Source organism: Sorangium sp. So ce362 (genome assembly GCF_051519845.1).
GTDB lineage: Bacteria > Myxococcota_A > Polyangia > Polyangiales > Polyangiaceae > Sorangium.
On the sequence record NZ_CP150332.1, the window covers coordinates 977,133 to 1,034,803 of the forward strand.

Annotated in this window: 46 protein-coding genes and 1 tRNA gene (2 of these 47 cut by a window edge); 30 read left to right on the top strand and 17 right to left on the bottom strand. The window is 70.9% G+C overall.

Annotated elements, in window-relative coordinates; genetic code table 11:
- Both WMF17_RS03880 and WMF17_RS03885 read left to right on the top strand, forming a co-directional pair.
- Window positions 1-435: the final stretch of a hypothetical protein gene (locus WMF17_RS03880; protein ID WP_437600614.1), read on the top strand. The gene continues 5,334 nt to the left of window position 1, outside the view; only the last 435 of its 5,769 coding nucleotides appear in the window; its start codon lies beyond the left edge, outside the window; the stop codon is at window positions 433-435.
- 163 nt (window positions 436-598) lie between these two features.
- Entirely contained in the window at window positions 599-1,015 is a 417-nt protein-coding gene (locus tag WMF17_RS03885; RefSeq protein WP_437600615.1) for a YkgJ family cysteine cluster protein, read from the top strand.
- A 78-nt stretch (window positions 1,016-1,093) separates the two neighbouring features.
- Here WMF17_RS03885 and WMF17_RS03890 read toward each other — a convergent pair whose 3' ends face one another.
- The 5 genes from WMF17_RS03890 to WMF17_RS03910 form a co-directional block, all read right to left on the bottom strand.
- On the bottom strand, window positions 1,094-2,749 hold the full coding sequence (locus WMF17_RS03890) for a phytoene desaturase family protein (RefSeq protein WP_437600616.1): 1,656 nt from the start codon (window positions 2,747-2,749) through the stop codon (window positions 1,094-1,096).
- Between the two features lie 62 nt (window positions 2,750-2,811).
- Window positions 2,812-3,243 carry a hypothetical protein gene (locus WMF17_RS03895; RefSeq protein WP_437600617.1) on the bottom strand — a complete coding sequence of 144 codons (432 nt, stop codon included), beginning with the start codon at window positions 3,241-3,243 and terminating at the stop codon, window positions 2,812-2,814.
- Between the two features lie 41 nt (window positions 3,244-3,284).
- Window positions 3,285-4,217: an MlaE family ABC transporter permease gene (locus tag WMF17_RS03900; protein WP_437600618.1), complete on the bottom strand. Its 933-nt coding sequence runs from the start codon at window positions 4,215-4,217 to the stop codon at window positions 3,285-3,287.
- The gene (locus WMF17_RS03905) at window positions 4,207-4,767 is read right to left on the bottom strand and encodes a hypothetical protein (protein WP_437600619.1); all 561 of its coding nucleotides are present in this window, start codon (window positions 4,765-4,767) and stop codon (window positions 4,207-4,209) included. The genes WMF17_RS03900 and WMF17_RS03905 overlap by 11 nt, the downstream gene beginning before the upstream one ends.
- 90 nt (window positions 4,768-4,857) lie before the next feature.
- Window positions 4,858-5,637 carry a rhomboid family intramembrane serine protease gene (locus WMF17_RS03910; RefSeq protein WP_437648170.1) on the bottom strand — a complete coding sequence of 260 codons (780 nt, stop codon included), beginning with the start codon at window positions 5,635-5,637 and terminating at the stop codon, window positions 4,858-4,860.
- A gap of 303 nt (window positions 5,638-5,940) precedes the next feature.
- Between WMF17_RS03910 and WMF17_RS03915 the strand changes: the two genes are divergently transcribed.
- The 3 genes from WMF17_RS03915 to WMF17_RS03925 all read left to right on the top strand — a co-directional run bounded on the left by WMF17_RS03915 (window position 5,941) and on the right by WMF17_RS03925 (window position 9,596).
- Window positions 5,941-6,903, top strand: a complete 963-nt coding sequence (locus WMF17_RS03915) for a DnaJ C-terminal domain-containing protein (protein ID WP_437648172.1) — start codon at window positions 5,941-5,943, stop codon at window positions 6,901-6,903.
- A gap of 66 nt (window positions 6,904-6,969) precedes the next feature.
- Window positions 6,970-8,061, top strand: coding sequence for an AgmX/PglI C-terminal domain-containing protein (locus WMF17_RS03920; protein WP_437648174.1), 1,092 nt, complete (start codon window positions 6,970-6,972; stop codon window positions 8,059-8,061).
- A 134-nt stretch (window positions 8,062-8,195) separates the two neighbouring features.
- Window positions 8,196-9,596: a serine/threonine-protein kinase gene (locus WMF17_RS03925; protein WP_437648176.1), complete on the top strand. Its 1,401-nt coding sequence runs from the start codon at window positions 8,196-8,198 to the stop codon at window positions 9,594-9,596.
- On the opposite strand, the gene WMF17_RS03930 is transcribed toward WMF17_RS03925, so the two are convergent.
- Both WMF17_RS03930 and WMF17_RS03935 read right to left on the bottom strand, forming a co-directional pair.
- Window positions 9,593-10,801 carry a chorismate-binding protein gene (locus WMF17_RS03930; RefSeq protein ID WP_437648178.1) on the bottom strand — a complete coding sequence of 403 codons (1,209 nt, stop codon included), beginning with the start codon at window positions 10,799-10,801 and terminating at the stop codon, window positions 9,593-9,595. The genes WMF17_RS03925 and WMF17_RS03930 overlap by 4 nt on opposite strands.
- A 127-nt stretch (window positions 10,802-10,928) precedes the next feature.
- Window positions 10,929-11,537 carry a response regulator gene (locus WMF17_RS03935; protein WP_020732843.1) on the bottom strand — a complete coding sequence of 203 codons (609 nt, stop codon included), beginning with the start codon at window positions 11,535-11,537 and terminating at the stop codon, window positions 10,929-10,931.
- 476 nt (window positions 11,538-12,013) lie between these two features.
- Between WMF17_RS03935 and WMF17_RS03940 the strand changes: the two genes are divergently transcribed.
- Window positions 12,014-12,087, top strand: a tRNA-Pro gene (locus tag WMF17_RS03940).
- Between the two features lie 230 nt (window positions 12,088-12,317).
- Here WMF17_RS03940 and WMF17_RS03945 read toward each other — a convergent pair.
- The 6 genes from WMF17_RS03945 to WMF17_RS03970 all read right to left on the bottom strand — a co-directional run bounded on the left by WMF17_RS03945 (window position 12,318) and on the right by WMF17_RS03970 (window position 19,441).
- Entirely contained in the window at window positions 12,318-15,065 is a 2,748-nt protein-coding gene (locus WMF17_RS03945) for an ATP-binding protein (RefSeq protein ID WP_437648180.1), read from the bottom strand.
- Window positions 15,066-15,278: 213 nt separating this feature from the next.
- Window positions 15,279-16,250, bottom strand: coding sequence for an electron transfer flavoprotein subunit alpha/FixB family protein (locus WMF17_RS03950; RefSeq protein WP_437648182.1), 972 nt, complete (start codon window positions 16,248-16,250; stop codon window positions 15,279-15,281).
- A gap of 78 nt (window positions 16,251-16,328) precedes the next feature.
- Window positions 16,329-17,156 carry an electron transfer flavoprotein subunit beta/FixA family protein gene (locus WMF17_RS03955; RefSeq protein ID WP_437600627.1) on the bottom strand — a complete coding sequence of 276 codons (828 nt, stop codon included), beginning with the start codon at window positions 17,154-17,156 and terminating at the stop codon, window positions 16,329-16,331.
- A gap of 422 nt (window positions 17,157-17,578) precedes the next feature.
- Window positions 17,579-18,154 (bottom strand): hypothetical protein, encoded by a 576-nt coding sequence (locus WMF17_RS03960; RefSeq protein WP_437648184.1) that lies wholly within the window; start codon window positions 18,152-18,154, stop codon window positions 17,579-17,581.
- Window positions 18,155-18,434: 280 nt separating this feature from the next.
- Entirely contained in the window at window positions 18,435-19,058 is a 624-nt protein-coding gene (locus WMF17_RS03965) for a sigma-70 family RNA polymerase sigma factor (RefSeq protein WP_437648186.1), read from the bottom strand.
- Window positions 19,059-19,120: 62 nt separating this feature from the next.
- Entirely contained in the window at window positions 19,121-19,441 is a 321-nt protein-coding gene (locus tag WMF17_RS03970) for a hypothetical protein (protein WP_437648188.1), read from the bottom strand.
- Between the two features lie 293 nt (window positions 19,442-19,734).
- On the opposite strand from WMF17_RS03970, the gene WMF17_RS03975 reads away from it, so the two are divergent.
- From WMF17_RS03975 to WMF17_RS04025, 11 genes are all read left to right on the top strand, one after another.
- A complete protein-coding gene (locus tag WMF17_RS03975; RefSeq protein ID WP_437648190.1) occupies window positions 19,735-20,994 on the top strand; it encodes a serine/threonine-protein kinase in 1,260 nt (419 codons plus the stop codon).
- A complete protein-coding gene (locus WMF17_RS03980; RefSeq protein ID WP_437648192.1) occupies window positions 20,994-23,519 on the top strand; it encodes a protein kinase domain-containing protein in 2,526 nt (841 codons plus the stop codon). The genes WMF17_RS03975 and WMF17_RS03980 overlap by 1 nt, the downstream gene beginning before the upstream one ends.
- Window positions 23,520-23,544: 25 nt before the next feature.
- A complete protein-coding gene (locus WMF17_RS03985; RefSeq protein ID WP_437648194.1) occupies window positions 23,545-24,711 on the top strand; it encodes a hypothetical protein in 1,167 nt (388 codons plus the stop codon).
- Window positions 24,712-24,773: 62 nt separating this feature from the next.
- On the top strand, window positions 24,774-25,844 hold the full coding sequence (locus tag WMF17_RS03990; protein WP_437648195.1) for a PEGA domain-containing protein: 1,071 nt from the start codon (window positions 24,774-24,776) through the stop codon (window positions 25,842-25,844).
- 20 nt (window positions 25,845-25,864) lie between these two features.
- Window positions 25,865-27,433 (top strand): PGRS family protein, encoded by a 1,569-nt coding sequence (locus WMF17_RS03995; RefSeq protein ID WP_437648197.1) that lies wholly within the window; start codon window positions 25,865-25,867, stop codon window positions 27,431-27,433.
- 759 nt (window positions 27,434-28,192) lie between these two features.
- Entirely contained in the window at window positions 28,193-29,053 is an 861-nt protein-coding gene (locus tag WMF17_RS04000; RefSeq protein WP_437648199.1) for a PP2C family protein-serine/threonine phosphatase, read from the top strand.
- A gap of 432 nt (window positions 29,054-29,485) precedes the next feature.
- Entirely contained in the window at window positions 29,486-29,983 is a 498-nt protein-coding gene (locus tag WMF17_RS04005; protein WP_437648201.1) for a hypothetical protein, read from the top strand.
- Window positions 29,983-32,520, top strand: a complete 2,538-nt coding sequence (locus WMF17_RS04010; RefSeq protein ID WP_437648203.1) for a protein kinase domain-containing protein — start codon at window positions 29,983-29,985, stop codon at window positions 32,518-32,520. The genes WMF17_RS04005 and WMF17_RS04010 overlap by 1 nt, the downstream gene beginning before the upstream one ends.
- A gap of 25 nt (window positions 32,521-32,545) precedes the next feature.
- Entirely contained in the window at window positions 32,546-33,688 is a 1,143-nt protein-coding gene (locus WMF17_RS04015; RefSeq protein ID WP_437648205.1) for a hypothetical protein, read from the top strand.
- Between the two features lie 17 nt (window positions 33,689-33,705).
- Window positions 33,706-34,821 (top strand): PEGA domain-containing protein, encoded by a 1,116-nt coding sequence (locus WMF17_RS04020; protein ID WP_437651282.1) that lies wholly within the window; start codon window positions 33,706-33,708, stop codon window positions 34,819-34,821.
- Between the two features lie 17 nt (window positions 34,822-34,838).
- The gene (locus WMF17_RS04025) at window positions 34,839-36,419 is read left to right on the top strand and encodes a PGRS family protein (RefSeq protein WP_437648207.1); all 1,581 of its coding nucleotides are present in this window, start codon (window positions 34,839-34,841) and stop codon (window positions 36,417-36,419) included.
- A gap of 301 nt (window positions 36,420-36,720) precedes the next feature.
- Here the strand turns inward: WMF17_RS04025 and istB are convergent, their stop codons facing one another.
- The 3 genes from istB to WMF17_RS04040 are packed head-to-tail and all read right to left on the bottom strand — an operon-like array spanning window position 36,721 to window position 39,378.
- Window positions 36,721-37,509 (bottom strand): IS21-like element helper ATPase IstB, encoded by a 789-nt coding sequence (gene istB, locus WMF17_RS04030; protein ID WP_437644266.1) that lies wholly within the window; start codon window positions 37,507-37,509, stop codon window positions 36,721-36,723.
- Window positions 37,502-39,007, bottom strand: coding sequence for an IS21 family transposase (gene istA / locus WMF17_RS04035; protein WP_437644267.1), 1,506 nt, complete (start codon window positions 39,005-39,007; stop codon window positions 37,502-37,504). Before istA ends, istB begins: the two co-directional genes overlap by 8 nt.
- Window positions 39,004-39,378 (bottom strand): hypothetical protein, encoded by a 375-nt coding sequence (locus tag WMF17_RS04040; RefSeq protein ID WP_437644268.1) that lies wholly within the window; start codon window positions 39,376-39,378, stop codon window positions 39,004-39,006. Before WMF17_RS04040 ends, istA begins: the two co-directional genes overlap by 4 nt.
- 1,695 nt (window positions 39,379-41,073) lie before the next feature.
- On the opposite strand from WMF17_RS04040, the gene WMF17_RS04045 reads away from it, so the two are divergent.
- From WMF17_RS04045 to WMF17_RS04090, 10 genes are all read left to right on the top strand, one after another.
- Window positions 41,074-41,454, top strand: coding sequence for a PP2C family protein-serine/threonine phosphatase (locus tag WMF17_RS04045; protein ID WP_437648209.1), 381 nt, complete (start codon window positions 41,074-41,076; stop codon window positions 41,452-41,454).
- Between the two features lie 432 nt (window positions 41,455-41,886).
- Entirely contained in the window at window positions 41,887-42,384 is a 498-nt protein-coding gene (locus WMF17_RS04050; RefSeq protein ID WP_437648211.1) for a hypothetical protein, read from the top strand.
- The gene (locus WMF17_RS04055) at window positions 42,384-44,030 is read left to right on the top strand and encodes a serine/threonine protein kinase (RefSeq protein ID WP_437648213.1); all 1,647 of its coding nucleotides are present in this window, start codon (window positions 42,384-42,386) and stop codon (window positions 44,028-44,030) included. The genes WMF17_RS04050 and WMF17_RS04055 overlap by 1 nt, the downstream gene beginning before the upstream one ends.
- The gene (locus WMF17_RS04060; protein WP_437648215.1) at window positions 44,021-44,386 is read left to right on the top strand and encodes a hypothetical protein; all 366 of its coding nucleotides are present in this window, start codon (window positions 44,021-44,023) and stop codon (window positions 44,384-44,386) included. The genes WMF17_RS04055 and WMF17_RS04060 overlap by 10 nt, the downstream gene beginning before the upstream one ends.
- A gap of 215 nt (window positions 44,387-44,601) precedes the next feature.
- Window positions 44,602-45,990 (top strand): hypothetical protein, encoded by a 1,389-nt coding sequence (locus tag WMF17_RS04065; protein ID WP_437648216.1) that lies wholly within the window; start codon window positions 44,602-44,604, stop codon window positions 45,988-45,990.
- 676 nt (window positions 45,991-46,666) lie between these two features.
- Window positions 46,667-47,839 carry a hypothetical protein gene (locus tag WMF17_RS04070; protein ID WP_437600641.1) on the top strand — a complete coding sequence of 391 codons (1,173 nt, stop codon included), beginning with the start codon at window positions 46,667-46,669 and terminating at the stop codon, window positions 47,837-47,839.
- A 1,246-nt stretch (window positions 47,840-49,085) separates the two neighbouring features.
- A complete protein-coding gene (locus WMF17_RS04075; protein WP_437648218.1) occupies window positions 49,086-49,439 on the top strand; it encodes a hypothetical protein in 354 nt (117 codons plus the stop codon).
- A 327-nt stretch (window positions 49,440-49,766) separates the two neighbouring features.
- Window positions 49,767-51,449 (top strand): L-aspartate oxidase, encoded by a 1,683-nt coding sequence (locus WMF17_RS04080; protein WP_437600643.1) that lies wholly within the window; start codon window positions 49,767-49,769, stop codon window positions 51,447-51,449.
- Window positions 51,446-52,411, top strand: coding sequence for a CPBP family intramembrane glutamic endopeptidase (locus tag WMF17_RS04085; protein ID WP_437600644.1), 966 nt, complete (start codon window positions 51,446-51,448; stop codon window positions 52,409-52,411). The genes WMF17_RS04080 and WMF17_RS04085 overlap by 4 nt, the downstream gene beginning before the upstream one ends.
- Window positions 52,408-53,649, top strand: a complete 1,242-nt coding sequence (locus tag WMF17_RS04090; RefSeq protein ID WP_437600645.1) for a patatin-like phospholipase family protein — start codon at window positions 52,408-52,410, stop codon at window positions 53,647-53,649. Before WMF17_RS04085 ends, WMF17_RS04090 begins: the two co-directional genes overlap by 4 nt.
- 45 nt (window positions 53,650-53,694) lie before the next feature.
- Here the strand turns inward: WMF17_RS04090 and WMF17_RS04095 are convergent, their stop codons facing one another.
- Window positions 53,695-54,195, bottom strand: a complete 501-nt coding sequence (locus WMF17_RS04095; RefSeq protein WP_437648220.1) for a YchJ family protein — start codon at window positions 54,193-54,195, stop codon at window positions 53,695-53,697.
- 160 nt (window positions 54,196-54,355) lie between these two features.
- On the opposite strand from WMF17_RS04095, the gene WMF17_RS04100 reads away from it, so the two are divergent.
- From WMF17_RS04100 to WMF17_RS04110, 3 genes are all read left to right on the top strand, one after another.
- Window positions 54,356-54,823: a Tudor-knot domain-containing protein gene (locus tag WMF17_RS04100; RefSeq protein WP_437600647.1), complete on the top strand. Its 468-nt coding sequence runs from the start codon at window positions 54,356-54,358 to the stop codon at window positions 54,821-54,823.
- Window positions 54,824-54,999: 176 nt separating this feature from the next.
- Window positions 55,000-57,087 carry an elongation factor G gene (gene fusA, locus WMF17_RS04105; protein WP_437600648.1) on the top strand — a complete coding sequence of 696 codons (2,088 nt, stop codon included), beginning with the start codon at window positions 55,000-55,002 and terminating at the stop codon, window positions 57,085-57,087.
- 10 nt (window positions 57,088-57,097) lie between these two features.
- Window positions 57,098-57,671, top strand: the 5' portion of a protein-coding gene (locus WMF17_RS04110; RefSeq protein WP_437600649.1) for a hypothetical protein. The gene runs 743 nt beyond the window's last position; 574 of the gene's 1,317 nt are visible here — the first part of the coding sequence; the start codon lies at window positions 57,098-57,100; its stop codon lies beyond the right edge, outside the window.

The following is a 57,671-nucleotide window of genomic DNA, read 5'->3' on the forward strand; positions in this document are numbered from 1 at the left end:
ACGGCGCCGATCGACCTCTGGCCGCTGCTCGCGGCCTACCTGAAGGCGTTCACCCCCTCGTGGGCGCCGCAGGGCGCCGACGCAGGTCGTCTTCGCGAGTACCAGGGCCGCATCGATCGGGTGATGACGGGCGGCGTGGATCCGAAGCTCAGCGTGCTCGCCGCCGACGTCATCGGCTCGATCGGCAACCGGGCGTCGACGCTCAGCACGGCGATCAACGGCTGGGGGAACCGGGCTGCGTTCCTCGCGGTCGGCGACCTCAACATGGCCCTCACGGGCATCGCCTGGTCGGGCGGCCACACGAACGCGCCGCCCGCTGCGGGCAAGGAACGCGTCACCTGGATCGGACGCAACGCGGAGGCGCGCGACCTCATCGTCTTCGCCGTGAGCGACGGCCTGGCCGAGGCCCGGGAGCAGCTCGGGTTCAACGAGTGAGGGCGCGCGCGCTCGTCGCGGCGCGCCGTCGCGCTATGTTGAGCGCGCGCCGTCGCGGGTACTTCGCCGTCGCGGAGGCTTGCGCGGCCGCGTATGCTCCGCTGCCTGCCAGCGAGCGCTCCGCCTCTTCCCACCGGCATCGGCTGCACGTCCCTCACGACCCATGACGACGACCCTCAAGGCCAAGCGCCGCGTCTCTTACGACTGCTCGAAGTGCCCGGCCTACTGCTGCTCCATCTACGAGCGGGTCGAGGTGACGCCGCGCGACATGCGCCGGCTCGCCCGCCATTTCGGTCTCACGCTCGAGGCCGCCGAGGAGCGTTTCACGAAGCGCTACAGCGGCGAGCGCATCCTCCGGCGGCAGTCGGATCCGGTGCTCGGCCGGGTCTGCCGCTTCCTCGATCTCACGACGCGCGGCTGCACCATCTACGAGGCGCGGCCCGAGGTCTGCCGCGACTATCCTGGCAAGCCGCGGTGCGGCTACTACGACGTGCTCCAGTTCGAGCGGGAGACGCAGGACGATCCCAACGTGATGCCGCTCGTGCAGATCACGTTCCGCTCGAGGACGCCGTCGGGGTAGCTCCGCCGAGGGGGGTGTTCCGGTCGCTCTGTTTCGCCGGTTTCGCCGGTTTCGCCGGTTTCGCCGGTTTCGCCGCGCTCACGCCGTCTCGTTGCGCTCGTCCGCGTCGACCTGCGCCCCGGCGCTGGCCTTGCTCTTCTCGCGCAGCCACTCCTCCGGCCGGTCGGCGGGGTAGACCCGCAGCGAGCCGTCTGCCGGTCCGAGCAGATCCTCGACGCGCGCCACGCCGGTGATGCGCTGCGCCGCCATGAGGCCCGACATCGCGGCGCCGGCCACCCCGTGGCTCAGCGTGCTCGCGCCGCACTGGTACAGCCCCGGGATCCTCGTCCCGATGGAGAACGACAGCGGTCCGAGCTGCCAGGGTGTCTTGGCGGTGCCGTAGGCGGCGCCCCGGTGCGATGCGCAGTAGAAGTCGTTGGTCAGCGGCGTCGCCACCGAGCGAAACGCGAGCGCGCGGGAGATGCCGGGAATGACGTGCTCCGCCGCGGCGATCATCTGATCCCCGAGCGACTCCTTGAGCTTCTCGTACTCTGCCCCTCGCTCGCCCGTGCGGGTCTTGTCCCAGCGCGCGAAGGGGTCGTGGGGCACGAACGTGAACATCTCGATCGTGTGGTGATCGCCCCGGGTCGGGTGGCCCGGATCCTTCAGCGTCGTGATGGTCAGGAACAGCCCGTCCACCGCGCCGCGCGGCAGCTGGCGCTCCGCGCGCTCGTAGATGCGACCCACGTCCCTCCCGCGGTACCACCAGTAGTTGCCTGAATCATATCCCATCGACCGTAGATCCATGTCCACGGCGCAGAACACGCTGAGCAGGCTGACCGAATACTCCATCCGCTGGACTTTCCGGCGCTCGCGGGCGGTCAGCTCGGGCGGCAGCAGCTCGCCGTAGGTGATCGCCGGGTCCGCGTTCGAGACGACGCTCGCCGCGCGCAGGGTCTCTCCCCCTTCCAGCTCGACGCCGGCCGCGCGCCCGCGCTCGACGAGGATGCGCCTCACCCGCGCGCGCATCCGGACCTGCCCTCCGAGCCGGCGCAGCGCCCGGATCATCGCGAGCGGTATGCGCCTGGCGCCGCCGCGCGGGTAATACCCGCCGTCGAGATAATGGCAGACGATGCTCGCATGGATCGGCAGCGCCACGCGCGACGGCGAGAGGCCGTGATCGCCCCCCTGCGCGGCCAGGAACGCGCGCAGCAGGGGGTCGCGGACGGTCGCGTTCAGCAGATCTTCCTGGGTGCGAAACCCCCAGCGCACGAGGTCCGGCGCCTTGAACGGCACGAGCAGGACCTTCGGGAACTCGAGCATCGTGTCGAGGCGGACGAGGTCGTCGTTGAGCCCGCGCAGGACGCGGAAGTACCGCTCGATGCCCGCGGCCTCGTGCGGGAACCGCGCCGTGAGCCGGGCGATGAGCCGCTCGAGGCCCTTGGGCACGTCGAGCCGATCGTCGCCGACGATCAGGTGATCGAGCCCGTCCGGGTTGAGCTCGCAGAACTCGAGATCTCCCGAGAGGCCGAGCCCCTCGTAGAGCCGCCTCACGGGGCCTCCGGGGCCGAGCCCGCCGATGTAGTGGACTCCCGGGCTGAACAGATAGCCATCCAGCGAGAAGCTGTGGGTCCACCCGCCGGGGAGGTAATGTTGCTCGACGACGATCACCTTCTGTCCCGAGCGCGCGAGCGCGAGCGCGGCCGTGAGCCCGCCCGAGCCTGATCCGATCACGACGGTATCCGCGTGCTTCATACATCCCCCCTCGGACTCCGATGCTCCGAGGAGGAGCCAGGCTGCGCGATTCTACCCCTCGGTCACCTGCCGCCGTCCGGCGGCGCCCCGGCGTCGGGCGGCGCCCTGTCCTCCTTCTCCATGCCCGTGAGCGGCAGCGGACAGACGACCGGCACGGCCCGGCTCGGTGTCTGCGCCGACTCGCGCATGCATGTCTTGCCGGTCAGGCGAAGGCGCTCGCCCACCTGGAGGTCGGGTGGGCATACGATCGGCTGGGATGCCGAGACGAGGTCCCCGTCGATCCAGAAGAGCTCGCAGCCATCGTCCGTCCGCCGCAGATGGTAGTGCCGCGTCGGGCGCCGCGGCGCCGGCGTGCCCTCTGCCGCCAGCGCGGCGCCGCCGTCGAGCGCCGGCGCCCCCGCGCCCTCCCTCCCGGCGTCGCCCTGGCACGCCGCGATCCCGGGGAGGAGCGCAGGCAGGACCCGGACGAGGAGCCTGGCCAGTCGGCGCTGCAACGTCGGCGACGGCCTCTGGGCCCTTTCCGGACCGGCCGTGATCACCGGCTCGGGAAGAACATGATGGACATCTTCGTCAGGAAGAAGTCGGCGATCAGGATCGTGATCGACGTCACCACCACGGTGCGCGTGGTCGCGTGACCGACGCCCTCCGTTCCACCGCGTGTGATCAGCCCGAAGTGGCACCCGACGAGCGCGATGATCGCCCCGAAGAAGGGCGTCTTGTACATCCCGCTGAAGTAATCCATGAACGTGACCGAGCTGAGCGCCGTCCTCAGGAAGAAGCCGGCCGGGATGCCGAACTCGGTCGCGCAGATCAGCATCGCCCCCCCGAAGCCCAGCACGAGCGCGAACGCGCCGAGCACCGGCATCACCACGATGCTCGCGAGCAGCCGTGGCAGGACGAGCTTCTTCACCGGGTTGGCGCCGAGGGCGCGGATCGCGTCGATCTGCTCGGTGACGGCCATCGACCCGACCTCCGCCGCGATGCCGGCGCCGATGCGGCCGCCCACGATGACCGCCGTCAGGGTCGGCGCGAGCTCGCGCGAGAACGACAGGCCGATGATGCGGCCCGTGTACTCCATGCCGCCGAACTTCTGCAGGCCGATGGCGAACTGCACCGCCATGACCATCCCGACGAACAGCGCCGTCACGGACGCGATCGCGGCCGAGCGCACGCCGAGCGACTCCATCTGGTAGATGGTCGAGCGCAGCTCGAGCGGCCGATCGAAGATCGCCTTGATCGCCCCCCAGGTCATCCGCCCGAACTGCCCGAGGTGCTCGACGAACCCGACGGCCGACTCGTTGATCCTGGCAAGCAGCGGGGGGAGCGGCGGCGGCGGCAGGCTGTTCGGGCCCCGGCTGGCGGGGGCCACGCTGTTCGGGGGCAAGCTGCTCGGGCCCGGGCTCGTGGAAGCCGGGCTGTTCGAGGAGGACGGCGGCGCCTCCGGGGGCCGTTTGCGCTCAGTCGTCATGGGCCGGCAGGGTCGAGAAGCCGCGGACCATCTGTGTGAACGCCGGCTCGCTGGCGGCGTAGCGAGCGGGATCTGCGATGAGGAGCATGTCGTACACGCAGCCGTTCTTCTTGAGCACCCAGATATCGAACACCTTCGGCACCCCGTCGAGCTTGGCCGAGACGACCGTGTGCATCGCCTCGCGGCCGTCGAACGGGACGACCTCCTGCTTCAGCACCTCGCGCTCCGTGAAGTGCAAAAAGAGGTGGTTGGTCAGCGAGACGAGCGGGATGTCCTCTTCGTTCCGGCAGCGTCCGTTCAGGGCGATGGTCGCCCCGTTCGTGTCGTCGCGGTACGCCACCGCCGCGTCCGAGACCGAGATCGGCTTCCAGCTCGCCGGCGCCGGGGGCACGCGGAAGGCGATCTCCGAGCCGCGGTAGACCGTTCCATCGAACGACGGGCCTCCGCAGCCGGCGATCGCGATCGCGATCGCGAGTAGCCTGGCCCGGGGGTTCGCTGCCTCGGCCGCAGAACCGGCGGCGGTGGGGCGCCTTCGAAGGGGTCGTCGCATCGCTGCGGGCCGACGCTATCACGCTTTTGCATCCTGGGCGAACGCCGGCGTCGCGCCCGTCTCTACGCGTCCCAGCGGTCGCGGCGTCTATCAGTCCCAGCGGTCGCGCGGCCGCGGCGCGTCCCACGGCGCGGATCGGCCGGCTGCCGGGCGTCGGGGCGACGCGCGCCAGTGCTGCCAGCGCTCGTGCTCGCGCGCGGAGCGCCCCACCATGAAGAGGCGGACGAGGAAGAGCCCGGCGACGAACCCCCCGAGGTGCGCGAAGAACGCGACGCCGCCGCTGCGCATGTCGATCGAGCCGAGCCCGTTCAGCAGGTTCACCACGAAGTACTGGAGGATGACAAGCCACGCCGGCAGCTCCAGGAACAGGCCGAAGATGAACCACAGGAGAAAGATCGGGTTCAGCACCGTGATCGGCGAGCGCGGGTAGAGCGACGCGTACGCGGCCAGCACGCCCGAGATGGCGCCCGAGGCGCCCACCATGGGGATCATCGATCCGGGATCGATCACGATCTGGGCGCCCGCGGCGGCGATCCCGGACAGCGCATAGAACGCCGCGTAGCGGAGGCTGCCCAGCGCGTCCTCGACGTTGTCGCCGAAGATCCAGAGGAACAGCATGTTCCCCCCGAGGTGGGCCCACCCGGTCGGGTCGTGCATGAACATGCTGCTGAAGACGGTCCACCAGGCGTCGGTTGGCTCCTCCAGCAGCTGCGCCGGGACGAGGCCCCACACGGAGAGCAGTCGGTCGGGCGGGAACCCGGCCGAGATCATCGACCGCATCCAGAAGAAACCGAGGACGTTGAGCGCGATCAGCAGGTAGTTGACGATCGGCACCTTGCGGGTGGGCAGCTGGTCTCGGAGGGGCAGCATCGAATTTACTTAAGCACGGGGGCCCGTGACAGCATCCTTCGGCCTTGATAGACCGGGGGCCCCATGATCGAGGTGCGGCTCCGCGACACGCTGGCCCAGGGGCCTGCCCTGCTCGTCCTGTGGCGACCCGGCGAGGTCCGCATGTCCTGCTGCCGAGGAGCGGCTCCTCGGCACGACCGGCCGCCGCCGTCCTCTGCACCAGTGGACGAAAACTCCTGGCAGATCTAGGTTTCCGCCCGATGAGGGCCCCCGGCGGCCCGCGTCGCGTGCCTCTCCTGCAGCCCAGAATGATGACGGACGACCATGGCTCGTGATCTCTACTCCGTGCTCGGCGTCTCGCGCGATGCGGACGAGGACAGCATCAAGAAGGCGTTCCGCAAGCTCGCGATGAAGTACCACCCGGACAAGAGCCCGGGGAAGGCCAACGAGCAGAAGTTCAAGGAGATCAACCAGGCGCACGAGGTGCTGAGCGACAAGACGAAGCGCGCGCTCTACGACGAGTTCGGCGAGGAGAGCCTCTCGCAGAACTTCGATCCCGAGCGCGCCCGCGTCTACCGTCGCTACGCGAACGCCCGGGCTGCGGGTGGGGGCCGCGGCGGCCCCGGCAACTTCGACGTGCAGGAGATCTTCGGCAACGCCGGCGGCGGCCAGGGCGATCTCAGCGACATCCTCGGCGACCTCTTCGGCCGAGGCCGCGGCGGCGCGGGCCGGCGCGGGCAGCCCATGCGCAGCCGCGGCGGCGACGTCGAGCAGGACCTCACCATCGATTTCGTCTCGGCGGTGCGGGGCACGACGCTCCAGATCCAGCGCGCCGACGATCCGCAGCCGGTGACCGTGCGCGTCCCGCCCGGGGCAGCCGAGGGGAGCCGCCTGCGCATCCGCGGCCAGGGCTCCCCCGGCGTGGGCGGCGGCGAGCCGGGCGATCTGCTGCTGAACATCCACGTCACGCCGCACCCGTTCTTCAAGCGCGAGGGCGACGATCTCCACCTCGATGTGCCCGTCACCCTGGGCGAGGCCTACCGCGGCGAGAAGATCCGCATCCCCACGCCCGACGGCGAGGTCACGCTCAAGATCCCGGCGCACACCCAGACCGGCCAGGTGATCCGGCTGCGTGGTAAGGGCATCGCCCGCAAGGCGAGGGAGCCGGGCGATCTCTACGTGAAGTTCGTGGTGTACGTCCCGACCGTCGACGACCCCGAGGTGGCGAAGGCGATCGAGCTGCTCGACGGCACGGTGGAGGCGCCTCGCGGCGATCTCCGGTTCTGAGCGCGGTCGCGGGTCGGCGCGGCCGCGCGTCGGCTTGGGCGAGCGCAGCTCTCGGGTAGACATGGCATGAAGCGGCCTCTCGCGATCGATCCCTGGCCCCTCCTCGCGGCCGCCATCGCGCTCGCCGCGTGCGCCGCGCCGGCGCCGCCGCGCCCTGCGCCCGCCGCCGTCCCGCCTGCGCCTCCGCCGCGGCGGGCGGCCGCGCCGGCGCCCGCCGTCGCTCCCCCCGCCGCGTCGCCCGCGCCGGCCGCGCCGCCCGCCTCCTCGGCGGTCCCGCCGGCGGCGCCGAGCGCCGCCTCCGCGGACGCGGCCGGCGAGGCCGGCGCGCTCCAGGCGCCCTCGATCACGATCGATCCGCCCTACAAGCTCGGCCAGCACCTGGTGCCCCGCGGCCAGGCCGAGGCGGCGGAGCGGGATCGCTGGAACGCCGGGGGCAGGGGAGATCCTCCCGCGCCGCCGCCTCCGGCCGAGGGGCACCCGCTGCCGCGGATCATCGTGGACATCGGCAAGGTGAATGGCCCGCTCAAGGCGCGCGAGGTCGAGCGCATCGCCCGGCGGCACCTCTGGGTCCACGTGTACTCGTGCTACCGGCTGCGCGCGTACAGGGACCCGTCGCTTCACGGCAAGACCACCGTGCGGCTCACGGTGAGCCGCGCCGGCAAGGTGACGGGCGCGCGCGCGACCTCGTCCACGCTCTCCGCGCCGGACGTCGTCTCGTGCCTCGCGCAGCGCGCGAGGTCGCTCTCGCTGCCCAGGGCCAGGGCGGGCTCGACCGTCGTCGCCACGCTGCAGGTCTATCCGGGCGACGAGCCTGTCGAGCCTCCGCCGTCCGTCCTCGTTCCCGGTCCCGGCGAGCTCCGGCCCGACGCGATCTCGGCCGCCGTGGCCGACGCCTTGCCCGCGTGGCGGAGCTGCTACGAAGCGGCCCTTGCCGGCGCGCCGGCGCTCTGGGGCCGCCTCGCGATCCGCTTTCATGTGACCGACAGCGGCGCCGTCGACGAAGCCTTCGAGGCCGAGTCGCGCTTCCCGGACGAACGGCTCACCCGCTGCGTGCTCCGGCGCGCGCGCGCCCTCACGTTCCCGGCGCCGGAGGGCGGCGACCTGCGCTTTGTGGTGCCGCTTCGTCTTTCGCCCGACCCGCAAAGCCCGCCGCGATAGCTCCCGCGCTCCCCGCGGTGCGAACGCTCACAGCGCATGCACGGCCAAGGCGGTCTCGCAAGCGAATCGCGCCGCAACAAATTGCGCCCCGGGGTCGATGTGCAACTTTACCGTGGGGGAGGAGGCTCAGGTATATGCACATCTCACCGGGCACCATCGTTGGGGGGAAGTATCTGCTGGAGAGGCAGCTCGTGCGTCCTGGCGCGCGGGTCGCGCGCGATCGGGGCTCGGTCTGGGTCGCGCGCGAGCTGCAGCTGGGCGCGCGCGTCGCCCTGAAGCTCTTCCACCCCGAGGCCGGCGCGACGGGAGATCTCCTCCGGATCGATCGCTGGGTCCGCGCTGCCGCCTGGCTCTCGTCGCGGCACGTGGTGCGCGTGTACGACCACGGCGTCGAGGGCGAGGTGGTCTACCTGGCCATGGACCTGCTCACCGGCGAGGATCTCGCGACCCGCCTGCTCCGGCGCAGCAGGCTCTCGCTCCAGGAGGCTGCGCGTATCGCCGCGCAGGCCGGCGAGGCCCTCCAGCGCGCGCACGCGGCGGACCTCCTTCACCAGGGCCTCCGGCCGGAGAGCCTCTTCTTCGCGCTGGACGGCGGCGAGGAGGTCGTGACGGTGCTCGACCTCGGGCTCCCGAGGGCCGCGCCGCGGCTCGTGGGCGAGGTCGCGGCCGACGTGAGCGCGAGCTCGCTGCACTACCTCAGCCCCGAGCAGATCCGGTCGGAACGTACCCTCGATGCGCAGACCGATCTCTGGTCGCTGGCGGCTGTCCTTTTCCGCGCGGTGACTGGCCAGCTCCCGTTCCCCGGCGACATCGCCAGCGTCGTGGCCTCGAAGATCCTGCTCGCACCGCCGCCCGCGGCGACGCAGCTCGTGCCGAGCCTGCCTGCCGGGCTGGACGGCTTCTTCGAGAAGGCGTTCGCGCGCGACCTGGCGCGGCGCTTCCGGTCGATCGACGAGATGGTGGAGTTGCTCGTCCGGATCGCCGACCTCGCGCCGCCTCCCTCGTCCGGCGTGCTGCGCCCGCCCCCGCCGGCGCGCGTCCCCTGGGTCCCTTCGGTGCGGCCGCTGTCCGCGCTGTCTGCGGAGGTGGCGGCGTCGGGCGTTACGGCGCGGGCGGAGCCTGGTACCGAGCCACCGAGCGCGGGCCGGAGGGCGGCCCCGGTCACGCAGCTCAGCGCGGAGAGCGCCGAGGTCGTGCGCGGGCTCGACGGGCTGTCTGCGCGCGCGGGGTGGGTCATCCCGGCCGGCCTCATCGCGCTGCTCGGCGTGGCGGTGTTCGCGACGACGGTTCGGCTGGATCAGCCCAGGCTGACGACGGCTTCGACCGGCGCCGCGGCGGCCGTGCTCTCGGCCTCTCTCGCCTCCCGCCGCGTCGAGGCGCCGCCCGCCGCCCCCGAGGTGGCCTCCTCCGCGCTCTTCCGTCGAGCGCCGCTCGCCTCTCCCCAGCGCAGCGCCCACGCGCCGCCGAGCGCCGCGCCGCCGCGTCCTGCGCGGCCGCGCTCCTCTGCGGGGGGCGCCCCCGACGGGCCGCGCTAGGCGCTCCGGGACGCGTCGTCCTCGGCGGCTGCGGCCTTCTCGGCCGCGGCCTTCTTCCCCTCGGCGATGTCGCGCGCCTTGCGCGCCTCCTGCGCCGCGCGGATGGCCGACAGCGGGCCGCGCGCGTCGCGGTGCGTCCGTTCGGCTTCCGCTCGGGGCTCGCTTCCGTTCGCGATGCGCGCGCCGGTCATCACCTCGAAGTACCCGGATTCGCTCCAGACGGCGCCGAGCGTGTGCGCGATCTCCGCGCCCTCCGGCCCGAAGTACCCGATCGCGCCGCCGTAGACCCACCGTGGCCCGGCCTCGAGGCTGCGGCTGATGGCGCTCGCGCGCGCCGCCGGCTGGCCGACGGCGCTGCTGCCCGCGAGGGCGGCGCGCAGCGCCTCGACGGGCGACGCGTCACCGGGGCGCGGCCCGGCCGACGGATCGTGCTCGACGCGCACGAGCGTCTCCCCCGAGGTCCCAGCGATGGTGAGCCCCGGCGCGAACGGCGACTCGGCGAAGTCGACGAAGTAGAGGTGCGTCGACGGCGCGAGCACCCGCAGCGCGCGGTACACGTCGAAGGGATCTGCGCCCCGGAGCGGCGCCCGGAACCTGCGGGCGAGCACGATCTCGCTCGCCTCGCCGGCCGTGATGCGCTGGCGCGCGGCGGCCACCTGCGCCGCGTAGCGCTCGTCGCTCACCGGCGTCTCGAGGTGCTCCGGCAGGGCCTCCGGATCGAGCGCGGGCAGGCTCTGCTGCTCGGGCCCGTGCGCCATCTCCCACGCGCAGCGGTTCACCGCGCCCTGCGATCGGCCGGCGATGGTCATCGTCTGCGCCACGCTGTCGAACACGACGACGGTCGCGTCCTTCAGCACCCGTCCGAGGTACATCTCCTCGGGCCACGGCTCGATGCCCATGAGCTGGTGCACCGTATCGTACGAGAGGAAGCCGACCCATGCCTGGCAGACGCGGGCTGCCAGGTCGCTCGGCGGGCCCGACGCTGCCGGCTGGCCGAGCCCCTCGGCCAGCGTCGCGAACGGGTCGAACCCGCTCGGGAGGAGGCTCTCGGCGCGCGCCCGGTATCCAAGGATCGCGTAGCGGCCCCAGCGTTCACCGGAGACGGCGGACTCGAGCATGAACGATGATCGGCCCGGCGACTGGGCGCGGAGCGCGGCGTAGGCGCGGACCGGTGTGATGTGATCGGCCGGGAGGGTGCGGGTCACGACGGCGCTCATCGCCGGCGAGCCTACACGACGTTGCGCCGCCCGGCGAAGGAGGGCAAGGTACCCGGAGGAACACGGCGGAGGGCGGAGAGCCGCGCGTGGCGGCTCCGGCATCGCCCCTCGCTGATCAGTAGTGGCCGAAGAGGTCCTGGATCCGCGACTCGAGCGCGACGGCGATCTTGTAGAGCGACGAGATGGACGCCGACGACTCGGCGCGCTCGATCTGCGAGAGCAGCGACACGCTGAGCCCTGTGCGGCGCGCCATCTGCTTGAGCGTCAGGTCCTTGTCCTTGCGGAGGTTCCTGATCGTGTCGCCGATGACGCGGTGGAGCTGCTCTTCGGGGGTCCGCGCGAGGCCCTTCTTGCGCATGACGCGGGCGAGCACCTCGCGGAACTCGTCCACGTTGAACGGCTTCTTGATGTAGTCGACCGCGTCGAGCTTCATGGACGCGACGGCGCTCTCGAGGTTGGGGAAGCCGGTGAAGATGACGACGGCGATGTCGTTGTCGACCTTGCGAATGCGCTTGAGCACCTCGATGCCGTCGAGCTTCGGCATCATCAGGTCGAGGATGATGAGGTGGTAGCCGCCCGCGCGGACCTCCTCTTCCACGGTCGTCGGATCGCCCAGCGTCTTGACCTGGTAGCCGTCGCGCTCGAGCAGCGTCTGCATGTAGTCACAGATCGCCCGGTCGTCGTCGACGATCAGAATGCGTACAGCGGGAAGCTCAATTGCCACCTGTTCCTCCTCTCACGTACGACCGCCGAAGTCGGTCGCTCTTGTCTTACGTGCGACCGCCGAAGCCGGTCGCCCTTGTCCGTTCTGGAAGGGGCCGCACAAGACGGTCCCTGACTCCACGTTGCATGAGCAGGGGCGAAGCCCTGACCGGCGCCCAGGCACCTCGCTCTCTGCTTCCTATCGGCAACATCGGGATTCCAGTGACACTTTAACACGACCTGAGCAAGGTGGAGACGGGAGTTTTTTCTTGCGCTCCACTGATTCTTGGCTTCGTGAAACGTCCCGGGCGCCGGATAGGCGCCAAAGAGCTGTGTTTCCGGCCATTTCCCGCCATTTGTCCGGGCTGTGGTGCGCCATCGTTCGGGGGAGCGGGGGCTGCGCCGGTGGGGTCCTGATCTATTTCGTCTTGACAGGAGGCTCGCTCTTGGCGATGTTGCGCGCCCGCTGTTCAGCGGGCGTTGCTTCGCGGCAGCGTACGGGGCGTAGCGCAGCCTGGTAGCGCACTCGGTTCGGGACCGAGGAGTCGGAGGTTCAAATCCTCTCGCCCCGACTCATTTCTTCGCATGCTGACAGGTAGAATCGCCGCGGGACGGCCCTCGCCGTCCCCGCTGGCGTCCCTGTCGTTGATGCCCGACAGGAGCCCCTCGCTGAGGCGTTCGCTCGGCGTGCGGCAGGACCGAAGGGGTCCCTGCTCGCCGCGGGAACGCCGGTCTGAGGCGCTCGTTCGGTAGGCGGTAGGCCGAGGAGGCCCTCCGCCCCGGACGACCTGGAGCCTCGCCGCTACCCGGTGCGCCCGGCCAGGTTGGCGATCACCGCCGCGAGCTCCGACGCCTCGATCGGCTTGGGTACGTGCGACTGGAATCCGGCCAGGAGCGCCCGCGTCCGGTCCTGGGCGCTCGCGTACGCGGTCAGCGCCGCGGCCGGGATGCGCCCGCCCTGCTCGGGGCTCTGCGCCCGCAGCCGCCGGATCAGGCTGTAGCCGTCCTCGCCGGGCATCCCGAGATCGCTCAGGATCACGTCGGGCCTCTCGCGCGCGATCGCCGACAGCGCCTCCTCGACCGTCGCCACCGCCGTGATGGTCGCCCCCTTGCGCTCCAGCACCGTCGTCACGAGCTCCCGCGCGTCCGGCTCGTCGTCGACCATCAGCACGCGGACGCCCTGGAGCGTCGGCTCCGTATCGGCGGCCATGTGGCTCAGCCCGTCGGCCCTCCGGAGCGCCGCGATGGCGCCCCGCGGCGCCAGCGGGATGTCCACCACGAACGTCGCGCCCTTGCCCTCGCCCCCGCTCTCCGCCTTCACGGTGCCGCCGTGGAGCTCGATCAGGTGCCGGGCGATCGCCAGGCCGAGCCCGAGCCCGCTGTGCGGCCGCGTGCTCGTGCTGTCGGCCTGCCGGAAGCGATCGAACACGTACGGCAGGAACTCCGGGACGATGCCCTGGCCTGTGTCGCTCACCTGGATGCGCGCCAGGCCCTCGGCCCTGCCGAGCTGGATCGAGACCTTGCCGCCGCGCGGCGTGAACTTGATCGCGTTCGACAGGAGGTTCCACACCACCTGCTGCAGCCGGGTCTGGTCGCCCGAGATCGGCCCCGCGTTCGGGTCGAGCTGCACGACGAGCTCGATCCCCTTGGCGTCCGCGCCGTGGCGGACCGCGTCCATGGCCGCGTTGATGATCGGCGGCAGATCCACCAGCATCACGTCGAGCCGCAGCTTGCCGGTGATGATGCGGGAGGCGTCGAGGAGATCCTCGACGAGCTGCGCCTGGAGCGTGCCGTTGCGCTCGATCGCCTCGAGCGCGCGGACGTGCGTGTCCGGCTTCAGCGAGCCCTGCCGGAGCATGCGCGCCCAGCCGAGGATCGCGGTGAGCGGGGTCCTGAGCTCGTGGGAGAGCGTGGCGAGGAACTCGTCCTTGGCGCGGTTGACCTGCTGCGACTCGCGGTAGAGCTGGGCGTTGTCGAGCGCGAGCGCCGCGAAGTTGCAGAGCTCCTCGGCGAGCGCGAGATCGTCGATGCCGTAGCGCCGGCTCGACTCGGTCGAGAGCAGCGTGATCGCGCCGCGCGTCCGGCCGCGGGCGCGCAGCGGGACGATCATCGCCGAGCGGACGCCGAGCTCCCGGAGCAGCGCGAGGTAGACCGGATCGTGCGCGCCGGACCAGGCCTCGTTGCCGGGCTGGAGCGACGAGGCCCGCTGCCACGCCATGCCGTCGACGTCCGGGAGCAGCAGCGAATCGCCGCACCGGAGCACCGCGTGCACCGCGCGCGGCATCTCGGGATCGGTCGGGTAGCGGGCCGACAGCTCCCTCCCCAGCGACAGCTTCGCGCCGCTCGCGTGCACGGCCGCGAGCCGGCTCAGCGAGCCGTCGGGCTCGACGATGTCCACCACCGTGGCCTCGGCGATGTGCGGCACCGCGAGGCGCGCGACGTTGGACAGGGTCGTGTCGTACTCGAGGCCCGACAGCGCGAGCTGCCGGCTCGCCTCGCCGATGAAGTAGCGCCGCTTGTCGGCGAGCCGCTTCTCGGTCACGTCGCGGAAGACCAGCACCAGCCCGACGAGCTCGCCCTCGTCGCTCCGGATCGGCGCGCCGTTCGAGTCGATCGCGAGCTCCGAGCCGTCCCTGCGCAGGAGCAGCGTCGTGTCGTCGAGCCCGATGATCCCGCCGTGCCGCAGCACCTCGGTGACCGGGTTGTCGAGATCGTCGCGCGTCTGCTCCGAGATGGCCCGGAAGACCTCGGACAGCCGGCGATCCCTCGCCTCGTCGAGCGTCCATCCCGTCAGCGTCTCGGCCACGGCGTTCATGAAGTCGATCCGGCCCGAGCCGTCGGTCGAGATCACCGCGTCGCCGATGCTCTTCAGCGTCGTCGAGAACTTGGTCCTGCTGACGCGCAGATCCGCCTCGAGCTGCTTGAACTGGGTGATGTCGGCGAAGATGGAGACCGCGCCGAGCATGTCGCCGTCCGGCGAGAAGAGCGGCGCGCAGCTGCCGAGCAGCATCCCGTGCGTGCCGTCGAAGCGCTGGAAGTGGACCTCCTCGGCGGGGACGGTCTCCCTGAGCGTGAGGCACCGCGCCATCGACCAGTCCTCGGCGGCGAACGGCCGGCCGTCGGGGTGGAACGCGCGGTAGCGCCCCCACCCCTCGACGTTCTCGGCGGTGGCGCTGCCGGCCCAGATCCGCTCCGAGGCGCGGTTCTGGAGGGTCAGCTTGCCCTGGGTGTCGGAGACGATGATGCCGTGCGGGCTCTCGCTGAGGAGCGCGTCGAGCAGCCCGCGCTCGTGCCGCGTGATCGCGCGGAGCCGCTCGACCTCGCGGCGCAGCGCCTCGAGCTCGGTGTCGATCGGCGGCACCGACGCGGCGAGGGGCGTGAGCTCGAACGAGGCGCTCGCGGTCGGGTCGAGGCTCGCGATCGCGCGATCGATCTCGACGACCGTCGGGCCGAGGAGCCGTCGCTGCTCGGCGGTCGAGGCCGCCTCGTACAGCAATGCCCTGGCCTGAGCGAGCGCCGTGACGATCGGGATGTCCGAACGTTCGGGCATGGCCTTCAAGGGATCCCACGGCCGCCGGTCGCGAACAAGATGCTAGGCGGGCGACCTGACACGGAAACTACGTTGCCGGACGCGGACTTCTTGCTGGACGGACTCTTCCGGTGTGCTGGGGTACGGCCGCGGGCTCTCCCGGTGTGCCGGGGTACGGCTGCGGCCCTCGAGGGCGGCGCTGGCGCACCCCGGCGGGGTCGGTGGCCGCGACGGTCAGCTGCGCGCCGCCTGGATCTGCTTCACGAGCTCGGGCACGGTCGTGAAGAGGTCGGCGACCAGGCCGTAGTCGGCCACCTGGAAGATCGGCGCGTCGGCGTCCTTGTTGATGGCCACGATGACCTTCGACCCCTTCATCCCGGCGAGGTGCTGGATGGCGCCCGAGATGCCGATGGCGAAGTAGAGCGACGGCGCGACGACCTTGCCCGTCTGTCCGACCTGCAGGTCGCTGGCGGCGTAGCCTGCGTCGCATGCGGCGCGGCTCGCGCCGACGGCGGCGCCGAGGACGTCGGCGAGCGGGTCGAGGATCTCGTTGAAGCGCTCCTTCAGGGCGCGGCCGCCGGAGACGACGACCTTGGCCTCGGCGAGCTCGGGGCGCTCGCTCTTCACCTGGTCGAAGGAGACGAACTCCACGCGCTCCGCGGCGGCGCTCGGCGGGATGACCGCGACCTGCTCGAGCGGCGATTTCGCCCCGGCGGGCTCCGCGGCGGCGAACGCGCTCTGCCGGACGGTCACGACCTGGACCTGGGTCGTGACGGTGCAGATCCCGTACGCGTTGCCGGCGTACATCGGGCGTTTGTACCTGAGCGTCGAGCCCTCGGCGAGGAGCTCGGAGATGTCGCTCGCGAAGCCCGCCGAGAGCCGGGCTGCCACGCGCGGGAGCAGGTCCTTGCCGTAGGCGCTCGCGGTGCCCACGACGACCGCGTATCCCTTGGCGGCCGCCGCGACGGTCGGCACGTAGCGCTCGGCGACGTAGTCCTTGAGCGCGCTCGACTCGGCGACGAGCACCTTGGCCGCGCCGAGCGTCGCCGCTTCCGCGGCCGCCTCGCCGAGGGCGTCGCCGATCACGAGGATCGCGTACGTCCCGCCGAGCGCCGCGGCGGCTTGCCTGGCGAACGTGACGGCGGAGTGGGTCGTCTTCTTCAGCTTTCCATCGGCGGCCTCGGCCACCACGAGAACGTCAGCCATGAATCCCTCCTGCACCTCGTCGACTTGTGTCGGTTCATCCCCGCGCGCGCGGGGGCCACGACCTGCATTCGCGGTCCGTCAGAGGACCTTCGCCTCGTCCTTGAGGCGCGTGACGAGCTCACCGACGTCTTTCACCTTGATGCCTGCCTTGCGCGCCGGGGGCGCCTGGAACGCCTGGTACTGGACCTTGAGCGTCGGGTCGGCGGCGAGGTCGACGAGCTTCACCTCGACGAGGGGCTTCTTCTTGGCGGCCATGATCGCGGGGAGCGCCGCGAAGCGCACGCCGTCGTTGTACTTGAACGTGGGCGCCGTCTTCATCGAGTAGACGCTGGTCGGCGCGACGATGCGGAGGTCGACCGTGACCACGGCCGGCAGGCGCACGCGGAGCGTGGCGACGCCGCCGTCGACCTCGCGGCCGACGAGCAGCGCGCCCTTTTCTTCCTTGAGGGTCGCGGCGAAGGTGGCGAGCGGCCAGTCGAGCAGCTCGGCGAGGATCTGGCCGACCTGGTTCGAGTCGCCGTCGACGGCCTGCTTGCCCATGACCACGACGTCCGGCTTCTCGCGCTCGACGAGCGTCTTGAGGGCGCGGGCCACGAGGTCGCCGTCGAGCTTGTCGTCGGTGACGTCGACGCGGAAGGCCCTGTCGGCGCCCGTCGCGAGGGCGGCGCGGAGGGTCTGCTCGGTCTCCTTGGGCCCGAAGGTGACGACGACGACCTCGCCCGCGCGCGTCTTCGGCGCCTTGCCGTCCTCGGTCAGGCGCAGCGCCGCTTCCAGGGCGTACTCGTCGAACGGGTTCGGTTTCCACTCGAGCCCGGTCGTCTCGATTTTGTCCCCTGAAGGAGGGATCTTCACCTTGTTCGCGTTATCCGGATCGGCGACGCGCTTGAGCGGAACGAGGATCTTCACGGCTCGGTTGGCTCCTGTTGCTGTGGGGTAACGCAGAGCGTAGTCCCCCGGGGCAGGGGCGCGCCAGACACGACAGACGGGCCGGCGGACCCGAGCGTGGATCCGGCGAGCCCGACTGAAATAACGCGCCCGAGGCGGAGGAAATCGGTCATGGCAGCGCCGACGTGGTGCGTCAAGCAGGCGTGGTGGTTCTGACGGCATGGACGCGATCCGTTGTGAGGCGCCTCGCGGCGGCGGGGGGCGCGATGGATGCGAACCGTTGAGAGGGGGCTGGCGGGCGGGGGCTGCCACGTCAATCCACCCCGGCCACGGGCGCTTCCTCGTCGATCGCGGGCTCGCCTGCGCCGCCGTCTGCCGGCGGGGCGCCGTCGGCCGCGTCGGTCTCCTTGCCGCCCGAGCGCCGGCGCTCGACCTTGCCCGCCTCACGCTGCAGCTCGGTCGCTCCCGGCTGGTCCTGCGCCTCCAGGTGGATGCGCTGCGCGTCCAGCTTGCCGAGCTCGTCGCCCCCGGCGAACCACGCCTGCACCCGCCTTGAGCAGGTTGCCCCCCGGCGTCGGCAGCGCCTTGAGCGCCGCCTTCGACTCCGGCGTCAGCCGGTCGCGCGCGAGCTTCACCTCGCCCGCCTCATCGCTGTAGCTCGCCGAGATGAACTTGAGCCCATCGGCGAAGAGCTGATCGCGGAGATCGAGGTAGATCGCGGCGTCCTCGGGATCGTCGGCCAGATCGGCGAAGCCGGTGAGCACCGCGTGGGCGCCGCGGGCCTTGCGATCATGGATCTGATCGAACACGCCCTGCTTTTGCTGGATGCCGGTGAGCTCGTCATTCGCCTTCTTCTGCCGGCGGTGCGACTTCAAGATCCCGTCGTGCGCCGCCTCGATATCGTCGATGAGCGGAGCGCACCGCTTCAGCGATACGAGGCGCGGCCTTTCGCGCTCCGGGTCGAGCCAAGCCGCCGTGATCTGGACCATCTGACGAGGAGAGAGGTCTTTGAGCGCCATGGTGCCTCCTTGGTCTTCCTCCGGCGACGATCGCCGGGGAACGCACCCTCGGTGAGGCTTTCAGATCGGGCGCTGTCCGTGAAGGCCGTTCGCGCGGCGCAAACGTGCCCTCGCCACCAGCTCTGCGGTAGTTTTTCGGCCGGCTTGAACCGCGGCCGCCCGGCGCCGCCCTCCAGCCGTCGTCCTGCCTCGCAGGCCGCCTCGAAGGCGAGGACACGACAAGCAGCTTTTCGACCTTGGACCTGGTGATGCTCGGTAACGGTTGAACGGGGTGGGCGCCCTACGGCGGTTCGCTCGGCGGCGGCGCATCGACGTCGCTCGCCCGCAGATCGCCCCTTAGCCGCCTCCGCAGCTGCTCGTCCATGCGCAGGGCGTATTTCTCGTGCACGCCGAGCGCCGCGGCGACCTTGGCCCAGGAGAGGTCCTGCCAGTACCGGAGCTCGATGAGGCGCGCCTCGCGCTCGTCGAGGCCGTGGAGCGCCGTCCTGAGCGCCTCGAGGGCCTGGGTGCGCGCCATCGCGTCCTCGGGGGGCGCCCTGAGCCGCTCGCCGGCGTCCGCGACGAAGCGCGCGAAGACGAGCGCGCGACACTGGTTCTTGAGCTGGTTCAATGCGTCGGTGTCGTCGTCGCCGAACGGATCGCCGGCGTCGCGCATCGACTCGGCCGCAGCGAGCGCGGCGTCGAGGCCGGCGCGCCGGAACGACGCCTCGCGGGTGAGCAGCCGGATGACGGCGCCGGCGACCCTCTTCCATGCGTAGACGCCGAACGGGACGCCGCGCGCGGCGTCGTATCCGGGGCTCGCTTCGAGGAGCGCCTGATAGGCCGTCTGCTCGCAGTCCTCCAGGCCCTGTCGCGTCCGTACGCCATAGACCCGCGCGGTCGTCCGCGCGACGTGGCGGGCCATGGGCAGCGCCTCCAGCACGCGCTCATGATCCGGAGGCGATGGAGGGGGGCGCTGGCTGCCTGTCACCGCCGCCCACCGAAGGTCCCGTCGGCGGGCTCCGGCGCTGCCAGGGTCGCCCGCGCCCCTTCCGCGCCCGCGCCCTCGCGGGCCACCTCGCCGCTCTCGGACAGGACAGGAGGCCTCGCCCGCAGGCGATCGTAGAGCGGCGCCGACGCCGGGTGCGTCGTGATGAAGATCGCGAGGAGCCTGCGGTAATCCTCGATCTCCTCGGGCGAGAGCGCCCCGAGGTACGGGCTCAGCGCGTCTTCGGCACAGGCATCGACGAGGGGATCGACGTCGCCCGTGATGGGGAGGTCGTCGTGCTGGGGAGCGTCGTGCGTCATGGGGACCTCGCGTGGCGGGGCCCCGCGTGCGGCGCGGCGCCCCTTCGTCCTTCCTCTCTCAAATCACCTTCGGCGGACCGGTTCGGACAGAGAAAGCGACGCGCCAGGGCCTTTTCTTGGGCCGCCCGGGGGCGCGGCGGCGGCGGGCGCGGGCCGGGGGCTGCTGTCCGAGCGCTTCGTGGGCCGGCAACTACTTGAATCGACGTTGGTTTTCAACAATCGACAGCGCCGGAGCATTTTCTTTGTCTGAACCGGCCCCGTGCTCGTGATTTCCACTTCAGGAGACCCCGCTTGTGGCACGCCTCAGGTCAGACAGCGCACGGCTTCCCGGCGACGGGGGGGACGCGCTGGAAGGAACGCCGTACCGCGCGCTCCGGGCGCTCGGGCGCGGGGGCATGGGGGAGGTGATCGAGGCGGAGCACCGAGCCCTCCGGAAGCGGGTCGTGGTGAAGCTGGTCCGCCGCACGCTCGCCGGGGATCCGCGGTTCGCGGATCGACTGCGGGTCGAGGCGCAGGCGCTCGCGGCGGTCTCGTCGCCGCACGTGGTGGCGGTGATGGATCTCGGCACGACGCCGCGGGGGCGGGCGTATCTCGTGATGGAGCGGCTCGAAGGGTGCACGCTGCGGGAGGAGCTGGAGCGGCGCGGGTCGTTGCCGGTGTCCGAGGCGATCGAGGTCACGCGGCAGGTGCTGGCGGGGCTCGCGGCGGCGCACCGGGTCGGGATCGTGCACCGCGACGTGAAGCTCGACAACGTGTTCCTGTGCGCGCCGGACGCGGCGGCGCCGGGGGCGGCCCGCGTCGTGAAGGTGCTCGATTTCGGGGTCGCGAAGGTGCTCGACGCGGGCGTTGCCAGGACGGGGCCGGGAACAGCGCCGCCGCGTTTCCTGGCCGGGCCGGCGGTTCCGACCGAGGCGGGGTTGCTCGTCGGGACCCCCCGGACGGCCTCGCCGGAGCAGGCGCGATGCCAGCCGGTCGATGCGCGGACCGACGTGTATGCCGTCGGGTTGCTGATGTATACGCTCTTGGTGGGGCACGGTCCGTTCGCACATGTCGAGGACGCGCTGGAGGTGCTGCGGGCGCACGTCGTGGAAGCGCCTGCGGCGCCGTCGCGTCACGCGGTGCAGGCGATCCCGGGGGCGCTGGACGGGGCGGTGTTGAAGGCGCTGGCGAAGCAGCCGGAGGAGCGGTTCGAGAGCGCCGAGGCGTTCGCGGAGGAGCTCGCGCGGATCGGGGCGGGGCTGGGGGTGGAGGAGGAAGAGAGCGGGGCGGGGGCGAGGGCGGGGACGGCGGGAACAGGGGGAGGCGGGCGGATGGCGGGGGCGAGGGGCGAGGGAGGGGAGGGGGAAGCGGCGTGGGAGCCGGAGAGCGGGGCGTGGTTCGAAGCGATGCCGTCCGGCGGCGGAGAGGCGGGAGCCGGGGGGCGGGTGGCGGCGGCCGCGGAGGAGGGTGCAGCGGGGGTGGACGCGCGGCTGTTCGCGGGGCTGACGCTGGCGAGCACGGTGGTGTTCTCGGTGCTGGGGGTGCTGGCGCTGCGCGGCCTGGGTGCGTGGTGATGGCGCGAGGACCGCTCCAGGCCGGAGACGTGTTCCTTGACTACCGCGTGACGGAGTTGATCGACGCGGGCGGGATGGGGGAAGTGTACCGCGCGGTGGAGGACTACTCGGAGGACGTGGTGGCGATCAAGTGCATGTCGCCGCGGCACGTGAGGAGAGAGGACTTCGCGAGGCGTTTCCGGCAGGAGTGCAAGTTCTATCCGAAGCTGAAGCACCCGAACATCGTGCGGATGAGGAAGGCCGGGGTGTCGCCCGAGCACGTGGCGTACATCGTGATGGATTACCTCGAAGGGAGGACGCTGAGGAAGCTGTTGACCAAGGCGTACCGACTGGATTTTTTGAGCGCGATGCACGTGATGCTTCAGGTGGCGGACGCGATGACGTTCGTGCACTCGAAGGGGATATGGCACCGTGATCTGAAGCCCGAGAACATCATGGTGGGGACGAAGGCGGACGCGAAAGGGCACGTGTGGCTCCTGGACTTCGGGATAGCGAAGTTCGCGGACGGGGGGATGAACACGGACGACCTGCCGGACGTGGGGACGGTGAGGTACATCTCGCCGGAGCAGGTGAAGCTGCTGTACGGGGCGTCGAAGAAGGCGGAGCGGGCGAAGCCGGACGGTCGAACGGACATCTACGCGTTCGGGGCGATCTTCTACGAGGTGCTGACGGGCAAGCACCTGTTCCTGGACGACAGCGAGCCGGCGACGGCGGAGGAGACGCTGACGGGGCATCTGGTGGCGGCGCCGGAGCCTGTGCACGAGATCGTGCCGGATTGCCCTGAGTTCGTGTGGCCGGTGGTGTCGCGCTGCATAGCGATCGACGTGGAGGAGCGGTACGCGAAGTTCGACGAGGTGGCGCGAGATCTGCGGTCGCTGCTGAGGGACACGGTGCCGGCCGGGCACGTGCTGGCGCGACGGCTGGCGCAGGAGCGGATCAAGGCGGAGCGTGAGGCGGCGTTCGCGGGGGTGGAGCTGGAGGACAGCGCGCCGGTGAGCGGGAGCGGAGAGGCGGCGGGGAGGCTGGCGGGCGAGGAAGAGACGGAGGAGGCGCGGGCGCGCGGGGAGAGCGAGAGCGAGGGGGGCGGGATGGGGCGGGTGAGCGAGGAAGAAGAAGAGGAAGGGAAGAGGATGCGGCGGGTGGCGCACGGAGAGACGGTGCCGCTGGCGCAGTTCGTGGCGCCGGCGAGCGCGCTGCCGTTCGCGGCGGCGTCGAGGGCGCGGGCGCGCTCGCTGCGGGGGCTCGGGGTGGGGTACACGGAGCCGCTGCCGTCGACGCTGCCGGCGCTGAGGCCGCGGGAAACCGCGGGGCCGGCGAGGACGGGGCGGGAAGCCACCGCGGTGCTGGCGGGAGCGTGGGCTGAGAGGAGCGCGCAGAGGACCGCACCGCCGTTGCCGGAGGCGGGGCCGGGGGCGCAGCACCACGCGGCGCCGTTGCCGAGGGCGGGGGCGCAGTACTACGCGGCGCCGCCGTCGTTGCCGGTGATGGAGTCGCAGCGAGCGGTGCCGCCGCCGCCAGCGGAGGCGGGGGCGCAGTACTACGCGGGGCCGCCGTTGCCGCAGGCGGGAGCGCAGTACTACGCAGCGCCGCCGTTGCCGCAGGCGGGAGCGCAGCACCACGCGGCGCCGGCGTCGCCGGCGATGGAGTCGCAGCGAGCATCGGCGCCGCAGTTGCCCTGGAGGGAGGCGCAACGAGCGGCGGAGGCGGCGGCGCCGGAGGTCGGGTCGCCGTACGTGACGCCGGAGCTGCGCGCGCTTGCGGCGCAGTACGTGACGCCGGCGTTGCCGGTGATGGAGCCGCCGGGGGCGGGAACGACGCCGCTGCCTGCCGCAGGGCGGCCGACGGCGCCGAGGGAGGTTTCCGCACCGGCGATGCAAGCGCCGGGATCGCTGCCGAGAGAGACAGCGAGCCCGCCGGCGGCGATGCTCGCGCAGCCGCGGCGGTCGATGCGGACGTACCTGCTGGCGCCGCTCGTGGCGCTGGGGCTCACGGGGTTGGGGCTGGGCATTGCGCTGGGACTCCGAGCGATGAGCGGGGACGCGTCGGAGCCGGCGGCCTCCGCGGAGCCGGCCGAGAGCGTGACGGCGAGCGCGGCGCCGGCGAGCGCGGCGCCGCCGGCCAAGGCGGCCGCCGCGGTGCCGCCGGCCAAGGCGGCCGCCGCGGCGCCCGCGCCGGAGACGACGGCAAGCGCCACGGCGGCGAGCTCGGCCGAGGCGCCCACGGAGGTGCAGGCGCCCGCGGAGGTGCAGGCGCCCGCGGAGGCCGAAGCGTCGTCGAAGGAGCCGCGGCCAGAAGCGGCGAGGCCAGCGCCGGTGAGGACCGCGCCGGCGGGGACAGAGGACGACGAGGACATCTACGAGATGCCGAAGCGGCAGAAGCCGTCGTTTCTGCGGGTGCTGGCGGAAGAGAAGAAGAAGGCGGCGCCGGCACAGAAGACGGCGCCGGCACCGAAGGCGGCGCCTGCGAAACAAGGGGGCGCGAAGCCAGCGGGCCCGTGTCCGACCGTGGGGTGCAGGCCGTTCTAGTCGCTGATGGAGAGAGGTCTTGGATATGGGCATCAACAAGGACAGCGACGACATCCGGGAGTACCTGCCGGATCTGGCAAGCATCCAGCGGGAGGCGGATCCAGCGGTGGCGGAGCGGAAGCTGCAGCAGGCGCTGGACAACCCGGAGCTGGACCGAGCGCTGTCCGAGATGCAGCAGCAGAAGCCGACAGGGCAGCCGCTGTTCCAGTTCCCGGTGGTGCCGGCGCTGCCCAAGGGACAGGCAGTGCCGCAGGATGCGGCGGCGACGCAGCACGTTGCGGTGGCGCCGCGGGGCGCAGCACCGCCGCCGCTGCCGCACGGAGCGGTGGCGGCGCAGCACGGAGCGGTGATGCCGCACGGAGCGGTGATGCCGCACGGAGCGGTGATACCGCAGGGCGCAGGGCCGCCGCCGCTGCCGCACGGAGCGGTGATGCCGCAGGGAGCGGTGGCGGCGCAGCGGCGTGCGCCGGTGCCGCACGGAGCGGTGGCGGCGCAGCACGGAGCGGTGGCGGCGCAGCACGGAGCGGCGGTGCCGCTGTACGGTGGCGCGGCGGCGCCGCAGTACGGTGGCGCGGCGGCGCCGCAGTACGGCGGGGCGGCGGCGGTGCCGCGTGGTGGCGTGGTTCCGCAGAACGCGGCGGCGCAACCGGGCGCGCTGGTGTCGCACGGCGCGACGGCGCCGAGCCAGTGGGCGGACCGGGGGCTGCCGCCGATCGACAAGGCGCTGCTGCCGTCGTCGTTGCTGCCCGTGACGCCGCTGCCGGTCGCGACACCGAAGCCGCCGGCCGGCGCGCAGGCGGCCGCCGGGGGCCGGTGGAGCAGGAGGTGGTGGATCGTGGCGCTCGCGTTGCTGGCGCTGAGCATGCCGTTCGTGACGCTGGCGATCGTGCGACGACAGGCGCCGCCGAAAGAGAAAGAGCCAGCGCCGCGGTCGAGCGGGGCGCCCGCGCGGAGCGCGGTGGTGGCGCCGGTGGCCTCGGAGCTGTCGCCGCCGGCAGCGCCGGCGCCGCCGGAGGCGGTCGAGCCAAGCCTCGACGATGTGGCGATCGAGAGCGACCCGCCCGCGCCTGCGTCTGCGCCGCTGGCACCTGCGCCGCCGGCGCGTGCGGCGCCGCGCCCGGCGCCGGTCGCGCCGGTACCGGTCGCGCCGGTGCCGGCCGACAACCAGCTCAACGAAGATTGGATGCAGTGAAACCGAGTGGAGCCGTGATGATGAACTGCCGATCCCTTGCCTTGTTGTTCACTGCGGCGACCGTGATCGCCGCCCCTGACATCGCCGCTGCGCAGCCTGCGGCGCCGCAGGAAGCCTCTTCCAGCGCCGATGCGGCGAAGCGCGCCGATGCGCTCGTCCAGAAAGCGGGACGTCTCTACTCGGACGGGAAGTACCAAGAAGCTGAGGCGGAGCTTCAGTCGGCGTGGGAGCTGAATCCGACGTTCGACGTGGCGTACAACCTCGGGAACACGAAGTACCAGCTGAAGAAGCACAAGGAAGCAGCGCAGTACCTTTCATTCGCGCTGCGGCACTGGCCACTGCTCAAAGTCGTAGCGAAGCTGAAGCCGACGGCGGAGAAGCGGCTGGCGGAGTCGCGAGCGCAGGTGGGAGCGCTCGTGGTGACGGCGGGCGTGGCGGGGGCGGAGGTGACGGTGGACGGCAAGGCTGTGGGGAAGGCGCCGCTGGAAGGAGAGGTGTTCGTCGAGCCAGGCGAGCACCGGGTGGAGGTGAGGCTGGAGGGGTATGGGCCGGCAAGCAAGACGGTGAAGGTCGCCAAGGGAGGGACGGCGGTGGCGGCGCTGGCGTTGCCGCCGCTGAAGAGCGAGGCGCAGGAGACGGCGCCGGTCGCCAATGCGGCCGAGGGGGGGAGCGCGCCGGGCGCCGCTGCGGGGGCGCCCGTGGCGGAGATGCCGCCCGCGGCGCCGGCGTATCCGGGGCCGGAACCGCAAAAGCGGAGCTGGGTGCCGGTGATCGCGCTGGGGGCGGCGAGCGTGGTCGGGCTGGCCGTCGGCGTCACGACGACGGTGCTGTCGAGAAATTCGCGGAGTGACGCGGAGGGATATCGAGAGCAGATCCGGCAGGCGAACGGACGGTGCATCGAGCCGCCGAGCGATTTGAACGACATATGCCGCGACGTGGAGAGCGAGGCGGAGCGCGCGGCACGATTCGGCACGGTGTCCGTGATCGGCTACGCGGCGTCGGGGGCGCTGGCGGTCGCTGCGGTCACATATGCGCTCTGGCCTCGGCGCGCCGCACCGGCGGCGCATGAAGTGCGCGTGTTGCCCCAGACGAACGTCGGTGGGGGCGGTGTCGTCGTCGTGGGAGCGTGGTGAGCGGGGCGATGGTGAACACAATGAAGAACAGGCGGGTGACGTGGTTGATGAGCTGGGGCGCAGCATCGGTGATCGCGAGCGGCTGCGACTATCTGTCGATCGGGCTCGACAACGACTGCGAGTTCCTGCTCACGTGTCCTAGTTTCCTCAGCGGTGGTGGTGCCGGCGGCGGCACGCCTGAGGAGTGCGTTCCAAGTGAGGCGAAGGCCTCTGTGAGCGATTCGTGCGGCGTGTTCGTGTCGGCGAGCGGTAATGACGACGGCGCCGGGACGAAGGCGGAACCCGTGAAGACGCTAAGTAAGGCGATCGCGCTGGCGGCGAAGCAGGAAAGCGCGGTGTACGCATGCGCGGAGGAGTTCAAGGAGGCGGCAGAGATACCCGCGGGCGTGTCAATCTTCGGCGGCCTCGACTGCGCGAACGGCTGGCGCTGGGACGGCGAGGAGAAGAAGACGACCGTGGCGCCGACCGAAGAGGCGATCGCGCTGAAGGTGATGCGAGGCGAGGGGACGGCGAGGATCGAAGACGTGTCGGTGCGTGCTGCGGATGCGCAGGAGGCGGGAGCGTCATCGATCGCGGTGCTGGTGGATGGCGCGGAGGCGGAACTGGTGCGGTGCGAGCTGATCGCCGGGAACGGGGCGGACGGCGCGGAGGGAGAGGATGCGCCGAGCGAGGTGCCGGCGCAGGCGTCGGCTGGGAACGCCGGAACCGATGCGTGCAGCGATCTGGATACGTCAGGAGCGCCGGATGAGACGCTGCCAGGAGGAGCGCAGGTGGAAAGCGTGTGCGGCGGCGATGCGCTGTCCATCGGCGGAGAGGGGGGCGCTGGCAGGGTGAACAACGGCGGCGGTGGACAGGTCGGAGAGCCTGGCGCGCTCGGCGCAGCAGGCTCTGGAGAGCCCGCGGCAGGCGATTGGAGCTGTGCCGCCGGTGGTACCGGCCAAGGCGGTGATAACGGCCCCGCCGGTGATAGCGGTCTCGCGGCGAGCGACCTCGGCGCATTGAGCTCGTCGGGTTACGCGGGCGTGAGCGGCGGTGCCGGTAAAGCGGGCAAGCCTGGTCAAGGTGGAGGCGGCGGAGGCGGCGCAAAGGGCGGCGCGGCGATCTGCGCAGGCGGCATGCGAGGAGCCGGAGCGAGCGGAGGCAGCGGCGGACCCGGCGGCTGCGGCGGGCTACCCGGGCAAGGCGGCGGAGCGGGCGGAGCGAGCATCGCGCTGGCGAGCGTGGAGGGGAAGGTGACGCTGACGGACTGCGTGTTGAAGGCGGGCAACGGAGGCAAGGGAGGCGCAGGCGGCGACCTTCAACCGGGCGGGCTGGGTGGCCTCGGCGGAGTCGGCGGCACGGGCATGGGCGGCTCGAAAGCCGCGTGCGATGGAGGAAAGGGCGGCCAGGGAGGCAACGGCGGCCCTGGAGGAGGAGGCCTCGGGGGGCCGTCGCTTGCGATCGCGTACCGAGGCGAGGCGGTGAAGCAGGAAGGACAGACGATGCTGATGCCCGGCACGGCGGGCGGGGGCGGGCCCGGCGGAAGCGCCAACGTGCTGGAAAACGCGGGCGCCGAAGGCACGGCAGCGACGGAGCAAGCGTTTCCGTGAGCGAGCGGTGAGATCGCGGCGGGCGTCCTCGAGAGCGACGCCCGCGCCGCCGCGGGATGGAGCGGAAGGAGGTGGTGGCGATCGCATGGATGCGATCGAAGGGGAGAGGTGCCCCCCGAGGGGGACGTGTGCGGCGGCGAGCAGGGGTGCTGGAGCGCTGCGACCGGTGAGAGCTGGGGAAGGGAGGACGGCCGTATGATTTCGTGACAATTCTGCGTGGCTGAGCGTAACCCGGCGAAAGGACATCAATTTCTGGGAGAAACCTCTTGGCAAGCTCCTCCGGTATCGGCAGAATCCGTGCCGTCCGCCCAAGGAGTACCCATGCCGCTGCACCGGAAGTCACGCCGAGACGAGATACCTGCCTCTGGTGCGCACCGCAGCCTGAACATGGCGGGGAAGTGGGAGCGGATGTGGCTACGGAAGCTCGGCCTCGAGGACGTGGCATGGGACCCGGAGCCGTACTGCGAGCACTGCATCGCGAGGCGAGCGGCTCGCGGAGAGATGGTGAGGAGCTGGTGCGGCCGTCGGGGAGCCGTCCGAAACAGCTGATGAGCCTCGGCTGAGTGAAGACCCCACCCACGGCGGGTGGTGCAAGAGGGCGGAGCAAGCGCCGCGGCAAGCTGACGCTGGTGAAGCTTGAGCGATCGGCGCGCCTCGAGCGCAAGGATTGTTGAGTGAACGGCGCCGCTTCGAGGGCGCCGGTTCGAGCGAGCCTCTGTTGACGGTCCGCGCGCGCTGACAACGTGCGACAGCGCCGTGATGCGCTGCGACATCGATGGAATCCGGCGCACCGCGGGCGCGGTGCGCCCTGACTCGGCTCGTCGTTGCGACGAGCGCGCGAGGTGGATGATGGTGTGCCCAACGCTTGCTATCGAGGCAGGGGCGGATGCTCCTGTGTCGAGGCGTCGTGCGAGGAGCGAGGAGAGCTTTGAGGCGTTGCCTTGTCTGGGGCTGTTTCTGGTCGCCGGTGACTTCGGCGGAGAGTCGGTGTCCCGCACTGCGGTTGAGATGGTGCACACACATCTTGAAATCGAAAAAGACAACCCAGGCGGTGTCTGTGCTGATGAGATGACTGCGCCGAGATGCCGGGATGAAGTGCGGCTGATGATGAGCCCGTGTCGAACGAGCGGATGTCGTGCCGAGAGCGACTGCCCGGAGCCGGGAGGGCATGGCGCGCAGATGAGGTTCGCTGGTGTGCTGCTCGCGCCGGGGGCGGCGTACATGGCCTATGTTGGCGACATGCGCGTCTATCGATTTCGCGGCGGGAAGCTGAAGGAGCGGACGCGTGATGACGCTGTGCTTGACGGTGGGATGTTGGACGGAGCGATCTCGCCGGATGCGTTGGCGATGCTGGTCCAACATGCGAATGCAGCGACGCGCGCGCTGGGCTGCGAGGCGGCGGTGGAGATGAAGACTCAGGTCGAGAGCACCGAGCCAGGCGACCTCTTCCTCGTGTGCTCGGGCGGTGTCTGGGGGGCGATGCCCGAGCACCGCATCACCGGCATTCTTGCAGCGCATCAGGGGCTGCGCTTCGCAGCGAGCCTGCTGATGGACTGCGCTCATGAGCACGGCGAGCCTGAGCACGCCATGTGCATCCTGGCGCGCGTCGGCGGCATGTGACTCGGGGTTGGCCTTTTTGTGGCTTATGGGAATCCTCGATTTCGGCTTCGATCGCGCGACTGGCGGTCGATCTCGCGCCGCTCTGGCCGGGGAAGACTTGGTAGGAATTCACTCGAACGTGCTGATCCGGTGGGGGCTCGCGGAACCGAGTTTCGTGCTTGGGAAAATCCGCCCCATCATGACCGGGCCCTTGCGTCCCCCGCGCCCTCGCGGTCCTCTTGTCTTCCGTCATCCCAATGCCCCCGCGAACATCGATATCGCGAGGGAGAAGGTACGGGATCGGGCAAGGGACCCCTCCCGTCCCGCGCGTAGCGCGGGACATGGGAGGGGCGGGCGGCGCACAGGCGCGAAGCGCCGAGCACCGACCGGGGGTGGGCAACTTTGTATTCGTGTCTTTTTCTCATGTTTCATTTCTCCATTCCTGCACACGCGATGTGTTGCTTTGCGGACGCGCTGGAGGTGCTGCGTGCGCACGTCGTGGAAGCGCCTGCGGCGCCGTCGCGTCACGCGGCGCAGGTGATCCCGCGGGCGCTGGACGGGGCGGTGCTGAAGGCGCTGGCGAAGCTGCCGGAGCACCGCTTCCAGAGCGCCGAGGCGTTCGCGGAGGAGCTCGCGCGGATCGGGGCTGGGCTGGGGGTGGAGGAAGAGAGCGGGGCGGGGACGGCGGGAGCAGGGGGAGGCGGGCGGATGGCGGGGGCGAGGGGCGAGGGAGGGGAGGGGGAAGCGGCGTGGGAGCCGGAGAGCGGGGCGTGGTTCGAAGCGATGCCGTCGGGCGGCGGAGAGGCGGGAGCCGGGGGGCTGGTGGAGGCGGCCGCGGAGGAGGGTGCGGCGGGGGTGGACGCGCGGCTGTTCGCGGTGCTGACGCTGGCGAGCACGGTGGTGTTCTCGGTGCTGGGGGTGCTGGCGCTGCGCGGCCTGGGGGCGTGGTGATGGCGCGAGGACCGCTCCAGGCCGGAGACGTGTTCCTTGACTACCGTGTGACGGAGTTGATCGACGCGGGCGGGATGGGGGAGGTGTACCGAGCGGTGGAGGACTACTCGGAAGACGTTGTGGCGATCAAGTGCATGTCGCCGCGGCACGTGAGGAGAGAGGACTTCGCGAGGCGTTTCCGGCAGGAGTGCAAGTTCTATCCGAAGCTGAAGCACCCGAACATCGTGCGGATGAGGAAGGCCGGGGTGTCGCCAGAGCACGTGGCGTACATCGTGATGGATTACCTCGAAGGGAGGACGCTGAGGAAGCTGCTGACCAAGGCGTACCGACTCGATTTTTTGAGCGCGATGCACGTGATGCTGCAGGTGGCGGACGCGATGACGTTCGTGCACTCGAAGGGGATATGGCACCGTGATCTGAAGCCCGAGAACATCATGGTGGGGACGAAGGCGGACGCGAAAGGGCACGTGTGGCTGCTGGACTTCGGGATAGCGAAGTTCGCGGACGGGGGGATGAACACGGACGACCTGCCGGACGTGGGGACGGTGAGGTACATCTCGCCGGAGCAGGTGAAGCTGCTGTACGGGGCGTCGAAGAAGGCGGAGCGAGCGAAGCCTGACGGTCGAACGGACATCTACGCGTTCGGGGCGATCTTCTACGAGGTGCTGACAGGCAAGCACCTGTTCCTGGACGACAGCGAGCCGGCGACGGCGGAGGAGACGCTGACGGGGCACCTTGTTGCGGCGCCAGAGCCGGTGCACGAGATCGTGCCGGATTGCCCGGAGTTCGTGTGGCCGGTGGTGTCGCGCTGCATCGCGATCGACGTGGAGGAGCGGTACGCGAAGTTCGACGAGGTGGCGCGAGATCTGCGGTCGCTGCTGAGGGACACGGTGCCGGCAGGACACGTGCTGGCGCGACGGCTGGCGCAGGAGCGGATGAAGGCGGAGCGTGAGGCGGCGTTCGCGGGGGTGGAGCTGGAGGACAGCGCGCCGGTGAGCGGGAGCGGAGAGGCGGCGGGGAGGCTGGCGGGCGAGGAAGAGACGGAGGAGGCGCGGGCGCGGGGCGAGAGCGAGGGGGGCGGGATGGCGGGGGCGAGCGAGGAAGAAGAGGGAGGGAAGAGGGCGCGGCGGGTGGCGCACGGGGAGACGGCGCGGGTGGCGCACGGGGAGACGGCGCCGCTGGCGCAGTTCGTGGCACCGGCGAGCGCGCTGCCGTTCGCGGCGGCGTCGAGGGCGCGGGCGCGCTCGCTGCGGGGGCTCGGGGTGGGGTACACGGAGCCGTTGCCGTCGACGCTGCCGGCGCTGAGGCCGCGGGAAGCCGCGGGGCCGGTGAGGACGGGGCGGGAAGCCACCGCGGTGCTGGCGGGAGCGTGGGCGGAGAGGAGCGCGCAGAGGACCGCACCGCCGGAGGCGGGGGCGGGGGCGCAGCACCACGCGGCGCCGTTGCCGCAGGCGGGAGCGCAGTACTACGCAGCGCCGCCGTTGTTGCCGGTGATGGAGTCGCAGCGAGCGGTGCCGCCGCCGCCAGCGGAGGCGGGGGCGCAGTACTACGCGGGGCCGCCGTTGCCGCAGGCGGGAGCGCAGCACCACGCGGCGCCGGCGTTGCCGGCGATGGAGTCGCAGCGAGCATCGGCGCCGCAGTTGCCCTGGAGGGAGGCGCAACGAGCGGCGGCGGCGGCGCCGCCGGAGGTCGGATCGCCGTACGTGACGCCGGAGCTGCGCGCGATTGCGGCGCGGTACGTGATGCCGGCGTTGCCGGTGATGGAGCCGCCGCGAGCGGGAACGACGCCGCTGCCTGTCGCAGGGCGGCCGACGGCGCCGAGGGAGGTTGCAGCACCGGCGATGCAACCGGCGGGATCGCTGCCGAGAGAGACAGCGAGCCCGCCGGCCGCGATGCTCGCGCAGCCGCGGCGGTCGATGCGGGTGTACTTGCTGGCGCCGCTTGTGGCGCTGGGGCTCACGGGGTTGGGGCTGGGCGCTGCGCTGGGACTCCGAGCGATGAGCGGGGACGCGTCGGAGCCGGCGGCCTCCGCGGAGCCGGCCGAGAGCGAGACGGCGAGCGTGGCGCCGGCGAATGTCGCGCCGGCGAGCGCGGCGCCGCCGGCAAAGGCGGCCGCCGCGGCGCCCGCGCCGGAGATGACGGCAAGCGCCGCGGCGGCGAGCTCGGCCGAGGCGCCCGCGGAGGTGCAGGCGCCTGCGGAGGTGCAGGCGCCTGCGGAGGTGCAGGCGCCTGCGGAGGTGCAGGCGCCCGCGGAGGCCGAAGCGTCGTCGAAGGAGCCGCCGGCAGCGCCGGCGAGGCCAGCGCCGGTGAGGACCGCGCCGGCGGAGCCCGAGGACGACGAGGACATCTACGAGATGCCGAAGCGGCAGAAGCCGTCGTTTCTGCGGGTGCTGGCGGAAGAGAAGAAGAAGGCGGCGCCTGCACAGAAGGCGGCGCCTGCACAGAAGGCGGCGCCGGCACAGAAGGCGGCGCCGGCGAAACAAGGGGGCGCGAAGCCAGCGGGCCCGTGTCCGACCGTCGGGTGCAGGCCGTTCTAGTCGCTGAGGAGAGAGGTCTTCGACCATGGGCAGCAACAAAGACAGCGACGATATCCGGGAGTACCTGCCGGATCTGGCGAGCATCCAGCGGGAGGCGGATCCGGCGGTGGCGGAGCGGAAGCTGCAGCAGGCGCTGGACAACCCGGAGCTGGACCGAGCGCTGTCCGAGATGCAGCAGCAGAAGGCGGTAGGGCAGCCGCTGTTCCAGTTCCCGGTGGTGCCGGCGCTGCCCAAGGGGCAGGCGATGCCGCAGGGGGCAGGGCCGCCGCAGCGAGCGGTGCCGCCGCCGCTGCCGGTGATGGAGACGCAGCGCTCGGTGATGCGGCCGCTGCCGGTGATGGAGACGCAGCGCTCGGTGACGCAGCAGGGCGCAGCGCCGCAGCACGGACCGATGATGCCGCAGGGAGCGGTGACGCAGCAGAGCGCGGTGATGCCGCAGCACGTCGGGGTGATGCCGCCGGGCGGAGCGCCGCCGCAGCGCGGGTCGGCGCCGTCCGGAGCGCCGGTGCCGCTGTACGGTGGTGCGGCGGCGCCGGTGTACGGCGGTGCGGCGGCGCCGGTGTACGGCGGTGCGGCGGCGGTGCATGGATCGGCGGTGCCGCGTGGTGCCGTGGTTGGGCCGAGCGCAGCGGTGCAGCAGGGCGCGCCGGCGTCGCACGGCGCGATGGGGCCGAGCCAGTGGGCGGACCGGGGGCTGCCGCCGATCGACAAGGCGCTGCTGCCCTCGTCGTTGCTGCCCGTGACGCCGCTGCCGGTCGCGACACCGAAGCCGCCGGCCGGCACGCAGGCGGCCACCGGGGGCCGGTGGAGGAGGCGGTGGTGGGTCGTGGCGCTCGCGTTGCTGGCGCTGAGCATGCCGTTCGTGACGCTGGCGATCGCGCGACGACAGGCGCCGCCGAAAGAGAAAGAGCCAGCGCCGCGGTCGAGCGGGGCGCCGGCGCGGAGCGCGGTGGTGGCGCCGGTGGCCTCGGAGCTGTCGCCGCCGGCCACGCCGGCGCCGCCGGAGGAGGTCGAGCCAAGCCTCGACGATGTGGTGATCGAGAGCGACCCGCCCGCGCCTGCGTCTGCGCCGCTGGCACCTGCGCCGCCGGCGCGTGCGGCGCCGCGCCCGGCGCCGGTCGCACCGGTGCCGGCCGACAACCAGCTCAACGAAGATTGGATGCAGTGAAACCGAGTGGAGCCGTGATGATGAACTGCCGACCCCTTGCTTTGTTGTTCACTGCGGCGACCGTGATCGCCGCCCCTGACATCGCCGCTGCGCAGCCTGCGGCGCCGCAGGAAGCCTCTTCCAGCGCCGATGCGGCGAAGCGCGCCGATGCGCTCGTCCAGAAAGCGGGACGTCTCTACTCGGACGGGAAGTACCAAGAAGCTGAGGCGGAGCTTCAGTCGGCGTGGGAGCTGAATCCGACGTTCGACGTGGCGTACAACCTCGGGAACACGAAGTACCAGCTGAAGAAGCACAAGGAAGCAGCGCAGTACCTTTCATTCGCGCTGCGGCACTGGCCACTGCTCAAAGTCGTAGCGAAGCTGAAGCCGACGGCGGAGAAGCGGCTGGCGGAGTCGCGAGCGCAGGTGGGAGCGCTCGTGGTGACGGCGGGCGTGGCGGGGGCGGAGGTGACGGTGGACGGCAAGGCTGTGGGGAAGGCGCCGCTGGAAGGAGAGGTGTTCGTCGAGCCAGGCGAGCACCGGGTGGAGGTGAGGCTGGAGGGGTATGGGCCGGCAAGCAAGACGGTGAAGGTCGCCAAGGGAGGGACGGCGGTGGCGGCGCTGGCGTTGCCGCCGCTGAAGAGCGAGGGGCAGGAGACGGCGCCGGTCGCCCATGCGGCCGAGGGGGGGAGCGCGCCGGGCGCCGCTGCGGGGGCGCCCGTGGCGGAGATGCCGCCCGCGGCGCCGGCGTATCCGGGGCCGGAACCGCAAAAGCGGAGCTGGGTGCCGGTGATCGCGCTGGGGGCGGCGAGCGTGGTCGGGCTCGGCGTGGGGATCGGGACGACGGTTGCGTCGAACGCTGCGAGCGATGATGTCGACGTGCAGGGGCGGGCCATCCTCGATGCAGGCGGGCAGTGCAAGCAGCCGCCGAGCGCGTTCGTCGACAATTGCTCGAAGCTGTATGACGCCGGCTCACGGCAGGAAACGTTCGGCAACGCGGCACGAGTAGCGTACGTGGCATCCGGTGTGCTGGTCGTCGCCGCGGTGACTTATGCCCTGTGGCCTCGGGCGGAGGCGCGGGTAGCGACGCCAGTGCGCGTGTTGCCCGATGTGGGTGCTCATAGCGCAGGGATCACCCTGCTCGGCGTTTGGTAACGAGCTCCAGAGAGAAGATGATGAGAAGCCAGACGAAGCAGCGGGTATGGGCGATCGTGGGGACCGCCATCATGGCCACCGGTTGTAATGCGCTGTGGCTCGATGTGACAGGGGACTGTACGCGAATGCTGACGTGCGACCACTTCGTTCAAGCCGGCAGTGGCGGCGGGACGCCAGCGAGCTGCGTGCCGAGCGAGAACGCGGATGCGGTAGGGGACGCCTGCGGCGTGTTCGTGTCGGTGAGCGGCAACGACAAAGGCACCGGGACGAAGGCGGAGCCCATGAAGACGCTGAGTGCGGCGATCGCGCGGGTCGCGGGGCAGCAGGGCGCGGTGTATGCGTGCGCTGAGGAGTTCACGGAGGCGGCGGAGGTGCCCGCAGGCGTGTCAATCTTCGGCGGCCTCGACTGCGCGAACGGCTGGCGCTGGGACGGCGAGGAGAAGAAGACGACCGTGGCGCCGACCGAAGAGGCGATCGCGCTGAAGGTGATGCGAGGCGAGGGGACGGCGAGGATCGAAGACGTGTCGGTGCGTGCTGCGGATGCGCAGGAGGCGGGAGCGTCATCGATCGCGGTGCTGGTGGATGGCGCGGAGGCGGAACTGGTGCGGTGCGAGCTGATCGCCGGGAACGGGGCGGACGGCGCGGAGGGAACGGATGCGCCGAGCGAGGTGCCGGCGCAGGCGTCGGCTGGGAACGCCGGAACCAACGCGTGCAGCGACCTGGATACATCAGGAGCGCCTGATGAGACGCTACCAGGAGGAGCGCAGGTGGAAAGCGCGTGCGGCGGCGATGCGCTGTCCATCGGCGGCGAGGGCGGCGCTGGCAGGGTGAACAACGGCGGCGATGGTGCGACCAGCCAAGGCACTGCCGAGACAGGACGTGGTGGCCTCGGTGAACCAGCAAGTGCTGCTTGGGATTGTGCTGGCGATGAACCTAACGGTCGCGGCGATGATGGAGTGAGCGGCCCCCCCGGCGAATTCGGCCCCGCGGCGAGCGGTCTCGGCGCGTTGAGCTCATCCGGTTACGCGGGCGTGAGCGGCGGTGCCGGCGGACCGGGCAAGCCCGGTCAAGGCGGCGGCGGAGGCGGGGGCGCGAAGGGCGGCGCGGCGATCTGCTCAGGCGCCGTGCCAGGAGCTGGAGCGAGCGGAGGCAGCGGCGGACCTGGCGGCTGCGGCGGGCTGCCTGGGCAAGGCGGTGGAGCCGGCGGAGCGAGCATCGCGCTGGCGAGCGTGGAGGGGAAGGTGACGCTGACGGACTGCGTGCTGACGGCAGGCAACGGAGGCAAGGGAGGCGCAGGCGGCGACCTTCAACCGGGCGGGCTCGGTGGCCTCGGCGGCGTCGGAGGCACGGGCATGGGCGGCTCGAAAGCCGCGTGCGCTGGCGGGCAGGGAGGCCAGGGAGGCAACGGCGGCCCTGGAGGAGGAGGTCTCGGCGGGCCGTCGCTTGCGATCGCGTACCGAGGGGAGGCGGTGAAGCAGGAAGGGCAGACGACGCTGATGCCCGGCACAGCGGGCGCGGGCGGGCCCGGCGGAAGCAGCAACGTGTTGGAGAACGCGGGAGCCGAAGGCACGGCAGCGACGGAGCAAGCGTTTCCGTGAGCGAGCGGTGAGGTAGCGGGCGTCGTTGAGAGCGGCGCCCGCACCGCCGCGGGATGGAGCGGAAGGAGGTGGTGGCGATCGCGCGGAGCGCGATCGAAGGGGAGAGGTGCGTCCCGAGGGGGACGTGTGCGGCGGCGAGCAGGGGTGCTGGAGCGTTGCCATCGGCGAGGGCTGCGGAAAGTGGAGACGACCGTATGATTTTATGACAATTCCAGATGGGTTGTTGCTGGACCGTTCAAACCGCGGAAATCTGAACAGCCCGGCCGACCCCTGAGCGGGTGGCCGGGCTGCCGGGCAACGCCTACTTCTTCTTGTTCTTCGGCACCCCGTCGTCTCGCGGAGACGGTGCTCGCCGGCCGGCGTGCTCCTTGGCTTCGCGCAACCGGTAGCTCTCCCCCTCGATCGCGATCACGTCGGCATGATGGATCACCCGGTCGATGAGCGCGGTGGCGCACGTCGCGTTCGGGAAGACCGTCGGCCAGTCGCTAAACGCGAGATTGGTGGTGAGCACAAGGCTCTTCTTCTCGTACCGCCGGCTCACCACCTGAAAGAGCAGGTCGGCGTTGCGGTTGTCGAAGGCGAGGTAGCCGACCTCGTCGAGCACGAGCAGGCTGATCTTCGCGTAGTGCTTCAAGCGACGGTCGAGGGCACGTGAGGACTCCTGTGAGCCCAGATCGAGCAGGAGCTGCGCGGCGGTGACGAAGAGGACCGAGTGGCCCATCAGGACGGCCTGGTGCGCGAGATTCTGGGCGATCATCGTCTTTCCCAGGCCTTGCGGGGCGGCGAGCACGATGTTGCGCGCGGCGGCGAGATAGCCCCCGCCGAGCGAGTGCTCGACGAGCTCGCGGTCGATCTTCGTCGGCCAGGCCCAGTCGTAGTCGATCATCGGCTTGAAGCGGCCGAGATGGCTGTCCGAGAAGCGCCGCTCCAGGCTGCGCCTCACGCGGTCCTTCTCGTCGAGATCGACGACCCGTTCGAGCAGCTGCACCGGGCTCCAGCGCTCTTTCGTTGCCAGGGCGATGAGATCGTCGAGCCCCGCGCCGGTGGCGCGGAGCCCGAGGTCGTCAAGACGTTCTGCGAGATCACTCATGACGCTCCTCCGGGTCGCTGGCGCCGAGCGCGTCGTAGCGGCCGAGCGCGTGCGGCGTGATCCGCAGTCCGTGGATTCGCGGATCGTCGGACATGACGTGTTCGAGCGGCGGCGGGGCCCCGGCGGCGCGCGTCGCCTGATCGAGCACGTGCGCGACCGACTGGGCCGAGAGCGCGCCGCGCCCGAACGCATCGGCGATCGCCCCATCGAGGGGCGCCGCGCCGAATCGATCGAGCAGCCGCAGCAGCCGAGACGTGGTGCCACCGAGGTGCCCGCCCCGCAGCGCAATGGCGTCGAGAAACGCCTCGGCATGGGCGCAGGCGGTGCGCAGACGGTCGCGCCCGCGCAGCTCGTGCGCGTGGCGCTTGTGGTCGGCGAGCGTCTGGAGGTGCGTCGGGTCCTCCACGGTTTGAAGCCGATCGTAGGAGCGGCGGTGATGGGCGACGACGGTCTTGCCGTCGACAATCCGGACACTCTCCTCCGAGGCGATCAGCGTGAGCGGCTTGCGCACGAGAGCGTGCGGGATCGAGTAGTCGTTGAGGTCGAAGCGGAGGTACGGCGTCTTGCCCGAAGCCGCCGGTCGCACCAGATCGCTCTCGAAGGCATGTTGCGGCAGCGGCAGCAGGCGCGGCCGCTCCTCGGTGAGCGCCTCGGCGACCAGGCGTCCGTCGGGATCGCCGGGGACGCGGCGTGTGTGGGCGACGGCCGCGATCCAGGCGGCAAGCTGCGTGTTGAGGTCGGCCACCGAGGAGAACGAGCGAGCGTCGAAGAAAGAGTAGCGCAGGTAGCGAATGGCCCTCTCGACCTTGCCCTTCTCGTTTCCCCGGTACGGCGCGCAGGGCTTGGTGGCAAAGTGGTAGTGGCCCGCGAGCTCGAGCAGACGAGGATGAAAGCGAATGATGTCTCCCTGCCGCTCGAGCACGGCCGTCTTGAGGTTGTCGTAGAGCAGCGCCCGTGGCACGCCGCCGAGCGCCTCGAAGGCGCGCATGTGGCAGCGGACGAAGCTCTCCAGCGTCTGGTCGAGGGTGAAGTAGGCGTAGACGGCGCGCGACCACCCGAGTACCATCACGAAGCACGACAGCGCTCGCTTGGCCCTGCCAACGAGGAGGGTCCCAAAGCATCCCCAGTCCACCTGGGCCTGCTCCCCCGGCAGGGTGCGCAGGCGAAAGAACGCCTCGTGGTGCGAAGAGGGTCGGATGGCGCGCACGTACCGGCGCAGCTGCACCACCGAGCCTGCGTAGCCACGGGACGTGATCATGTCGTAGAGCCGGGTGGAGAGCAGCTTCGGGTGGTCCTTGAGCGTGAGCTGGATAAAGCTCTTGTAGGGATCGAGGACCGAAACGTGCGCTCGGTACTGGGTGTTGACGAAGCGCGTCGCATCGATGGCGAGGCGCACGGTGTCGTGGTGGACGCCCAGCTCGGCGGCGATCGTCCCCACCTTCCAGTGCTCGGCGAAGTAGAGCCTTCGCATGCGGGAGCGCAGCTCTTCCGAGATCATCGCGACACCTCTCCGATCAGCAGTCGCTCGAGATCATGAAAGCGGCCCATCCCCGCGATCCCCGGCCGTCTTCGCCTTCGCCCGGCGACGGGGACCCAGGCGACGGTGAACAGCGGATCGATTCCGTGGTCGGTCAACCGATCTCGACAGAGACTCGAGTCGCACGAAGTCCGCTCGTCGTCCGCAGCGAGCGCAGCGTGGACGTGCATCCCCTGCCAGAGCGCGATCGCCTCCAGGAGCGTCGCGAGCGCGCGCGGGTGCGAGGGGTCGCGGCGCAGCCTCGCCTTCAGGAGCGTCTCGCCCGCGCCGTGCATCGCCAGCACCCGCGTCGCGGTCGGGCCCGGGGCGATTCCCATCCAGATCGAACTCATGGCTCTTCTCCTCGCCGGCGCTCGCGCCCCTCGACACGAGGAGCGAATCGGCCGGCGAGGGGAGAGTCGCGGGTGGGGCAACTTCTCGGGTAGCAGCGTCCGTTACAATCGTCGCGCGCTCCTTCCGGAGCTGTCGGACCCGGAGCAACGTCATGTGCTTGCCCTCCGGACTCCTCCAGTAGCGCTGCGCGCTCTCATGCCGCGCCAGCCGACGCCGGAGGTCCTTGCACACGGCCCCGCAGTACCAGTCGCCGCGGTCGCACCGCGGACAGAGGTAAAAGAGCCGAGCGCAGGCCGGATTTGCGCACTGAACCTGGCGAACGGAGTCCATCCCGCACCGAGCGGAAAGTTGGCCGAGCCGGGTGGACCGTGCGACACCACAAGGCGTCGACCGCGTCCATCCGCGAACGACCGAGGGCTCGGAGCGGCGAACTCCGGGCCCTCATTCTTTCTGCGGGCCCGAGCATGCGCCTCCTCCGCGACCTGGGCCAAGCCGGCGGTTGCGCCTGCCCTGGGCGCCGCGAGCGCCCGGAGGCGGTGACCTTCCCGCTTCCTCCGCCGATCAGCTCGTCGCCACCACCACGCCCGAAACGATCGCGGTGACCCTGGGGGGTGACGAACGACTCACCCAGCGCTCGGGCTGTCCGGAATTCCGCGGTTTGCAGCGAGCGCCAACAATGGGTGAGCGTAAGTCGGCGAAAAGACATCCGTTTCCAGAAGAAACCCCTTGGCATGCTCCTTCGGTATTGGCAGAATCCGTGCCGTCCGTCCAAGGAGTACCCATGTCGATGCGCCGGAAGTCCCGTCGAGACGCGATGCCTCCCTCTGGTGTGCGCTCCAGCCTGAGGATGGGAGAGTGGGAGCGGGAATGGGTACGGAAGCTCGGCCTCGAGGACATCGCGTGGGACCCGGAGCAGTACTGCGTGCACTGCATCGCCAAGCGAGCGGCTCGCGGAGAGATGGTGAGGAGCTGGTGCCGCCGTCGGGGAGCCGTCGGAAGCTGCTGATGAGTCTCGGCTGGGCGAAGACTCCACCCACGGCGGTTGGTCCAAGAGGGCGGAGCAAGCGCCGCGGCAAGCTGACGCTGGTGAAGCGCGAGCGATCGGCGCGCCTCGAGCGCAAGGATTCTTGAGCGGAAGGCGCCGTCTCGAGGGCATCGGTTCGAGCGAGCCTACTTGATGGTCTGCGCGCGCTGACGACGTACGGCAGCGCCGCGACGCGCAGCGTTGCGCGATAAATAGGACCCGGCGCACCGCGGGCGCGGTGCGCCCCGACTCGGCTCGTCCTTGCGACGAGCGCACGAGGTGGATGATGGTGTGCCCAACGCTTGCTATCGAGGCAGGGGCGGATGCTCCTGTGTCGAGGCGTCGTGCGAGCAACGAGGAAAGCTTTGATGCGTTGCCTTGTCTGGGGCTGTTCCTGGTCGCGGGTGACTTCGGCGGAGAGGCGGTGTTCCGTACTGCGGTTGAGATGGTGCACGCATGTGTCGAAAGGGACAGTGGAGGCGATATTTGTGCTGGTGAGATGACGGGGCCGCAATGTCGGGACGAAGTGCGGCTGATGATGAGCCCGTGTCGAGCGAGCGGATGTCGTGCCGAGAGCGACTGCCCGGAGCCGGGAAGGCATGGCGCGCAGGTGAGGTTCGCTGGCGTACTGCTCGCGCCGGGGGCGGCGTACATGGCCTATGTTGGCGACATGCGCGTCTATCGATTTCGCGGCGGAAAGCTGGAGGAGCGAAGGTGTGATCTCGCAGCGCTCGACGATGGCGTGTCGGATGGGTCCATCTCGCCGGATGCGCTGGCCATGTTGGCCCAGCACGCGAATACGGCGGCACGCGCGCTGGGCTGCGAGGAGGCGGTGGAGATGAAGACCCAGGTCGAGAGCACCGAGCCAGGCGACCTCTTCCTCGTGTGCTCGGGCGGTGTCTGGGGGGCGATGCCCGAGCACCGCATCACCGGCATTCTTGCAGCGCATCAGGGGCTGCGCTTCGCAGCGAGCCTGCTGATGGACTGCGCTCATGAGCACGGCGAGCCTGAGCACGCCATGTGCATCCTGGCGCGCGTCGGCGGCATGTGACTCGGGGTTGGCCTTTTTGTGGCTTATGGGAATCCTCGATTTCGGCTTCGATCGCGCGACTGGCGGTCGATCTCGCGCCGCTCTGGCCGGGGAAGACTTGGTAGGAATTCACTCGAACGTGCTGATCCGGTGGGGGCTCGCGGAACCGAGTTTCGTGCTTGGGAAAATCCGCCCCATCATGACCGGGCCCTTGCGTCCCCCGCGCCCTCGCGGTCCTCTTGTCTTCCGTCATCCCAATGCCCCCGCGAACATCGATATCGCGAGGGAGAAGGTACGGGATCGGGCAAGGGACCCCTCCCGTCCCGCGCGTAGCGCGGGACATGGGAGGGGCGGGCGGCGCACAGGCGCGAAGCGCCGAGCACCGACCGGGGGTGGGCAACTTTGTATTCGTGTCTTTTTCTCATGTTTCATTTCTCCATTCCTGCACACGCGATGTGTTGCTTTGCGGACGCGCTGGAGGTGCTGCGTGCGCACGTCGTGGAAGCGCCTGCGGCGCCGTCGCGTCACGCGGCGGAGGTGATCCCGCGGGCGCTGGACGGGGCGGTGCTGAAGGCGCTGGCGAAGCTGCCGGAGCACCGCTTCCAGAGCGCCGAGGCGTTCGCGGAGGAGCTCGCGCGGATCGGGGCTGGGCTGGGGGTGGAGGAAGAGAGCGGGGCGGGGACGGCGGGAGCAGGGGGAGGCGGGCGGATGGCGGGGGCGAGGGGCGAGGGAGGGGAGGGGGAAGCGGCGTGGGAGCCGGAGAGCGGGGCGTGGTTCGAAGCGATGCCGTCCGGCGGCGGAGAGGCGGGAGCCGGGGGGCTGGTGGAGGCGGCCGCGGAGGAGGGTGCGGCGGGGGTGGACGCGCGGCTGTTCGCGGGGCTGACGCTGGCGAGCACGGCGGTGTTCTCGGTGCTGGCGGTGCTGGCGCTGCGCGGGCTGGGGGCGTGGTGATGGCGCGAGGACCGCTCCAGGCCGGAGACGTGTTCCTGGACTACCGTGTGACGGAGTTGATCGACGCGGGCGGGATGGGGGAGGTGTACCGCGCGGTGGAGGACTACTCGGAGGATGTCGTGGCGATCAAGTGCATGTCGCCACGGCACGTGAGGAGAGAGGACTTCGCGAGGCGGTTCCGGCAGGAGTGCAAGTTCTACCCGAAGCTGAAGCACCCGAACATCGTGCGGATGAGGAAGGCCGGGGTGTCGCCGGAGCACGTGGCGTACATCGTGATGGATTACCTCGAGGGGAGGACGCTGAGGAAGCTGCTGACCAAGGCGTACCGACTGGATTTTTTGAGCGCGATGCACGTGATGCTTCAGGTGGCGGACGCGATGACGTTCGTGCACTCGAAGGGGATATGGCACCGTGATCTGAAGCCCGAGAACATCATGGTGGGGACGAAGGCGGACGCGAAGGGTCACGTGTGGCTGCTGGACTTCGGGATAGCGAAGTTCGCGGACGGAGGGATGAACACGGACGACCTGCCGGACGTGGGGACGGTGAGGTACATCTCGCCGGAGCAGGTGAAGCTGCTGTACGGGGCGTCGAAGAAGGCGGAGCGAGCGAAGCCTGACGGTCGAACGGACATCTACGCGTTCGGGGCGATCTTCTACGAGGTGCTGACAGGCAAGCACCTGTTCCTGGACGACAGCGAGCCGGCGACGGCGGAGGAGACGCTGACGGGGCATCTGGTGGCGGCGCCGGAGCCAGTGCACGAGATCGTGCCGGATTGCCCGGAGTTCGTGTGGCCGGTGGTGTCGCGCTGCATAGCGATCGACGTGGAGGAGCGGTACGCGAAGTTCGACGAGGTGGCGCGAGATCTGCGGTCGCTGCTGAGGGACACGGTGCCGGCAGGACACGTGCTGGCGCGACGGCTGGCGCAGGAGCGGATGAAGGCGGAGCGTGAGGCGGCGTTCGCGGGGGTGGAGCTGGAGGACAGCGCGCCGGTGAGCGGGAGCGGAGAGGCGGGGGCGAGCGAGGAAGAAGAGGAAGGGAAGAGGATGCGACGGGGGGCGCACGTGGAGACGGCGCCGCTGGCGCAGTTCGTGGCGCCGGCGAGGGCGCTGCCGTTCGTGGCGGCGTCGAGGGCGCGGGCGCGCTCGCTGCGGGGGCTCGGGGTGGGGTACACGGAGCCGCTGCCGTCGCTGAGGCCGCGGGAAGCCGCGGGGCCGGCGAGGACGGGGAGGGAAGCCACCGCGGTGCTGGCGGGAGCGTGGGCGGAGAGAAGCGTGCAGAGGACCGCACCGCCGGAGGCGGGGGCGCAGTACTACGCGGCGCCGCAGCCGTTGCCGGAGACGGGGGCGGGGGCCGCTGGAAGGAGAGGTGTTTGTCGAGGCCGGCGAGCGCCGGGTGGAGGCGAGACTGGAGGGGTATGCGCCGGCAAGCGAGACAGTGAAGGTCGCCAAGGGAGGGACGGCGGCAGCGGCGCTGGCGCTGGTGCCGGTGAAGAGCGAGGCGCAGGAGGCGGCGCCGGGCGCGAGGGCGGCGGAGGGGGGGGAGCGCGCCGGGCGCCGCGGCGGGGGCGCCCGTGGCGGAGATGCCGCCCGCGGCACCGGCGGAGTCGGGGCCGGAGCCGCAAAAGCGGAGCTGGGTGCCTGTGATCGCGCTGGGGGCAGCGAGCGTGGTCGGGCTCGGCGTGGGTATCGGGACGACGGTAGCGTCGAACGCTGCGAGCGATGACGCCCACAAGCAGAGCGCTGCGATCATTCAGGGCCGCGGACACTGCGTGAAGCCGGAGTCAGCGTGGGTTGGGCCATGCGAACAGGTCCGGAACGACGCGTCTCGTGCCGACACGTTGGGCAACGTCGCACGCGTGGCGTTCATCGCGTCGGGCGCATTCGCGATCGCTGCGGCAATGTACGTTCTATGGCCCAAGCCGAAGCGCTTCGAATCTGCCGTTGCGCTGCCCGTGGTGCACTCGGACGGCGCGGGTATCGCAGTGATGGGGGCGTGGTGATGGAGCTCCGGAAGGCAAGGCACATGCGGAACATGCGCAGAACAGTCGGCGGGTTGGCGTTCGTCTTGGCGGTCGGCGGTTGCGACAGCTTCTGGAGCCATCTGGCGGAAGACTGCGAGCTCCTGGTCACCTGCGATCACTTATATCCGTCAGGTACGGGAGGGGGCACGCCGAACCCCGGGTGCGAAGCGGATCCGACCGAAAATGCGAGTACGGTGAGCGACGCGTGTGCGGTGTTCGCGAGCGCGAGCGCGGAGCCTGGCGGAGACGGGACGAAGGCGAAGCCATACGCGTCGCTCGGGGAAGCGATCGCGAACGCGGATGGCAAGCGGGTGCTGGCGTGCACGAGCGGTGCGTTCGCGGAGAGCGTGAGGATCGAGGCGGGGCTGAAGGTGATCGGGGGCTTCGACTGCGACGCGGAGTGGACGTGGAACGAGGAGGCGCGGAGCGCGATCGCGGCGCCCGCCAACCAGATCGCGCTCACGCTGGGGGAAGGTGCGAGCGGGGCGAAGGTGCGGAGCTTTTCGGTGCGTGCGGAGAGCGCGACGGAGCCGGGCGGGTCGTCGATCGGCGTGGCGGTGGCGGACGTCGAGGCGGAGCTGGCGCAGGTGGACGTGGCTGCGGGCGATGGGATGGCCGGCGCGAACGGCGAGACGCCGACGGAGGCGCCGCAGGCGGGGGCGGGCGCGCCAGACACGGAGCAGACGCGCGCGTCGAATGCGTGCGGTCTACCCGCGGCAGTTCGAGGTGGCGATCCTGGCGTGACGATGTGCGAGGACGGCGAGACGCGAGGCGGTGTCGGTGGCCTCGGCGGGATCACGGGTACTGAGGAGGGCAACGGGCAGAAGGGTGCAGACGGCGCGCCGCTTCCGGAGCCGAATCCCGAAGAGTACGGGCTAGGCGGCGCCGGGCAGACCGGTGGCAATTGCCGGCAGGGAGAGCCCGGCGCGCCTGGTGGACTCGGCGACGCCGGGAATGCCGGGAGCGACACGCAGCTGACGCTGGCCGGCATCGCTGGAGGCGATGGCGGTAACGGCACAACCGGGAAGCGAGGTCAAGATGGAGGCGGTGCGAAGGCGGGGCTGTTCTGCCCGGCCGGTCCGAACACCGTGGAGGGCCCCGGTGCAAGTGGCGGCGGCGGCGGCGGTGCCGGTGGCTGCGGCGGCAAGGGAGGAGGCGCAGGGAAAGCCGGCGGTTCGAGCATCGGGATCATGAGCCTGGGGACGAAGCTTGTGCTGACGGAGGTGACCGTCGCGGTGGGCACGGCGGGTAAGCGGGGAGATCGCGTGGCCGGGCAGAACGGGGCCGACGGCGGCGCCGGTGCCACCGCCGGAGTAGCATCGCCGAATCCGCCATCAATCCCGGGCTGCAAGGGGGGAGATGGCGGTCGAGGCGGAGCCGGAGGCCCCGGCGGAGGCGGTCGAGGAGGCCACGCGGTGGGCATCGCGTATGCCGCGGCGCCGGGCGGAGCCGTTGCGCTGGCGACCTTCAAGTCGGGCACAGCCGGCCCCCCAGGCAACATGGCGCTGGGTGGGACGGCCGGCGAAGAGGGCAAGAGAGGAGAATGCTGGGACTTCACGGCCAATGCGAGCTGCGGGCAGTGAGGCGTGCGGTGTTTGCGTGATAATTCTGAAGAGCTCAACGGAATGCACTCGGTCGGAGTCGGAACGAGCACTGCGCTTCGTGAGCTGCTGAGCTGAAGGAGACAACAAGAAATGGTTGGACGCCCCCCGCGCCTGGGTGGTAGGGAGTGGTTTGTCGCGGAGACGCGGCACGGTGGGCTGCCCGGCGCTTACAACCTCACCACCACAGCGTGGAATGCCCAAGGCGCGGGCGGACGGACCGGAGATCTGCTGACCCCTTCTGTGTCGGGCCGCGAGTACGGATATTATCCGACGGTCGCTGAAGGCAGCCCAGCAGCAGATCGCTTTTTCTTTCTGCGAGAGCCGTAGGCCGCGGCCGCGGCCTGGTGGACGCGCCGCAGGGCAGCTGCGAGAGCCGCCGGCGAGCAGGAGACCCCTCCCGTCCCGCGCGTAGCGCGGGGCGTGGGAGGGGCGGACCGCGCGCAGGCCCGAAGGGCCGAGCACGGGCCGGGGGTGGGCATCCTTGTATTCCTCTCTCTTCTCCCCTGCACCCCAGCGAGCGAGGCGCAGGAGGCGGGGCCGGTGGCGAAGGCGGAGCAAGGAGAGGGCGCGCCAGCCGGTGCGCCTGCCGCGGAGAAGCCGCCTGCGGCGCCGGAGCAGCCGGTTCCGCCGCCGAAAGAGCGGAGCTGGGTTGCCGGTGATCGCGCTGGGGGACGCGAGCGCGGTAGGGTTTGGTGTGGGGATCGGGATGACGGTTGCGTCGAACCGTGCGAACTCGGAAGCTCGTGGTCAACAGGGCGAGATCTTCGCCGCAGGCGGTGGGCGCTTGGCCTCGCCGTCGTTCGCAGCGCGATGCGCTGAGCTTCAGAGCGCAGGTGAACGCGCCGGTCGCCTGGGGGATATCGCATTGGGCAGCTACATTGCGTCGGGTGTGCTCGCCACGGCCGCCCTGACGTACGCCCTCTGGCCAACGGGACAGACAGAGGCATCCACAGCAGTGCTCGTGCTTCCGGAGCCGCGGGGTGATGGCGTCAGCTTTGTGATGGTGGGCGTATCGCTCCGGCGCGCAGCGGACAAAGGCACGGGGGTCTATGCGTGCGCCGAAATGTTCGAGGAGGCGGTCGAATTGCCGGTCGGCGTCAAGCTGTTCTGTGGGCTCGACTGCGCGAACGGGTGGGGATGGATCGGCGAGACGACGAAGACCATCGTGGCGCCCGGCGAGGAGGCGATCGCGCTGAAGGTGATGCGAGGCGAGGGGACGGCGAGAGTCGAGGACGTGTCGGTGCGTGCTGCGGATGCGCAGGCGGCGGGAGCGTCATCGAACGCGGTGCTCGTGGATGGCGCGGAGGCGGAGCTCGTGCGGTGCGAGCTGATCGCCGGGAACGGGGCGGATGGCGCGGAGGGAGAGAATGCGCCGAGCGAGGTGCCGGCGCAGGCGGCTCCCGGGAACGCCGGAACCAACGCGTGCAGCGATCTGGATACATCAGGAGCGCCGGATGAGACGCTGCCAGGAGGCGCGCAGGTGGAAAGCGCGTGCGGACTGCGTGCTGACGGCGGGCAACGGAGGCAAGGGAGGCGCCGGCGGCGAGCTTCAGCCGGGCGGAATCGGAGGAGTCGGCGGTACACGGGTGTCGGCGGGTCGAAGAATGCATGTGCTGGCGGGCAGGGCGGCCAGGGAGGCAACGGCGGCCCTGGAGGAGGAGGCCTCGGCGGGCCGTCGCTTGCGATCGCGTACCGAGGCGGTGAAGCAGGAAGGACAGACGATGCTGATCCCGGCACGGCGGGCACGGGCGGGCCCGGCGGAAGCGCCAACGTGTTGGAGAACACGGGCGCCGAAGGCACGGCAGCGACAGAGCAAGCGTTTCCGTGACCGAGCGGTGAGGTAGCGGGCGGCGTCGTCGAGAACGACGCCCGCGCCGCCGCGGAATGGACCGGAAAAGGAGGTGGTAGCGATCGCGCGGGCGCGATCGAAGGGGACGACGATCGAAGGGGACGCTCGAAGGGGAGACGAGCGTCTCGAGGGGATCTGTGCGGCGGCGAGCAGGGGTGCTGGAGCGCTGCCACCGGTGAGAGCTGGGGAAAGCGAGGACGAGCGTGTGATTTTTTGACAATTCCGCATGTCTGAGCGTAACCCGGCGAAATGGCATCAATTTCTGGGAGAAACCTCTTGGCAAGCTCCTTCGGTATCGGCAGAATCGGTTCCGTCCGCCCAAGGAGTACCCATGCCGCTGCACCGGAAGTCATGCCGAGACGAGATGCCTCCCTCTGGTGCGCACCGCAGCCTGAACAGGGCGGGGAAGTGGGAGCGGATGTGGCTACGGAGGCTCGGCCTCGAGGACGTGGCGTGGGACCCGGAGCAGCACTGCGAGCACTGCATCGCGAGGCGAGCGGCTCGCGGAGCGATGGTGAGGAGCTGGTGGCGCCGTCGGGAAGCCGTCCGAAGGTGCTGATGAGCCTCGGCTCGGTGAAGACCCCAGCCACCGACGGTTGGTCCAAGCGGGCGGAGCAAGCGTCGCGGCAAGCTGACGCTGGTGAAGAACGAGCGATCGGCGCATCGCGAGCGCAAGGATTCTTGAGCGAGCGGCGCCGTGTCGAGCGAGCAGAGATTGACGGGCCGCGCGCGCTCACGACGTACGGCTGACGGCCTGCGCGCGCTGACGATGCACGGCAGCGCCGTGATGCGCTGCGCTGCGCGATAGATAGGACCCGGCGCACCGCGGGCGCGGTGCGCCCCGACTCGGCTCGTCCTTGCGACGAGCGCGCGAGGTGGATGATGGTGTGCCCAACGCTTGCCATCGAGGCATGGGCGGATGCTCCTGTGTCGAGGCGTCGTGCGAGGAGCGAAGAGCGCTTTGAGGCGTTGCCTTGTCTCGGGATGTCCCTGGTCGCCGGTGGGTTTGGCGGAGAGGTCGTCTCTCGTACTGCCATTGAGATGGTGCATGCATGTGTCGGAATGGATAGCGGTGGCGATGTATTGGTGTGTGCGCTCTGGCCTCGGCCGGCCACGACGGGCAGCTCGGTCGGCGTTCGACCGATCGTCTCGCTGGCGAAGAGCGATGCGTTGGTTGGTGTCGTTGGTGCGTGGTGCGCGGTAACGGGAAGGAAAGGACGCGAACGTGAGAGGACATAGCGGCTTTACGATCGGCGCCATCTGTGCGGCGCTCGCGGTCGTCGGGTGCGATGCGCAGTCGATCGACCTGACCGGCAACCGCGAGTACATGCTGGCGAACGCTCCTCATGACTGGCTCCAGGGAGCGGGCGGCGGACCGCCGAACCCCGCGTGCGAGGCGGATCCGACGGAGGACGCGAGCACGGCGACGGAGGAGTGCGCGGTGTTCGCGAGCACGAGCGCGGCGCCTGACGGCGATGGGACGAAGGCGAGGCCGTACGCGTCGCTCGGGGAGGCGATCGAGAACGCGAACGGCACGCGGGGCTCGCGTGCGCGTGCGGGGCGTTCGCGGAGAGCGTGACGATCCCCGCGAAAACCGAGGGGATCGGCGGCTTCGACTGCGACGCGGGGTGGACGTGGAGCGAAGGAGCGCGGTACCTGTCGCATGCGCTGCAGTACTGGCCGCTGTGCAGCCCCGCGCCGGTTCACGCCGCCGGCCCACGCCGGCGCTCGCCTCGACGCGGCCCCCTCGCCTCGGCCCCCTCGCCTCGGCCCCCTCGCCTCGGCCCCCTCGCCGCGGCTCGCCTCGGCGCGGCTCCCGCCCGAACGCCCGGCCGCAGCGCCGTCGCGCGCAGGACGCATACCACGGCCTACCTTCACACGCCCCGCTCCTGCTACCCTCCGGGCCGTGGCCATAACCACCGATTTCCTCGTCATCGGCAGCGGCGTTGCGGGGCTTACCTTTGCGCTCGAGGCGGCCGAGCACGGCGAGGTGATCATCGTCACCAAGCGGTCGCGTGACGAGTCCAACACGAAATACGCTCAGGGAGGGATCGCCGCGGTCTTCGCGCCGGACGACTCCCCCGAGGCGCACATCGCCGACACGCTCGAGGCAGGCGCGGGCCTCTGTCACGACGTGGTCGTCGAGATCTGCGCGCGGGAAGGCCCGGAGCGGGTGCGCGAGCTCATCGCGCGGGGCGCCCAGTTCGATCACGAGAACGGTCAGGTGCGCCTCGGGCGCGAGGGAGGGCACTCCGCGCGGCGGATCGTGCACGCCGCCGACGCCACCGGCCTCGAGATCGAGCGCGCCCTCCTCGAGCAGGCCCGGCAGAACCCGAACATCCGCTTCGCCGAGCACCACACGGCCATCGACCTGATCCTGCTCTCCCGCTTCGGCGGGCCGGACATCTGCGCCGGCGCCTACGTGCTCGACGAGACCGACGCCGCCCTGAACCCCGCGCCGCCGCGGCCGCGCGACTCGGAGCGCCCGGTGCCCCGGCACCGACCGGCCTCGAAGCCGCACGTCGTCGAGACCTACCTCGCGCGGGCGACCGTGCTCGCGACCGGCGGCGCAGGCAAGGTCTACCTTTACACGACGAACCCCGATGTCGCGACGGGCGACGGCGTCGCCATGGCCTACCGCGCCGGCGCCGAGATCGCGAACATGGAATTCTACCAGTTCCACCCGACGTGCCTGTTCCACCCGGAAGCGAAGAGCTTCCTCGTCAGCGAGGCGCTGCGCGGCGAGGGCGCCATCCTCCGGCTGCCGGACGGCACGGCCTTCATGGCGAGCCACGATCCGCGGAAGGACCTCGCGCCGCGCGACATCGTGGCCCGGGCCATCGACTTCGAGATGAAGCGGACCGGCTCGGACTACGTGCTGCTCGACATCACCCACCGGCCGGCCAGCTTCGTCCGCGAGCACTTCCCGACGATCCACGCGCAGTGCCTCCGCTACGGCATCGACATCACCGCGCAGCCGATCCCCGTCGTCCCGGCCGCCCACTACATGTGCGGCGGCGTCACCACCGACCTCTACGGCAGGACGACGATCCCCGGCCTCTGGGCGATCGGCGAGTGCACGTGCACCGGGCTCCACGGCGCGAACCGGCTCGCCTCGAACTCGCTGCTCGAGGGGCTCGTCTTCGGCCACCGCGCCGCCGCGCGCCTCTCGACGCAGATCGGCGAGCTCCGGCAGAGCCCGTTCCCCCAGGTGCCCGAGTGGCAGGCCGGCAACGCGGTCGCGAGCGACGAGGAGGTCGTCGTCGCCCACAACTGGGACGAGATGCGCCGGACCATGTGGAACTACGTCGGCATCGTCCGGTCCGACGCCCGCCTCCGGCGCGCCGCCCGGCGGATCTCCCTGCTCCAGGAGGAGATCCGCGAGTACTACTGGAAGCACCTGGTCACCCGGGATCTGCTCGAGCTGCGCAACATCGCCACCGTGGCCGAGCTCATCGTCGGCTGCGCCGCCGCCCGGCACGAGAGCCGGGGGCTGCACACGACCATCGACTACCCGGAGCCGGACGCTCGCATCAGCACCGATACGGTCGTGAAGCGGGGTGTCCTGCCTCATCTGCGAGGTCGATGAGCGATCTGCGCGGCACCGCCGGGCCCCCGCCCAGCGACGGAGCGCCCGGCCCGCTCGCCCAGCGCGGCAGCGGGGAGCGACCGATGTCGGTCCTCGCGGCCGCCGGCTGGACGGCGGCCGTCACCTTCGTCTTCCTGTGCCTGCTCGGCGTGCTCGCCCTGCTCCGGCCGGCGCTGCCGCCGGGCGGCGCGGTCAGCTCGCTCCAGCCGGTGACGAAGCTCGACGTGGTCGGCAGCTTCGCGTGCCAGGCCGCGGCGTACCTGCTCGGCCTCCTCGGCGTGCGCCGCGTCCACGCGCCGCGCGCGCCGGTGCGCGAGCTCCTCGGGGTGCGCAGGACGCACGCGGCGTTCTACCCGCTCGCGGCCGCGCTCGGCCTCGCGCTCGCGGGGCCCGTCGCCGCCCTCTACGAGGCGATCGAGCGGCGCTGGCCGTCGGGCCTCAGCGACGCCCGGCTCGTCCAGGCCTTCGTCGAGGCGAGCGCGCTCGATCGGGTCGCGTTCGGCCTCATCTTCATCGCGCTCGGCCCCGCGCTGGAGGAGGCCTTCTTCCGCGGGGCGCTCGCCCGCCCCCTGCGCTGGCAGCACGGCGCCCCGCTCGTGGTCGCGACCACGGCCGCGCTCTTCGCGGCGGCCCACGGCGAGTGGCAGAAGCTCCTGCCGATCGCGATCTTCGGCGTGGCCCTCGGCGTCGTCCGGGTCGCGAGCGGCTCGCTCTTGCCGCCCGTCGTGATGCACGGGACCTACAACGCGATCCAGTGCTTCGCGCTCCTCTCCGCCGGGGGCGCGGGCCCGATCGACGAGGTGCCCGCCGCCGCGGGCGCGGCGCTGCCCGAGACCGCGTCGCTCCCGGGTTGGCTCGTGGCGGTGAGCTCCGCCTGCGCGCTTGTGTTGACCGCGCTCGCCTGCGCCCTCGGCAACCGCGCCGAGGGGGCAGCCCGCGCGAGGGAAGAGGACCTCCGATGATGCCGGCTGTCGAGAGTCAAGGCGGCGGCGCGAGCCGACCCGCGCAGATCGCAGCGGGCGACGGCGAAGGCCGCGCCCCCGAGACCGTGGAAGCGAACGGCGAGGGCCGCGCTGCCCCTCGCCGCGAGGCGAGGGGGGCGCGCGTCAGCCTCTGCCTGCCGGGGGGCGGCCTGACGGGCGCGCTCTACCAGATCGGGGCGCTCGCGGCGCTCGAGGACGGCGTCGAGGGGATCGACAACCAGAGCTTCTCGCTCTACCTCGGGCACGGCAGCGGCGCCGCGGTGGCCGCGGCCCTCGCCGGCGGCATCCCGATCGAGCGGCTCTACCGCGCCCTGCTCGATCCGGTCGACAATTTCTTCCCGCTGGAGCGCAGCCACCTCCTCCACCTCGACGTCGGCGAGTGGCGGCGCGCGCTCACCACCAGCCTGGTGGCGCTCCGCCACGCGATCGTCCGGCTCTCGACCCGGGGCGACGCGACCCCGAACGCGCCGGCGCAGCAGTACCTGTTCGAGCAGCTCGATCGCTTCAACGACTCGCTCCCCGCGGGCCTGTTCCAGCTCGATCGCTACGAGCGGTTCCTCGCCGAGTTCTTCCTGCGGCGCGGCATCCCGAACTCGTTCCGCGCGATGCCCCGGACGCTGCGCATCCCGACGTACGACCTCGACTCGGGCGAGCGCGCGATCTTCGGCGCCGAGGGGTTCGACGACGTCCCCGTGTCGCTCGCCTGCGCGGCGTCGCTCGCGCTCCCGCTGTTCTTCTCGCCGGTGCGCATCGACCAGCGGCACTACCTCGACGGCGGGCTCGGCGACGTGGCGCACCTCGATCTCGCGCAGGCCGCCGGCGCGGAGCTCACGATCGTCGTGAGCCCGCTCGTGCCGGTCTCCACCGCGCACCGGCCGGTCCCGACCGGGCACGGCGTGCGCGAGAGCGTGCGCGACAAGGGCCTGCTCTGGGTCTTCAACCAGGCGATGCGGATCGGCGCGCACGCGCGGCTCCACCAGGCGGTGGGCCGGACGCGCGCCGAGGGGAAGATGCAGGTCCTCGTGCTCGAGCCCGCGCGGAACGACGCGCTCCTGTTCCTCCACAACCCGGCCAACCTGCGCGCGCGGCGCGCCATCCTGGAGTACGCCTACCGGACGACGCGCGAGCGCATCACGCTGTGGATGGAGAAGAACCGCGCCGTGGTCGAGGCGATGGGGTGGCACGAGGCCCGCGCCTCCGGCGCGGCATCCGGCTGAGGCGCGGCAGCCGGGTGACCGCGCCCTCGGCCGCCGAGGGCGCGGTCACCCGGCCAGCGACGAGAACCGGGCGATCGTCAGCTCGTCGGGCGGGACGCTGATGCGGGCCCGGGGGACGGCCACGCCGTGGAGGTAGCGCCAGCCCTCGCCGTCGTGGAGGAAATCGGAGAGCTCGATGAACGAGCGGTCGGCGCCCGCCTCGAAGATCTTCGCGAGGAACAGCACCGACGCGGAGTCGCCGCTCTGCAGGCTGTCGAGGATCTTCAGGCCGCGGTACCGGTGGTGGTGGGTCGTCGCCTTGAGCTCGCGGAGCGCCTCGTCCCTGTCGCGCGCTCGGTCGACGTGGCCCATGTGCAGCGTCCGCCAGAGGTAGGCGGCGTCTCCGACCGCGAACGCGGCGTACCTCGATCGCATCAGCGCCACGGCGTCGGGCGCCTCGCGATCGCCCAGATGGCAGGGGGCGCAGCACTCGCGGTACGAGCGCCCCGAGCCGCACGGGCACGGGCGGGACAGGGTGCCCGTGCCAGGACGAACATCTCGGGTCATGGGGCGTTCTCTACACGGGTTCGTGTCGCGCTGCAGCGCCCGGCGCGAGGCGAGGCGAGCCGCAGCGCCGCGCGCTGCCGCCCCCCCGGCGGACCCGGGACCACCCCGGCACGAAGCCCCTTGCGGGGCGCCGGGGAGGACGGTAAGGCGGGCGAGACGTATGCCCGCAGCGCGCGCTCACGCTGCGGCCCTCCTCCTGGCCCTTGCCCTGGTTCTGGGGGGCTGCAAGCGCCAATATGCCATCGGTGACGATGTCCTCGTGACGTGGGAAGGAAACGACTACCCCGCCAAGGTCATCGAGGTCGTGGGTCCGACGAAGTTCAAGGTCCACTACCAGGGGTACGATGACATCTGGGATGAAACTGTACCCCGCGAACGGATCCGCGGCCTCGTCGAGGGTGACGTTGTCAACCCCCCGCCGCCGCCGAAGGTCCGGAGCAAGGGGCTGCAGGCCTCGCAGACCAACCTCTACAAGATCGGCGACAGGGTGCGCGTCGAGTGGCACGGGCAGATGTACCCGGCGGTCGTCACCGGCATCGTGGGGCAGGAGCGCTACCGCATCCACTACGACGGCTACGGTCCGGAGTGGGACGAGACGGTCGGACTTTCCAGGATCCAGGTCAAGTAGTTGAAATGATCGCGAAGAATCATTTTCCCCCTGGCGCTTGGGATGGGGCCGATTTAAGAGCCGCGCCGAATTTCTGACTGGGCGCTCGCAAGAGTGCGCACGCCCGGCTGAGGTTCATTGCGTGCCGCACGCCCTCCACGGGTACGCCCTCACGGGTGCGCGGCGGGGAGCCTTCTGTGATCAGCGATCTGTCCAAGCTGCGCAATATCGGGATCAGCGCCCACATCGATTCGGGCAAGACGACGCTGACCGAGCGCATCCTCTTCTACACCAAGCGGATCCACGCCATCCACGACGTCAAGGGCAAGGACGGCGTCGGCGCGAAGATGGACTCGATGGATCTCGAGCGCGAGCGCGGGATCACCATCCAGTCCGCCGCCACGCACTGCTTCTGGAACGGGCACCAGATCAACGTGATCGACACGCCCGGCCACGTGGACTTCACGATCGAGGTCGAGCGCGCGATGCGCGTGCTCGACGGGGCGATCCTGGTCCTCTGCGCCGTCGCCGGCGTGCAGAGCCAGTCGCTCACCGTCGACCGCCAGATGCGCCGCTACGGCGTCCCGCGCATCGCGTTCGTGAACAAGTGCGACCGCGCCGGCGCGAACCCGCTGCGGGTCCGCACGCAGCTGCGCGAGAAGCTCAACCTGAACCCGGTCCTCCTGCAGCTGCCGATCGGGCTCGAGGACAAGTTCGAGGGGGTCGTCGACCTCGTCGCGATGAAGTCCTACCGGTTCGAGGGGCAGAACGGCGAGACGATCCTCACCGGCGAGATCCCGGGGGAGATGGCCGACGAGGTGAAGGCGGCGCGCGAGGAGATGCTCGACGCGCTCTCGATGTACTCCGACGAGCTCACCGAGGCGATCCTCGAGGAGCGCGTCACCGAGGAGCTCCTCTACAAGACGATCCGCGACGCGACCGTGAAGCTCCAGATCGTCCCGATGATGATGGGGTCGGCGTACAAGAACAAGGCGGTGCAGATCCTGCTCGACGGCGTGACCCGCTACCTGCCGACGCCCGCCGACATCACCAACAAGGCGGTGGATCTCGACAAGGACGAGGCCGAGATCTCGCTGTCGAGCGACCCGGAAGGGCAGCTCGTCATGCTCGCGTTCAAGCTCGAGGATGGCCGCTTCGGCCAGCTCACGTACATCCGCATCTACCAGGGCACCCTGAGCCGCGGGAAAGAGGTCACGAACACGCGCACGGGCAAGCGCCACAAGGTCGGCCGGATCGTCCGCATGCACTCGGACGAGATGGAGGACATCGACGGCGCGAGCGCGGGCGACATCGTCGCGATCTTCGGCATCGACTGCAACTCCGGCGACACGTTCACCGAGGGCGGCCTGGCCGTCGCGATGACGTCGATGCACGTGCCCGACCCGGTCATCTCGCTGACGGTGACGCCCAAGGACAACAAGGCCCAGGCGAACATGTCGAAGGCGCTGCGCCGCTTCACCAAGGAGGACCCGACCTTCCGCGTCGGGGCGGATCCGGAGAGCGGCGAGACGATCATCCAGGGCATGGGCGAGCTCCACCTGGACGTCTACATCGAGCGCATGAAGCGCGAGTACGCGGCCGAGGTCGTCACGAGCCCGCCGCGCGTCGCCTACCGCGAGACGATCACGCGCCGCGTGGACTACAACTACACGCACAAGAAGCAGACCGGCGGCTCTGGCCAGTACGGCAAGGTCGGCGGCTTCATGGAGCCGTGGACGGAGGCGCCGTTCCGGTTCGAGGACGAGGTCGTCGGCGGCGCGATCCCGCGCGAGTTCATCGCGGCGGTCGAGAAGGGCTTCGTGTCGATGCTCGCCAAGGGGCAGCTCATCGGCGCGCCGGTCACGGGCGTGTCGGTCACGCTGAACGACGGCGCGTCCCACTCGGTCGACTCGTCCGACATCGCCTTCCAGGAGGCCGCGCGTGGCGCCTGGCGCGAGACGTACCCCAAGGCCGGCCCGCAGATCCTGGAGCCGCTGATGAAGGTCGCCGTCGAGGGCCCGGGCGAGTACCAGGGCGGCATCGTCGGCATCCTCATGCAGCGGCGCGGCATCATCGTCGGTTCGACCGAGGCGGACGGGTTCTGCCGTGTCGAGGCGGAGGTGCCCCTCGCCGATATGTTCGGCTTCTCGACGATCCTCCGTTCTGCCACCCAGGGCAAAGCCGAGTTCACGATGGAGTTCTCGCGCTATGCTCCCCTTCCGGCGGCTCTCTCGGAGGAGCTCATCAAGAAGTACCGGGAAGAGCTGGCCAAGAAGGCCAAGTGAGGGGGTCGGCATGTACCGCAAAGAGGTGAACGAGCGGAGCCCCATGCGGGTCTTCGAGGGGTCGATGCACGGCGGGCTGGGTCGCGGCAACGTCGGCGTCATCGTCGCTCGGCCCGGCGTGGGCAAGACGGCGTTGCTCGTGCAGATCGCGCTCGACGATCTGCTCCGGGATCGCAGGGTCCTGCACATCTCGCACGAGAACGCGGTCGACCACGTCCGCGCGTACTACGACGAGATCTTCCACGATCTCGCGCAGTCGATGCGGCTCCAGGAGCCGGAGGCCGTCCGGCTCGAGGTCGAGCGGCACCGGCAGATCTACTCGCACCTCGGCCACGTGAAGGCGCCGCCCGACGCGACCGAAGAGGCGGCGCGGCTGTGGGTCGAGAAGATGCTCGAGACGGTGGCGTTCGCGCGCGGCGTCGCCCACTTCGAGCCCGACGTGATCGTCGTCGACGGCTTCGACGTGGCGATCGCGTCGGAGCAGGCGATGGAGGCGCTCGGCCGCCTCGCCAAGGAGCGCTCCGCCGAGATCTGGATCGCGGCGCAGGTCGATGAGTCGATCCCCCCGGGCAAGCTGCCGGCCG

Coding starts and splice junctions, on each gene's coding strand:
- WMF17_RS04020 (WP_437651282.1), top strand. CDS start 33,706: ATGATGAACTGCCGACCCCTTGCTTTGTTGTTCACTGCGGCGACCGTG.
- WMF17_RS04025 (WP_437648207.1), top strand. CDS start 34,839: ATGATGAGAAGCCAGACGAAGCAGCGGGTATGGGCGATCGTGGGGACC.
- WMF17_RS04090 (WP_437600645.1), top strand. CDS start 52,408: ATGATGCCGGCTGTCGAGAGTCAAGGCGGCGGCGCGAGCCGACCCGCG.
- WMF17_RS04095 (WP_437648220.1), bottom strand. CDS start 54,195: ATGACCCGAGATGTTCGTCCTGGCACGGGCACCCTGTCCCGCCCGTGC.
- WMF17_RS04100 (WP_437600647.1), top strand. CDS start 54,356: ATGCCCGCAGCGCGCGCTCACGCTGCGGCCCTCCTCCTGGCCCTTGCC.
- WMF17_RS03905 (WP_437600619.1), bottom strand. CDS start 4,767: ATGCGACGACCCCTTCGAAGGCGCCCCACCGCCGCCGGTTCTGCGGCC.
- WMF17_RS04040 (WP_437644268.1), bottom strand. CDS start 39,378: ATGAGTTCGATCTGGATGGGAATCGCCCCGGGCCCGACCGCGACGCGG.
- WMF17_RS03925 (WP_437648176.1), top strand. CDS start 8,196: ATGCACATCTCACCGGGCACCATCGTTGGGGGGAAGTATCTGCTGGAG.
- WMF17_RS03985 (WP_437648194.1), top strand. CDS start 23,545: ATGGGCATCAACAAGGACAGCGACGACATCCGGGAGTACCTGCCGGAT.
- WMF17_RS03960 (WP_437648184.1), bottom strand. CDS start 18,154: ATGGCGCTCAAAGACCTCTCTCCTCGTCAGATGGTCCAGATCACGGCG.
- WMF17_RS04000 (WP_437648199.1), top strand. CDS start 28,193: ATGCGCTGCGACATCGATGGAATCCGGCGCACCGCGGGCGCGGTGCGC.
- istB (WP_437644266.1), bottom strand. CDS start 37,509: ATGAGTGATCTCGCAGAACGTCTTGACGACCTCGGGCTCCGCGCCACC.
- WMF17_RS03965 (WP_437648186.1), bottom strand. CDS start 19,058: ATGGCCCGCCACGTCGCGCGGACGACCGCGCGGGTCTATGGCGTACGG.
- WMF17_RS04045 (WP_437648209.1), top strand. CDS start 41,074: ATGCGCGTCTATCGATTTCGCGGCGGAAAGCTGGAGGAGCGAAGGTGT.
- WMF17_RS04055 (WP_437648213.1), top strand. CDS start 42,384: ATGGCGCGAGGACCGCTCCAGGCCGGAGACGTGTTCCTGGACTACCGT.
- WMF17_RS03885 (WP_437600615.1), top strand. CDS start 599: ATGACGACGACCCTCAAGGCCAAGCGCCGCGTCTCTTACGACTGCTCG.
- WMF17_RS04005 (WP_437648201.1), top strand. CDS start 29,486: ATGTGTTGCTTTGCGGACGCGCTGGAGGTGCTGCGTGCGCACGTCGTG.
- WMF17_RS03915 (WP_437648172.1), top strand. CDS start 5,941: ATGGCTCGTGATCTCTACTCCGTGCTCGGCGTCTCGCGCGATGCGGAC.
- istA (WP_437644267.1), bottom strand. CDS start 39,007: ATGATCTCGGAAGAGCTGCGCTCCCGCATGCGAAGGCTCTACTTCGCC.
- WMF17_RS03900 (WP_437600618.1), bottom strand. CDS start 4,217: ATGACGACTGAGCGCAAACGGCCCCCGGAGGCGCCGCCGTCCTCCTCG.
- WMF17_RS03920 (WP_437648174.1), top strand. CDS start 6,970: ATGAAGCGGCCTCTCGCGATCGATCCCTGGCCCCTCCTCGCGGCCGCC.
- WMF17_RS04015 (WP_437648205.1), top strand. CDS start 32,546: ATGGGCAGCAACAAAGACAGCGACGATATCCGGGAGTACCTGCCGGAT.
- WMF17_RS03910 (WP_437648170.1), bottom strand. CDS start 5,637: ATGCTGCCCCTCCGAGACCAGCTGCCCACCCGCAAGGTGCCGATCGTC.
- WMF17_RS04085 (WP_437600644.1), top strand. CDS start 51,446: ATGAGCGATCTGCGCGGCACCGCCGGGCCCCCGCCCAGCGACGGAGCG.
- WMF17_RS03980 (WP_437648192.1), top strand. CDS start 20,994: ATGGCGCGAGGACCGCTCCAGGCCGGAGACGTGTTCCTTGACTACCGC.
- WMF17_RS03995 (WP_437648197.1), top strand. CDS start 25,865: ATGAAGAACAGGCGGGTGACGTGGTTGATGAGCTGGGGCGCAGCATCG.
- WMF17_RS03950 (WP_437648182.1), bottom strand. CDS start 16,250: ATGGCTGACGTTCTCGTGGTGGCCGAGGCCGCCGATGGAAAGCTGAAG.
- WMF17_RS03970 (WP_437648188.1), bottom strand. CDS start 19,441: ATGACGCACGACGCTCCCCAGCACGACGACCTCCCCATCACGGGCGAC.
- WMF17_RS04050 (WP_437648211.1), top strand. CDS start 41,887: ATGTGTTGCTTTGCGGACGCGCTGGAGGTGCTGCGTGCGCACGTCGTG.
- WMF17_RS03945 (WP_437648180.1), bottom strand. CDS start 15,065: ATGCCCGAACGTTCGGACATCCCGATCGTCACGGCGCTCGCTCAGGCC.
- WMF17_RS04010 (WP_437648203.1), top strand. CDS start 29,983: ATGGCGCGAGGACCGCTCCAGGCCGGAGACGTGTTCCTTGACTACCGT.
- WMF17_RS03890 (WP_437600616.1), bottom strand. CDS start 2,749: ATGAAGCACGCGGATACCGTCGTGATCGGATCAGGCTCGGGCGGGCTC.